Annotated in this window: 38 protein-coding genes (1 of these 38 only partly in view); 13 read left to right on the top strand and 25 right to left on the bottom strand. The window is 62.7% G+C overall.

Going from position 1 to position 42,192, the window contains the following annotated elements; all coding sequences use genetic code 11:
• Nucleotides 1–108: 108 nt before the first annotated feature.
• The 5 genes from NKI22_RS05575 to NKI22_RS05555 form a co-directional block, all read right to left on the bottom strand.
• Nucleotides 109–636 carry a c-type cytochrome gene (locus NKI22_RS05575; RefSeq protein ID WP_502895844.1) on the bottom strand — a complete coding sequence of 176 codons (528 nt, stop codon included), beginning with the start codon at nucleotides 634–636 and terminating at the stop codon, nucleotides 109–111.
• 334 nt (nucleotides 637–970) lie between these two features.
• Nucleotides 971–1,591, bottom strand: coding sequence for an ABC-type transport auxiliary lipoprotein family protein (locus NKI22_RS05570; protein WP_502896293.1), 621 nt, complete (start codon nucleotides 1,589–1,591; stop codon nucleotides 971–973).
• A gap of 73 nt (nucleotides 1,592–1,664) precedes the next feature.
• Nucleotides 1,665–3,038 (bottom strand): MlaD family protein, encoded by a 1,374-nt coding sequence (locus tag NKI22_RS05565; RefSeq protein WP_023720067.1) that lies wholly within the window; start codon nucleotides 3,036–3,038, stop codon nucleotides 1,665–1,667.
• A 13-nt stretch (nucleotides 3,039–3,051) separates the two neighbouring features.
• Nucleotides 3,052–3,870: an ABC transporter ATP-binding protein gene (locus NKI22_RS05560; protein WP_352958273.1), complete on the bottom strand. Its 819-nt coding sequence runs from the start codon at nucleotides 3,868–3,870 to the stop codon at nucleotides 3,052–3,054.
• Between the two features lies 1 nt (nucleotide 3,871).
• Entirely contained in the window at nucleotides 3,872–5,056 is a 1,185-nt protein-coding gene (locus NKI22_RS05555) for an ABC transporter permease (protein ID WP_352814518.1), read from the bottom strand.
• Between the two features lie 78 nt (nucleotides 5,057–5,134).
• Between NKI22_RS05555 and dgcA the strand changes: the two genes are divergently transcribed.
• Nucleotides 5,135–6,118: an N-acetyl-D-Glu racemase DgcA gene (gene dgcA, locus NKI22_RS05550; protein WP_352814520.1), complete on the top strand. Its 984-nt coding sequence runs from the start codon at nucleotides 5,135–5,137 to the stop codon at nucleotides 6,116–6,118.
• On the opposite strand, the gene NKI22_RS05545 is transcribed toward dgcA, so the two are convergent.
• Both NKI22_RS05545 and NKI22_RS05540 read right to left on the bottom strand, forming a co-directional pair.
• Complete coding sequence (locus NKI22_RS05545) at nucleotides 6,089–7,306, bottom strand: MFS transporter (RefSeq protein ID WP_352494568.1); 1,218 nt, start codon at nucleotides 7,304–7,306, stop codon at nucleotides 6,089–6,091. The genes dgcA and NKI22_RS05545 overlap by 30 nt on opposite strands.
• Nucleotides 7,307–7,433: 127 nt before the next feature.
• Nucleotides 7,434–8,222 carry a UDP-2,3-diacylglucosamine diphosphatase gene (locus NKI22_RS05540; RefSeq protein WP_502896861.1) on the bottom strand — a complete coding sequence of 263 codons (789 nt, stop codon included), beginning with the start codon at nucleotides 8,220–8,222 and terminating at the stop codon, nucleotides 7,434–7,436.
• Between the two features lie 153 nt (nucleotides 8,223–8,375).
• Here NKI22_RS05540 and NKI22_RS05535 point away from each other — a divergent pair, with 153 nt between their 5' ends.
• Together NKI22_RS05535 and NKI22_RS05530 are read left to right on the top strand one after the other, a co-directional pair.
• Nucleotides 8,376–9,155, top strand: coding sequence for an SDR family oxidoreductase (locus tag NKI22_RS05535; protein ID WP_023720073.1), 780 nt, complete (start codon nucleotides 8,376–8,378; stop codon nucleotides 9,153–9,155).
• A gap of 174 nt (nucleotides 9,156–9,329) precedes the next feature.
• Nucleotides 9,330–11,654, top strand: coding sequence for an NADP-dependent malic enzyme (locus tag NKI22_RS05530; RefSeq protein ID WP_352958270.1), 2,325 nt, complete (start codon nucleotides 9,330–9,332; stop codon nucleotides 11,652–11,654).
• 12 nt (nucleotides 11,655–11,666) lie between these two features.
• Here the strand turns inward: NKI22_RS05530 and NKI22_RS05525 are convergent, their stop codons facing one another.
• Nucleotides 11,667–12,287, bottom strand: a complete 621-nt coding sequence (locus NKI22_RS05525; RefSeq protein WP_051409694.1) for a DUF1287 domain-containing protein — start codon at nucleotides 12,285–12,287, stop codon at nucleotides 11,667–11,669.
• Here NKI22_RS05525 and NKI22_RS05520 point away from each other — a divergent pair.
• Nucleotides 12,286–12,468, top strand: coding sequence for a hypothetical protein (locus NKI22_RS05520; RefSeq protein ID WP_023720079.1), 183 nt, complete (start codon nucleotides 12,286–12,288; stop codon nucleotides 12,466–12,468). The two genes, NKI22_RS05525 and NKI22_RS05520, sit on opposite strands and share 2 nt — an antisense overlap.
• A gap of 85 nt (nucleotides 12,469–12,553) precedes the next feature.
• Nucleotides 12,554–13,756 carry a DUF2865 domain-containing protein gene (locus NKI22_RS05515; protein ID WP_352851705.1) on the top strand — a complete coding sequence of 401 codons (1,203 nt, stop codon included), beginning with the start codon at nucleotides 12,554–12,556 and terminating at the stop codon, nucleotides 13,754–13,756.
• Here the strand turns inward: NKI22_RS05515 and gltX are convergent.
• The 5 genes from gltX to NKI22_RS05490 form a co-directional block, all read right to left on the bottom strand.
• Nucleotides 13,674–15,047 carry a glutamate--tRNA ligase gene (gltX, locus tag NKI22_RS05510; protein WP_352482218.1) on the bottom strand — a complete coding sequence of 458 codons (1,374 nt, stop codon included), beginning with the start codon at nucleotides 15,045–15,047 and terminating at the stop codon, nucleotides 13,674–13,676. The two genes, NKI22_RS05515 and gltX, sit on opposite strands and share 83 nt — an antisense overlap.
• A gap of 133 nt (nucleotides 15,048–15,180) precedes the next feature.
• Nucleotides 15,181–16,986 (bottom strand): ABC transporter ATP-binding protein, encoded by a 1,806-nt coding sequence (locus tag NKI22_RS05505; protein WP_352814525.1) that lies wholly within the window; start codon nucleotides 16,984–16,986, stop codon nucleotides 15,181–15,183.
• 389 nt (nucleotides 16,987–17,375) lie between these two features.
• Entirely contained in the window at nucleotides 17,376–17,789 is a 414-nt protein-coding gene (locus tag NKI22_RS05500; RefSeq protein WP_352482216.1) for a GNAT family N-acetyltransferase, read from the bottom strand.
• Nucleotides 17,790–17,815: 26 nt separating this feature from the next.
• Nucleotides 17,816–19,498, bottom strand: a complete 1,683-nt coding sequence (locus tag NKI22_RS05495; protein WP_352642699.1) for an NAD+ synthase — start codon at nucleotides 19,496–19,498, stop codon at nucleotides 17,816–17,818.
• A 65-nt stretch (nucleotides 19,499–19,563) separates the two neighbouring features.
• A complete protein-coding gene (locus tag NKI22_RS05490; protein WP_023720085.1) occupies nucleotides 19,564–20,277 on the bottom strand; it encodes a DNA-3-methyladenine glycosylase I in 714 nt (237 codons plus the stop codon).
• Nucleotides 20,278–20,361: 84 nt separating this feature from the next.
• On the opposite strand from NKI22_RS05490, the gene NKI22_RS05485 reads away from it, so the two are divergent.
• Both NKI22_RS05485 and NKI22_RS05480 read left to right on the top strand, forming a co-directional pair.
• Nucleotides 20,362–20,925, top strand: a complete 564-nt coding sequence (locus NKI22_RS05485) for a DUF1003 domain-containing protein (RefSeq protein ID WP_352814527.1) — start codon at nucleotides 20,362–20,364, stop codon at nucleotides 20,923–20,925.
• Nucleotides 20,922–21,509, top strand: coding sequence for a DedA family protein (locus NKI22_RS05480; RefSeq protein ID WP_352814529.1), 588 nt, complete (start codon nucleotides 20,922–20,924; stop codon nucleotides 21,507–21,509). Before NKI22_RS05485 ends, NKI22_RS05480 begins: the two co-directional genes overlap by 4 nt.
• 3 nt (nucleotides 21,510–21,512) lie before the next feature.
• Here the strand turns inward: NKI22_RS05480 and NKI22_RS05475 are convergent, their stop codons facing one another.
• From NKI22_RS05475 to NKI22_RS05450, 6 genes are all read right to left on the bottom strand, one after another.
• Complete coding sequence (locus tag NKI22_RS05475; protein ID WP_352814531.1) at nucleotides 21,513–22,100, bottom strand: hemerythrin domain-containing protein; 588 nt, start codon at nucleotides 22,098–22,100, stop codon at nucleotides 21,513–21,515.
• 40 nt (nucleotides 22,101–22,140) lie between these two features.
• Entirely contained in the window at nucleotides 22,141–22,500 is a 360-nt protein-coding gene (locus NKI22_RS05470) for a diacylglycerol kinase (protein WP_023720089.1), read from the bottom strand.
• 76 nt (nucleotides 22,501–22,576) lie between these two features.
• Entirely contained in the window at nucleotides 22,577–22,996 is a 420-nt protein-coding gene (locus NKI22_RS05465; protein WP_352958268.1) for a GFA family protein, read from the bottom strand.
• A gap of 147 nt (nucleotides 22,997–23,143) precedes the next feature.
• Nucleotides 23,144–24,517: a class II 3-deoxy-7-phosphoheptulonate synthase gene (locus NKI22_RS05460; RefSeq protein ID WP_352814533.1), complete on the bottom strand. Its 1,374-nt coding sequence runs from the start codon at nucleotides 24,515–24,517 to the stop codon at nucleotides 23,144–23,146.
• A gap of 179 nt (nucleotides 24,518–24,696) precedes the next feature.
• Complete coding sequence (gene mfd / locus NKI22_RS05455; RefSeq protein ID WP_352958266.1) at nucleotides 24,697–28,197, bottom strand: transcription-repair coupling factor; 3,501 nt, start codon at nucleotides 28,195–28,197, stop codon at nucleotides 24,697–24,699.
• A gap of 13 nt (nucleotides 28,198–28,210) precedes the next feature.
• Nucleotides 28,211–28,498: a succinate dehydrogenase assembly factor 2 gene (locus NKI22_RS05450; RefSeq protein ID WP_023720093.1), complete on the bottom strand. Its 288-nt coding sequence runs from the start codon at nucleotides 28,496–28,498 to the stop codon at nucleotides 28,211–28,213.
• Nucleotides 28,499–28,589: 91 nt separating this feature from the next.
• On the opposite strand from NKI22_RS05450, the gene recG reads away from it, so the two are divergent.
• Nucleotides 28,590–30,698: an ATP-dependent DNA helicase RecG gene (gene recG, locus NKI22_RS05445; protein WP_352814535.1), complete on the top strand. Its 2,109-nt coding sequence runs from the start codon at nucleotides 28,590–28,592 to the stop codon at nucleotides 30,696–30,698.
• On the opposite strand, the gene NKI22_RS05440 is transcribed toward recG, so the two are convergent.
• Both NKI22_RS05440 and glmS read right to left on the bottom strand, forming a co-directional pair.
• On the bottom strand, nucleotides 30,650–31,402 hold the full coding sequence (locus tag NKI22_RS05440; protein ID WP_031194320.1) for a DUF502 domain-containing protein: 753 nt from the start codon (nucleotides 31,400–31,402) through the stop codon (nucleotides 30,650–30,652). The two genes, recG and NKI22_RS05440, sit on opposite strands and share 49 nt — an antisense overlap.
• A gap of 80 nt (nucleotides 31,403–31,482) precedes the next feature.
• Nucleotides 31,483–33,306, bottom strand: a complete 1,824-nt coding sequence (gene glmS, locus NKI22_RS05435) for a glutamine--fructose-6-phosphate transaminase (isomerizing) (RefSeq protein ID WP_023720095.1) — start codon at nucleotides 33,304–33,306, stop codon at nucleotides 31,483–31,485.
• A gap of 226 nt (nucleotides 33,307–33,532) precedes the next feature.
• Here glmS and NKI22_RS05430 point away from each other — a divergent pair, with 226 nt between their 5' ends.
• Nucleotides 33,533–33,886, top strand: coding sequence for a hypothetical protein (locus NKI22_RS05430; RefSeq protein WP_031194321.1), 354 nt, complete (start codon nucleotides 33,533–33,535; stop codon nucleotides 33,884–33,886).
• A 1-nt stretch (nucleotide 33,887) separates the two neighbouring features.
• Here NKI22_RS05430 and glmU read toward each other — a convergent pair whose 3' ends face one another.
• A complete protein-coding gene (gene glmU, locus NKI22_RS05425; protein ID WP_352938363.1) occupies nucleotides 33,888–35,249 on the bottom strand; it encodes a bifunctional UDP-N-acetylglucosamine diphosphorylase/glucosamine-1-phosphate N-acetyltransferase GlmU in 1,362 nt (453 codons plus the stop codon).
• A gap of 130 nt (nucleotides 35,250–35,379) precedes the next feature.
• The gene (locus NKI22_RS05420; protein ID WP_352851699.1) at nucleotides 35,380–36,327 is read right to left on the bottom strand and encodes an AraC family transcriptional regulator; all 948 of its coding nucleotides are present in this window, start codon (nucleotides 36,325–36,327) and stop codon (nucleotides 35,380–35,382) included.
• 129 nt (nucleotides 36,328–36,456) lie between these two features.
• Between NKI22_RS05420 and NKI22_RS05415 the strand changes: the two genes are divergently transcribed.
• The gene (locus NKI22_RS05415; RefSeq protein WP_352958263.1) at nucleotides 36,457–37,350 is read left to right on the top strand and encodes an SDR family oxidoreductase; all 894 of its coding nucleotides are present in this window, start codon (nucleotides 36,457–36,459) and stop codon (nucleotides 37,348–37,350) included.
• A gap of 66 nt (nucleotides 37,351–37,416) precedes the next feature.
• Here the strand turns inward: NKI22_RS05415 and NKI22_RS05410 are convergent, their stop codons facing one another.
• On the bottom strand, nucleotides 37,417–38,163 hold the full coding sequence (locus NKI22_RS05410; protein ID WP_023720100.1) for a cytochrome c biogenesis CcdA family protein: 747 nt from the start codon (nucleotides 38,161–38,163) through the stop codon (nucleotides 37,417–37,419).
• A 197-nt stretch (nucleotides 38,164–38,360) separates the two neighbouring features.
• On the opposite strand from NKI22_RS05410, the gene NKI22_RS05405 reads away from it, so the two are divergent.
• Nucleotides 38,361–38,738, top strand: a complete 378-nt coding sequence (locus tag NKI22_RS05405) for a COG4315 family predicted lipoprotein (RefSeq protein WP_352482202.1) — start codon at nucleotides 38,361–38,363, stop codon at nucleotides 38,736–38,738.
• Nucleotides 38,739–38,880: 142 nt separating this feature from the next.
• Here NKI22_RS05405 and NKI22_RS05400 read toward each other — a convergent pair whose 3' ends face one another.
• Nucleotides 38,881–39,108, bottom strand: coding sequence for a hypothetical protein (locus tag NKI22_RS05400; protein WP_023720101.1), 228 nt, complete (start codon nucleotides 39,106–39,108; stop codon nucleotides 38,881–38,883).
• 76 nt (nucleotides 39,109–39,184) lie between these two features.
• Between NKI22_RS05400 and topA the strand changes: the two genes are divergently transcribed.
• A complete protein-coding gene (gene topA / locus NKI22_RS05395) occupies nucleotides 39,185–41,800 on the top strand; it encodes a type I DNA topoisomerase (protein ID WP_352642684.1) in 2,616 nt (871 codons plus the stop codon).
• A 6-nt stretch (nucleotides 41,801–41,806) separates the two neighbouring features.
• A protein-coding gene (gene rnr, locus NKI22_RS05390) for a ribonuclease R (protein ID WP_502897682.1) crosses the window boundary here: on the top strand, nucleotides 41,807–42,192 show its start. The gene runs 1,921 nt beyond the window's last position; only the first 386 of its 2,307 coding nucleotides appear in the window; it begins with the start codon at nucleotides 41,807–41,809; its stop codon lies off the right edge, out of view.

Below are 42,192 nucleotides of genomic sequence, written 5' to 3'. Positions count from 1 at the left end.
GAATCGGTGATTGCAACGTCACCACCGTGCCATGGCCGCTCGCCCTTCAGAGCAAGCGCCGTTCTCTCTCCAAAACTTTTTGCAGAACCTTCAGGACACTATCCCGCCCTACTTCGTTGCAGCGGCTGCGGCTTCCCCCGGCGGCATAATCCGCATCATGAAAGCCGACACCGTTTCCCCGGGTTTGAACGGGCCGGGAACCTGATGGCTGACCGGCTTCACACTTTGGAGGAATGCCGCGATAGCCATGGCGTCATCCGCGGTGAGATGCGCAAAATCGCGCCAAGGCATGATCGGCGCCAGCATACGGCCGTCCGGCCGTTCGCCGGTCTGGATCGCGGTGACGATCTGCTCCGGGGTCCAGCTTCCGATACCGGTCTCCTTGTCAGGCGTGATATTGCGGGCGACAAAGACACCAAGACCAGGAATCTCGAAGCCCACATCTGAACCGCCAAGAAAGCGCGACATGTCGGGCTTCCCGAAGAAGTAACCGGGTGTGTGGCAGTCGCTGCAGCCGGCAATCGTAGCCAGATATTCGCCGCGCGCAATCTGTGTGTCGTCGGCCATGGCCGCGTAAGATGGCAGGGCAACAATTGACGCTGTCAAGAATGCAAGATGAATTAGTGTCCGAAACATTGCTTCCTCCCTGTGGTCTGTTCGTGGTTTGTCCGTCGACCTCCCGCGTCGTCAACTGGTCGCAATTCCCCGATTTGGCGACGTCGGGGACGTTAAATTTTAGCATGGCCAGGACGGATTACCATCAGCGATCAATTGGACCGTCGGCACTTGTCGTGTCCGGTTGAGCAACTGTTACGAAGCTCGCTAGCCGACGCACAACGCCTTCGCCTTCTTTGGCGCAACGTGCTCGTCCTGGCAGATGAGCCGAACGGCAACCTACCACCCATCTCGGCCATTGGGGCAGTCAGATGATTGAGTTTGATCCTAGCTGCGCCCGGCAGTTCCGGCCGCGTCAGATCACAGTGTCCGTCCAGCGGACGATTTGCCCGGCCGCATCACCGAACGCCGCGTCGAGCGCGCCGACATAGGCCTGGTTGCCGCTGCCCGAAACGGGCGCGATGGCGCTAAACGTCTTCGAAGCGCGCACTTCGCCGTTGCGGTCGTTCAACAGGCGCACGAACAGCTCGACCTCGGCATGTTGGCCGCCATCGACACGCACCTCGAACGAGCGGATCTCGACGATCACCTGATAGTCGATTGCCAGCCCCTCGCCCGGCTTACCGACGCCGGTGAAGCTGCCCGAGCGCTGGAACGTCTCTGCCAGCCGCGCTTGTACGATCATCGGCAGCCGGTCGGCCCATTGCGCGCCCTTGAGATACTGGATCGATCGCGGCGATGGCTTGATGACGATGTTCTGGCTGTCCAGCGCCTTGAGCGCCGACGGCTGGGCGATGAGGATCTGGCGACGGCTGTGGGCACGCGCTTCCAGCGACGGCGCCGAAAGCTCGAACGTGTCCAGCGGTGCCGGTCCGCCGCCAGGCAAGGCCGCGCAGCTTGCAAGCGCAAGCGCCAGCAACACCGCCCCGCTCTTCAACCCACTCGATCTGATGCTGCCTGAACTGATCGACTTCAAACGCGATCCCCCCCGGATCGTGGAAACAACGCGTATCTGCAAGCTATGTTCTTGCTGTGGGCGGAGGCCGAAGTCAACGGCGCACCCTGCCGTCGAACTGCCGGACCTCGCCCTCGCCGCCGGACAGGATCCGCTGCGGGTTGCGGCTCAGATCGGTTACCGCCTCCTCGATGCGGGTGATCGAACGACGGCTGTCCTGGACCAGCGCTTCGACGTTTTGCAGCCCCTGTCCCGAGAATCGCGCCAGATTGTCGGTGATGGTACCGAGACGGGCGTTCAGCGTGTCGGCGACCTGCTTGAACGATTTCAGCGTCGCTCTCGCGTCGGCCATGACGCCGTCGGCCTGGCCGGAGCCGAGCAGTTTGTCGACCTTGGCAAGAATACCGTCGACTCGCACCGAGGCATCGTTGAGGCGTCCTGCGAGCTGGTGCGCGTCTTTGATGGTTTCATCGATGTCGTCGGCTCGGTTGGCGAACTTGTTGGTCACCTTGGCGATGTCGGCGGCAGCCTCGTTGGCGTTTTCGCTGGCCTTCTGGATGTTGGCCAGCGCGGTGCGAACCTCAGCCGGATCGATGCCGTCGAGAACGCCGTCGACCTTGGCCAGCGTGCCTTGCGTCTTCTGGGCGAAGTCGTTGATCGAGCCGACCGCAGTGTCGACGTTCTTGATGACCGTGTCGAACTGCTTGCTGGTTTCCTTGAGGTTGGAAGTGACCGTGTCGACATTGGCGACGATGCTCTTGATCTGGTCCTTGTCGACGGCGTTGAGTAGCCCTTCCGCCGCCTTCAGAGTGCCGTCGAGCTTGCCCGAAACACCCTTCAATTCGTCCGCCAGCGAGCTGACGCTGGCCAGGAACTTGTCGACCCCGTCCGAATTCCTGGCCAGTGCATCGGAGAAGGTCTGGACATTGTTGACCGTCTGCGTCAGCGGCCCGCGAACGTCCTTGGTGAAGCCTTCGAGCTCCGAAAGGACCTTGTCGGCGCGGGTGAAGATGTTCTGCGCCGTCTGCAGCAGATTGGTGACCGCCGACGGGTTGGCAACGATCTCAGCGACACGGCCTTCCTTTTCCGCCTCGTCGAGGAGTTTTGGCTCCTTGGGGTCGGCGCCCTTGAGCTCGATATTGGCCTGCCCGGTGAGGCCGGCAAGCCCGATATCGGCCTGCGTCGACTTGGTGATCGGCGTATTGCGGTCTATTTCGGTGTCGGCGATGGCAGCGGTCGGATTGTCGACGTCGATATAGACACGGCGCACGTCGCCGACCTTGACGCCGTTGAACAGTACGAAGCTGCCACGGCCGAGTCCCGAAGCCGACCCTGGAATGCGCACGCGCAATATGGTCGTCTCACCCTTGTCGCCGATCGCCGCCGTCCAATAGACGAAAGCGAAAGCCGCGAGGATGGCGGCCAGCGTGAAAATGCCGACAATGACGTAGTTGGCCCTGGTTTCCATTGCTCACTTATGGCTATGCGCGCGCCGCAAGATCAAGTTGCCGGGCGCGTTTTCCGCGGAAATAGGATTTTACCCAGGGTTCCTCGCTCCTGAGCATGTCGTCGATCGTGCCCTCGACCAGCACTTTCTTTTTGCCAAGCACCGCCACGCGGTCGCACGCGGTAAACAGCGTGTCGAGATCGTGCGTGACCATATACACGGTCAAATCCATCGTATCGCGCAGCTTGACGACCAATTCGTCGAACTCAGCCGCGCTGATCGGGTCAAGGCCGGAAGTCGGTTCGTCGAGGAAGACGATATCCGGGTCGAGCGCCAGAGCGCGCGCCAGCGCAGCACGCTTGATCATGCCGCCGGAAAGCTCGGAAGGGAATTTCTGCGCCGCGTCCGGCGGCAGTCCGACCAGCTCGACCTTGAGCATGGCCAGTTCGTCCATCAGCTTCTTCGGCAAATCGAGATATTCGCGCATCGGCACCTGGGCGTTTTCGAGGACGGTCAGCGCCGAAAAAAGCGCGCCGTGCTGGAACAGCACGCCAAGCCGCATGTCGATGCGAAGGCGCTCCCTTTCGCTTGCCTTCTCGACGTCGACGCCGAACAGTTTGATTGTTCCCGATTGCTTGCGCGTCAGGCCAAGGATGGTGCGCAAGAGAACAGATTTGCCGGCACCGGAGGCACCGACGAAGCCGAGAATCTCCCCGCGCCAGATGTCGAGCGACAATTTGTCGAGAACGACTTGGTCGGCGAACGACACCGTGACGTCGTGCGCCGACAGCACGATCTCGTCCTCTTTGGCTTTCTCCGCCACCTTGGTCGTGTTTGTGCCCGGCAGCGCCATGTCAGAACTCGATCGCTGCATAGAACATGGCGAAAAGCCCATCGAGGATAATGACCACGAAGATCGACTTCACCACTGAGGCGGTCACATGCTGGCCAAGCGATTCGGCGCTGCCGCCAACCTTCATGCCCTCGACCGAGGCAATTATGCCGATGATCATGGCCATGAAAGGCGCCTTGATCAGGCCGGCAAAGATGGTGCTGAGGTCGATTGCGACACGCAGCCGGTCAATGAACGCTGCCGGTGCAATATCGGAGTAGAGCCATGCAGCCAAAATGCCGCCGCCCAGCGCGGCAAAGTTGGCGATGATCGTCAGGCAAGGTAGCGCGACGACCAGCGCGACCAGCCGCGGAAACACCAGCACGCCGATTGGATTGAGGCCGATCACTTTCAGCGCATCGACCTCCTCGCGCATCTTCATCGAGCCGATCTCGGCGGTGATCGCGCTACCGGAGCGGCCGGCGATCATGATCGCCGTCATCAGCACGCCGAGCTCGCGCAGGATCAGCACGCCGACCAGGTCGACGACGAAGATATCGGCGCCGAAATAGCTGAGCTGATAGGCGCCTTGCTGGGCGACGATCGCACCGACAATGGCCGACATCAGCACAACCACCGGTATGGCGCCAACGCCCATGCGATCGATCTGGTTGAAGATCGCCGCCATGTTGACGGCATGGCCGCGGCCAAGCTTCATCTGCGAGCCGCGTATCGTGGCGCCGAGGATGTTCATTGCGGCCAGGAAATCGTCGCGCATCTCATAAACGCGCCGGCCAACCGCCTCGAGCCCGCGAATGATGAAGTTGGGCGGCTTTGCCGGACCTGATTCGGGCTCGCGTCGAACGGCGTCCCCGACGGCGCCAAGCAGGATCGAGGCGATCTCGCTCTGCCCCTGCATCGTGATCTCGACGCCCTTCTTTTCGAAGCTGCTGACCAGGCGGTCGATCAGCCATGCTCCGGCAGTGTCCATCTTCTCGATTTGTGAGAGGTCGAGCGCCAGCGTCTTGAAGCCGCTGCGCTGCTCGATCTTGCGCATCTCGGCATCGACCAGCCCCACGGTGCGTGTCGTCCAGCTTCCCGAGAAAGCGCAGCCGAGAACGCCGCCCTCCTCGCCGATCGCGATGCGCGGCTGGTGGTCGGGCTCCTTGGCAGGGCCGCTTGCGTCGCGTTTGCGGATGGTCAACATGGCGTCCTGTTTAGCCTGACGGGGCCGACCTGTCGATTTGCCGATATCCTCCTTGTTGCACAGCCGGAGCAGAAAAATATGGCGCGTGTCATTTCGGTCGAGGCCGAGCGCTTTCCTATTGCCGGGACCTTCACCATTTCGCGCGGCTCGAAGACCGAGGCTGAGGTGATTTCCTGCGCCATCAGCGAAGACGGCCATACCGGGCGCGGCGAATGTGTCCCTTACAAGCGCTATGGCGAGACCGTGGAGGATGTGCGCGACGCGATCGAGGCGATGCGCGGTGAGATCGCGGGCGGCATCAGCCGCACCGCCCTGCTCGGTGCCATGCCTGCGGGTGCGGCACGCAATGCCATCGATTGCGCGCTCTGGGACCTGGAATCGAAGATCAGCGGAACACCGGTGGCGCATATGATACGAACCGTTCCGTTACGGGCGCTTGAGACGGCGTACACACTGTCGCTCGCCGAGCCCGAGGCGATGGCGGCGCAAGCCCGCGCCAACGCCCAGCGCCCGCTGCTCAAGGTCAAGATCGGCGCCGACAACGACATCGCCCGCATCCGTGCAGTGACGGCGGCGGCACCCGACAGCCGAATCATTCTCGACGCCAATGAGGGCTGGAATGACGACAATATCGTCGCAAACCTCGCCTTTGCCGCCGAGCACGGTATCGCCTTGATCGAACAGCCGCTGCGGGCGGGACATGACGGTATTCTTCGCCACATCGCGCATCCGGTGCCGATCTGCGCCGACGAAAGCGTGCACGAGGCGAAGGACCTCGACGCGCTTGTCGGCCTCTACGACGCCATCAACATCAAGCTCGACAAATCGGGTGGCCTGACCGCAGCACTCGTGCTTCGCGACCGCGCCCGCGAACTGGGTCTTGGCGTCATGGTCGGCTGCATGGTCGGCACATCGCTTGCGATGGCGCCGGCCGTGCTGTTGGCGCAGGATGCCGATTTCGTCGATCTCGACGGTCCGTTGCTGCTAGCCTGCGACCGCGTTCCAGGTCTCGTCTACCAAGGTTCGCTGGTGTCACCGCCCGAGCCAGCGCTGTGGGGCTGAACGCGCGGCAAGCCCGATCAGCGCCAGGCCCGTCAGGGCGATGGGGATCATCGCAAAGAAGCCATTCGCGCCGAAGCGATCGTAAAGAGGACCTGAAATCAGCGTTGCCACCGCCATGAAGAAGCCGTTGGAGAAATAGGCGATGCCTTGCGCCGCCCCGGTGCGTTCTTCCGCGATTGTCTCACCGATCATCTTTTGCAGGCCGATCAGCACCAGCGCCACCGAGACGGCGTGCAGTGTCTGGATCGCGAAGAACCCGCCAACGCCAAGCCCGAGCGGCCAGATCAGGGGGAAGGCAATCCAGCGCACGATCGCGCCTATCCCGGCAATCAGCATGATCGAGACGACCGAGAAGGAGGCGAAAGCCCGGGTGAAGACGACGAACATGCATATCTCGGCGACGACGCCCCACCCCCACAGCAGCCCGACAACCGAATCGCTGATGCCGATCGACTTCCAGTATATCGACACGAAGCCGTAGAGAAATGCGTGGCTGGCGGTGATGATGCCGACGCCGGTCGAAAAGTAGAGGAAGTACCGGTTGAGGAGTTTCGGTGCCGATTGCTGGATGTCGGCGGCTGAAAGCGGCGAGGCGCGGCGCGGACGGCCGAGGCGCGGCGCAATCAGTCCGGCGGCTAGCGCGGCGCATAACGACACGAAGATGATCACTGGGACAGCCTGGGCACCGCTCGCCGACAGGATGAAACCGCCGGCGAGATTGGCGCAGAGATAGGAGATCGAGCCCCATTTGCGCATGCCGGCGTAGTTCGAGCCGAAGCGGCGAACACCTGAAAGGGCGAGCGAATCGGCAATCGGCGAATGCGGCGTCCAGACGACCGTCAGCGCCAATGACACGGCAAGTACCATTGCGTAGGTCGGCGGCAGGAAGTAACCGGCCGACAGGATCAGCGATGCGGCGACCAGCGCGACATAGACATTGGCGCGGTCGCTCGCTTTGTCTGCCAGAGCGGTAAGAAAAGGCGTCGTCGCCACGCGCAGGAACATCGGCGCAGCGAGGATCACGGCTATCTGCTCGGCATGGAACCCCTTCGCCTGCAGCCACAGCGGGAAATAGGGCACATGCGTTCCGAGCGGAACGAAGAGCGTGAAGAAGATCAAGCTCATGCGCAGTTCGAAATGGCGTGGCTTGACGAGCTGTTCGGGCGAAAGCGGCGGCAGCGAGGACATTAACAGGCGATCCGTCGGCACGGCATTCAGCCGGGTCGGCCCACCACACCAGCCGCTGCATAACACGGCGAAAAAGTGGATGAAACCGCTGGACTAACCGATTAAAGCGAGGTGAGGCCGGGTTTGGTCAAGCCGCCTGGACTGCCCTGCCCTTGATGTCGATCGGCACGAGCACCTCGCTGCCGACCGGAGTCTCCGGCAGGACATGCGCCCAATGCAGTATCTCCATCCGGCCGTCAAAATGCTCGACCACCGCCGTGCAGCTCTCCACCCAATCGCCGGTGTTGATGTACTGCACGTCCTCGTAGCTTTCGATCGCCGCATGGTGGATGTGCCCGCAGATCACGCCGTCGACATGCGAGCGGCGCGCCTCCTCGCTCAGCACGGTCTGGAACGAGCCGATGAAATTCACCGCCTTCTTGACCTTGACCTTGGCCCAGGACGAGAACGACCAGTAAGGCAGGCCGAGCACTTGGCGCAGGCGCGTGATGACGCGATTGACCAGCATCGCCGCGTCATAGGCATAGTCGCCTAGATAGGCCAGCCAGCGCGCATTGTGGACGACGGTGTCGAACTGGTCGCCATGGATGACAAGAAGGCGTTTGCCATCGGCGGTCTCGTGGACGGCGCGATCGGCGACGACAATGCCGCCGAAATGCACACCTTGAAACTGCCGCGCGAACTCGTCATGGTTGCCGGCGATGTAGGTGATGCTGGCGCCCTTGCGCGCCTTGCGCAGCAATTTCTGGACCACGTCATTGTGGCTCTGCGGCCAGTGCCAGCTCCGTCTCAAGCGCCAGCCGTCGACGATATCGCCGACGAGATAGATGATATCGGCATCGTGATGGCGCAGGAAATCGATCAGGAACTCGGCCTTCGCCGCCTTCGATCCGAGATGGACGTCGGAGATGAACATGCTGCGGAAAGTGCGGGGCTCTGCGCCAGACATCATTTGTCACCGTTGCTTTCGCGTGAGGCTATGCCCCGATTCATGCAACAACCGTATGACGGTTGCGATTGGTCCAGCCATACGGGTAGGTTGCCGCGGCAATCAGAGGAGAAAATCACCATGGATCTCGGCATTCGCGGCAAGAAGGCCATCGTCTGCGCCTCGAGCAAGGGGCTGGGACGCGGTTGCGCCATGGCGCTGGCAGAGGCAGGCTGCGATCTGGTCGTCAACGGCCGCAACGCCGACGTGCTGGCCAAAACCGCCGCCGAACTGCGCGAGAAATTCGGCGTCAGCGTGACCGAGATCGTCGGCGACGTATCCAAACCCGACGTCCAGAAGGCGCTGCTTGCCGCCTGCCCCGATCCCGACATCCTCGTCAACAACAATGGCGGTCCGCCGCTTCGCGATTTCCGTGCGCTCGATCGGGAAAAGATCCTCGAAGGCGTCACCCAGAACATGGTGACCCCTGTCGAGCTGGTTCAGGCCGTGATCGACGGCATGGCGGCGCGCGGCTTCGGCCGCATCGTCAACATCACCTCGCTGTCGGTCTATGTTCCTATCCCCGGCCTCGACCTGTCGTCCGGAGCCCGCGCTGGCCTCACGTCGTTCCTGGCAGGCGTCGCGCGGACGGTGATCGACCGCAATGTGACGATCAACAACATGCTGCCGGGAAAACTCGATACCGACCGGCTGCGCGGCCCGCATGAGGCCGGCACACCCGAAGACCCGGCCGCCGCCGCCGCGCGCAAAGCCAAGGCCGCGGCCAACGTTCCGGCCAAGCGACTCGGCACGCCGGAGGAATTCGGCCAGATCTGCGCCTTCCTGTGCTCGGTTCACGCCGGTTACCTGACCGGACAGAACATACCGGTCGACGGCGGCCTCTACGTCAGCGCGTTCTGAACAGCGGAGAGGAAAAGACCTGAATAGCGCGGCAGGATTTTAGCACAACTAACTGAAACAAATCGATTTTACTCGTTTCGCAAGGCAAAATGGCGGTTGCGTCATTTGGCATCGTGAAAAACCAATTCTGCATGTTAAAAGGCTTCAAGGCAGGATCGCAGGGAGGCGGCCGTCATGACAGGCGAAAGCAAGAAGGCGGCGCGATCCGACCTGGACGAAGCAGCGCTCTACTTCCACAAGCACCCCCGGCCCGGAAAGCTTGAAATCCAGGCGACGAAGCCGCTCGGCAATCAGCGCGACCTGGCGCTTGCCTATTCGCCCGGGGTCGCCGCCCCCTGCCTTGAAATCCGCGACGATCCGGCAACTGCCGCAGACTATACAGCCCGCGCCAATCTTGTTGGCGTCGTCACCAACGGTTCGGCGGTGCTGGGCCTCGGCAATATCGGACCGCTCGCCTCCAAGCCGGTGATGGAAGGCAAGGCGGTGCTGTTCAAGAAGTTCGCCGGCATCGATGTCTTCGACATCGAGATCGATGCACTGGGCATCGAGCGCATGGTCGAGACGATCTCGGCGCTGGAACCGACCTTCGGCGGCATCAACCTGGAAGACATCAAGGCGCCCGAATGCTTCGAGGTCGAGGAGCAGTTGAAAGCGCGCATGGGCATACCGGTCTTCCATGACGACCAGCACGGCACCGCCATCATCGTCGCCGCCGCCGTGCTCAATGGGCTGGAATTCGCCGGCAAGTCCATCTCCGACATCAAGATCGTCACGTCGGGCGCCGGCGCTGCCGCTCTTGCCTGCCTCAACCTTCTGGTCTCGCTCGGCGCGCGGGTCGAAAACATCTGGGTCACCGACCGGTTCGGGGTCGCCCATAAGGGCCGCGTCGAGGAGATGGACCGCTGGAAAGACCCCTATGTGAAGGACACCGAGGCGCGTACGCTGGCCGACGTTCTGCCCGGCGCCGACGTGTTTCTCGGCCTGTCTGCCGCCGGCGTGCTGAAGCCGGAATTGCTTCACCACCTGGCGCCCAAGCCGCTGATCCTGGCGCTGGCCAATCCCAATCCCGAGATCATGCCGGAAGCGGCACGGGCAGCACGGCCCGACGCGATGATCTGCACGGGCCGCTCCGATTTCCCCAATCAAGTCAATAACGTACTCTGTTTTCCTTACATCTTCCGTGGCGCGCTGGATTGCGGCGCAAGCGCCATCAACGAAGAGATGAAGATGGCCGCGGTGCGAGCGATTGCAGCGCTTGCCCGCGAAGAGCCGTCCGACGTTGCCGCGCGCGCCTATTCCGGCGAGACGCCGATCTTCGGCCCGGAGTTCCTGATCCCCTCACCTTTCGACCCGCGACTGATCCTGCGCATTGCCCCTGCCGTCGCCAAGGCAGCCTGCGAGAGCGGCGTCGCGACCCGGCCGATCACCGATTTCGTCGCCTATGTCGACAAGCTGAACCGCTTCGTCTTCCGCTCCGGCCTGGTCATGAAGCCGGTATTCTCGATGGCCAAGACGTCGAGCGCCAAGCGCGTCATCTATGCCGATGGCGAGGACGAGCGCGTACTTCGCGCCGCGCAAGTCGTGCTCGAGGAAGGCATTGCCGAACCGATCCTGATCGGCCGCCCGCATGTCATCGAGGTGCGGCTGAAGCGCTACGGGCTGCGCATCAAGCCGGGCGTCGATTTCGGCTTGATCAACCCGGAAGACGATCCGCGTTACCGCCACTATGTCGACCTTTTGATCGAGCTTGCCGGCCGGCGTGGGGTGACGACGGAAGCGGCGCGCACCATGGTGCGCACCGACAATACGGTGATCGCCGCCCTTGCCCTGAAGCGCGGCGACGCCGACGCCATGGTCTGCGGCCTTGAGGGCCGTTTCGAGCGTCATTTGCGCAACGTGACGCTGATCATCGGGCCGCGCGCCGGCATCAAGGATCGCGACCTGTCGACGCTTTCCATGCTGATTTCGCAGCGCGGCATCATTTTCCTCACCGACACCCATGTCTCCGTCGATCCGACCGCCGAGGAGATTGCTGAGATGACCGTTTTGGCGGCCGAGGAGATTCAGCGTTTCGGCATCGAGCCCAAGGCAGCGCTGCTGTCGCATTCGGATTTTGGCTCCCGCGATTCGCCAAGCGCCATGAAGATGCGGCAGGCGGCGGCGATCTTGGCGCGCATCGCGCCCGACCTGCAATGCGACGGCGAGATGCATGCCGACTCGGCGCTATCGGAGCAGCTGCGCCAGCGCGTCTATCCGCATTCGCGGCTGAAGGGCGAAGCCAATCTGCTGGTGTTCCCCAATCTCGATTCGGCGAACATCACGCTGACCGCGCTGCGCACGATGATGGACGCGCTGCATGTCGGCCCGATCCTGCTCGGCACCGACAGCCCGGCGCACATATTGACGCCGTCGGTCACCTCGCGCGGCGTCGTCAATATGACGGCACTGGCCGTGGTCGAAGCCGCGCATAAGGCGCAAGCCATCGTCGATCTGGGCTAGCCGTGGGCTTTCTCAGATTGGCCCGAACCGGAAATGCCCTGTCTGCCTGAAGGCAAACAAAGTGTCCTCTTCCCTGGCGCCGCCACCGATATTGTGAATGACCAGCCCTCTTGTCGGCACCACAGTGGAGCGATTGGACGACACGATGGCAATATGCGACAGATTGCCGGGCAGCATCTGGGCGACGAGATCCCCAGGCCGATAGTCGGCGGGGTCTTGGCTGACGGGCAAGGCAGCACCGCGCCGCTCAAAATAGACCGCAAGATTGGGCACACGGCGGTGGTCGATGTTGCGGTCGGGCGCTTTCAGGCCCCAAGCCTTCGGATAGGCGGCAAAATTGGCCCGCATATCCTCATGCACCAATTCTTGCAGATCGAGATCGAAGGCGCGGCGATAGGCACGGATCACGACATCCGTGCACACACCCCGCTCGGGCTCAACGTCCCCGCCCGGATAGGCCAGGCGTGTATAGGTCGGATCGTAGAGCGTGGTGACGCCGATCTGCTCACGGGCGGCTTCGACCAATTTGGTGCCCCAATCCGGCGTGATGGGCTTTTCCTGCGCCATGGCAACCGGCATCGCCAGGCACAAAAGACCAAATTGCACTGCGGCTCGACGGGTAATCGCGGTCATGCCAAGCCTCCGGGCATTGCTGGATCCAGGCATTCTTCTGGGCGAATACGCCTTTTTCGTGCAACGCCAGGGTGTCGCGGTCCTGACAATGTCCGAGTATGCCGTGCGGCGTGGTCGATATGACGCGCTGGTTGTGGTCGAAGCCGCGCACAAGGCGCAAGCCATCGCCGATTTGGGCTGAAGCCGGAATCAGCGATATGCTAAACAAACGCTTAACCGCAAGCGCGGTAGCTTTCAGAACGGCAGACAGGCGGAGTTCCGGAGCGATGACGGGCGCACGTTGGAAGCTGACGCGGGCCGCCGCGCTGCTCGGTGCCCTGCTACTGTGCGACATCGCCGTCACTCAGGCGCAGGCCGCCTCCCGCCTCTGCCGCCAGCTTGAAACCGATCTTGCTGCCGCTTCTCGTGGTGGCGGCGGCAAACCGGCCTTGCTCAGGAAATATGACGACGCGATCGCCCGGCAGCGCCAGCAGATTTCAAAGGCCGTCAGCCAATCCAGCAGCGCCGGCTGCGGCTTTTCGCTGTCTCGCCGCAACGCCAACGTATGCGCGGCACTCGACGCCACCATCGATCGCATGGCTGCCAATCTCGACGACTTGCAGGCCAAGCGCGCTGAGCTTGACAGCGGTGGTTCGCGACGCGATCGCGCGCGCGTATTGACCTCGCTTGACGCCAATGGCTGCCGCGACGAAGCGGCGCCATCAAAGCCCGCACCGGTTCGCGAAGCCAGCGATGAAAACGGCAACGGAAACCTGCTCGAGCAGCTTTTGGGCAGTGAATCCGATGCGCCCGACCAGCGTGAAGAGCCCAGCCAGGCTGAAGAGCTAAGTCAGCCGGGCAACATCCGCACCCTGCTCAACAACGCCGACATGGGCCAGCCGCGAGGAGAATTCCGCACCATGTGTGTGCGGACCTGCGACGGTTATTTCTTCCCGATGTCGAATGCTGCCTCGCTCGGCGATTTCGAGCGCGACCAGAAGAATTGCGAATCGAGCTGCCCCGGCACCGAGATGCAGGTTTTCTACACGCGCGGCATGAACAGCGATTCGGCGTCCATGACGTCTTCGGTGACCGGCAGGCCTTATATCGAACTGCCGACGGCCTACCTCTACAAGCAGTCCGACATGCCACGGCCGCCGGCATGCGGCTGCAATGCCGCGCAGAATTTCGAAATCATCGCCGGCAACCCGCCCAGCCCGGAACGATCCGAAGCGAACGTGGAGACCACTCCGTTCATTCCGGTGCCGGTTGCCAGGCCTGATCCGGGCGCCGACCCGGAGACCTTGGCCAACGCGGAAGGCGGCCTCGACCGTGAGGCGATCAGACGCCTTGCCGTCAAACCCGTGCCTTCGCTGACGTCCCTGCCGCCGCCCGAACAGCGCAAGGTCAGGGTCGTCGGGCCAACGTTCCTTCCCGACCCAGCAGCGGCAACAGATCTGCAAGCTCCGGACCCGAAGGCTGTCCCGTAAGCGCCAGCCTCAGCGGCATGAACAGCGCCTTGCCCTTACGGCCGCTCGCCGCTCGGATTTTGCCGGTCCAGTCTTTCCAGACGGTGCCGTTCCAAGGCTCCTCCGGCAGCAGTTCGAACGCCTGGCGAAGAAAGTCGCGGTCATCGTCGGAAAACTCCGCCGGCTCCTCTGGACCGTCGCGAAGTGTGCGCCACCAGATCGCCGCATCGGCCAGCCTGTCGAGATTGCCGCGCACCGCCAGCCAGAAAGGCTCGGCCTGTTCGCCAGAGATGCCGAGCACGATCAGCCGGTCGCGCGCCTCGGAAAAGGGCATGTGGTGCAGCAGCGTGCGGTTGAGCACGAAGAGCTCGTCCGGATCGAATTTGGCGGCGGATTTCGATGTTGCCGCCGGATCGAAGCGCTCGGCAAGTTCAGCCATCGTCGGCACCGCCACGACGTTTTCCGAGGTACCGACGAGTACCGCCAGCGAAGCGACCGCCATTGGCTCTATGCCGCTCTCACGCAGGCTCTGTATGGACAGCGCGCCGGTGCGCTTGGAAAGCCCCTCGCCTGATGCTGTTGTCAGAAGATTGTGGTGGCCGAACACCGGCGGCTCGGCGCTGAGCGCCCGGAACAGGGCTATCTGGACGCCGGTATTGGTGACGTGGTCGTCGCCACGAATGACATGGCTGACGCCCATGTCGATGTCGTCGATCACCGAAGGCAGTGTGTAGAGATAGGTGCCGTCCTCGCGCCGCAGAACGGGATCTGAAAGCGAGGCGAGGTCGACGGTCTCCTCGCCGCGCACCAGGTCGTTCCAGTGGATTTCGGTGCGCTCCGGCTGCAGCGGATCGCTGCTGAAGTTGGGCAGCAGAAAGCGCCAGTGCGGCCGCCGGCCATCGGCCTCATATTCCGCGACCTGCTCGGGTGCCAGCGTCAGCGCCTCGCGGCCATAGACTGGCGGCAGGCCACGCGTGCGGCGCACCTTGCGCCTCAGGTCGAGCTCTTCAGGCGTCTCATAGCAGGCATAGACGAGGCGGGCCTCCTTCAGCCTTTCCAGTGCGGCATCATAGATTTCGACCCGCCGCGACTGATACTCCGTGGCATCGGGGAAGATGCCCAGCCAATGCAGATCATAAAGGATGGCGTCGGAAAATTCCTGCGTCGAACGGGCAACGTCGGTATCGTCGAAGCGCTGGATGAAGCGGCCCTTGTTCTTGATGGCGAACAGCCAGTTGAACAAAGCGGTGCGCGCATTGCCGATATGGATGCGGCCGGTCGGTGACGGGGCGAAACGGACGGTAACTGTCATGAGCGGGGCGTACCGGATGGTTTTGCTGTTGACAAGACGCGCCCCCGCGCTCTGCGGCAGACATAGAACATGACGAAGACGAAGAAAAGACGGCAGCGCCGCGCGTCCATTAAGACGCGCCGCGCCGTAACCGTCAGATCACCAGGCCTTTGGTCAGCTCAAGCGCCTGACGTTCGAACAGCCGGCGGTAGATGCCGCCTTGCAGCCGGATCAGTTGGTCATGCGATCCCTCCTCGACAATGCGGCCGCGATCGAACACCAGAAGCCTGTCCAGCGCGCGCACGGTCGACAGCCGGTGGGCGATGACCAGCGTCGTGCGGCCGACCATCAAGCGCTCCATCGCCTGCTGGATCAGCACCTCCGATTCCGAATCGAGGCTCGACGTTGCCTCGTCCAGGATGAGGATGCGCGCATCGGCGAGGAAGGCGCGTGCGATTGCAACACGCTGACGCTCGCCGCCCGACAGCTTTACGCCACGCTCGCCGACCAACGTGCCATAGCCTTTCGGCAAATCGGCGATGAAGTCATGCGCGCTGGCCAAGCGCGCCGCGTGCTCGATCTCGGCCTGCGTGGCGCTCGGCCGGGCATAGGCGATGTTTTCAGCCAGCGACCGGTGGAACAGGATCGGCTCCTGCTGGACAATCGCGATCTGTGCGCGCAGCGACGCCTGCGCGACATTGGCAATATCCTGGCCGTCGATCAGGATATTGCCCGCAGTCACGTCATAGAGGCGCTGGATCAGCTTGACGAACGTGGTCTTGCCGGAGCCCGAATGGCCAACCAGCCCGACCCGCTCGCCCGGAGCGATATCCACCGAAAAGTCCCGATAAAGCGGCAAGCGGTGGCTACCGTAGTGGAACGTGACATTGTCGAAGGTGATACGGCCATCGGTGATCCGGATCGGCTTGGCTCCGGGCCGATCCTCGATGCCGAGTGGTTCGGACTGGAAGTCGACCAGTTCCTCCATGTCATTGATCGAGCGCTGCAGATTGCGGATATGCGTGCCGATGTCACGCAGATAGCCTTGCAGCACGAAGAATGAGGTCAGCACGAAGGCGACGTCGCCGGCGCTCGCCTGCCCCCACGACCACAAAAGCAGGGAAAAGCCGATGACCGCTGCCCTCAAAAGCAGCAGCATCGTGCCTTGCGTGGTGCCGTTGACGGTGCCGCGCACCCAGGTGCGCCGCGTGCGTGCGCGCCATTTGGCGACGACGTCGGCAAGCCGTGTCTCCTCGCGCTCCTCAGCGCCAAAACCCTTGACCACGGCGTTGCAGCTCACCGCATCGGCCAGCGAGCCGCCAAGCCGCGTATCCCACGCATTGGCAAGCCTTGCCGCGGGGGCGACATAGCCGAGCGACAGCATCGTCGTTACGCCGATGAACAGCACCGAGCCCGTCGCGACGACCGCGCCCATCAGCGGCCAGAACCAGCCGAGCAACAGCGTCGAGCCGACAAGCATGACGACCGACGGCAGCAGCGCGATCAGGATCGTGTCGTTGAGCAGGTCGAGCGCCCACATGCCGCGCGTTATCTTGCGCACCGTCGATCCGGCGAAGCTGTTTGCGTGCCAGTCGGTGGAGAAGCGCTGGACGCGGTGGAAGGCATCGGCGGCGATGTCGGCCATCATCTTCAGGGTCAGTTCGACGATGGCCATGAAGGCGAGATTGCGCAGCACGACACCGGTGAGCGCCAGGGCCACCAGCATCGAAAAGGCAGCCGTCGCGGCATTCCATGCGACATCGTCGGCAGTGGCACTGCTGGCAACGGCGTCGACCAGCCGGCCGGAATAGAGCGGCGTCAGCACGTCGGCCAGGGTCGACAGCAGGAATGTGGCCATGATCAGCGAAAGCCGCCACGGCTGGCGCCGCCAATGACTGAGCGTAAAACCAAGAACGCTGCGAAAGGCGCCCGCGCGCAAATCTATTCGAAAACGAGCCATGATGTCATTCGGGCGCAAACGAGCCCGATCCCGGAAAGGTCGAAATTGAAAAAACCGCGTCGGGCGAATTAGCACCCAAGGAAAGCGGAGGTTCGGCACATTTGGCGGCTCGCCCGAATACGGGCGGCGACCGGCATCGACGAACGCCTGTTCTCAGCTCGGCTTCGCCGCAAAGGTAAGAACCTTCGGGCTCACCGATTGGGACCTAGGCTTCGCGGCCTCGCATAACGATGTCAAATCCTGGCATTTCGGTCCTCCCCAAGGGGATCGCGGAAAGGCGTTTATAGAGACGCCTCAACGCCGCGCCAAGTCAGTAGATGGTCGAAAGCGCATCTGGTCCAACCAGTGAGACGATTTTGCAACAACGGTCGGTTGTGCGCTGCCTCTGTTCAGGCTGCCGGGACGCGGTCGAGGCGCATATAGCGGCCGTCGGTGGAAGGCCTGAAGCCGAGCTTCTCGTAGACCGCGTGGGCATCGTTGGTAGACAGGCTCCAGTGGGTGACAGTCTTGCAATCCGGGTGGTCGATAAGCGCCTGGACAAGCCGGGTCCCGATGCCTTGCCCGCGATACCCGGGCCAGACAATGATGTCGGCGAGATAGGCAAATACCGTACGGTCGGTGATCGCCCGGCCAAAGCCGACTTGATTGCCGCCGACATAGGCGCCGACGCACAGTGAGTTGGCAAAGGCGCGGCGGTGCAGTTCATCGCTGCGGCCGCTGCCCCAATAGCTCTCCTTCAAAATGTCGGACGTCGCCCGGAAGTCGATCTGCGACAGGTCGAAGCTGATTTCAAAGTTGGCCATGGCTAAACCGTTATGCAGCCAATCGCCTACCCGCCATCCCTGAACCGGTTGGTAATAGGATAGCGGCGGTCGCGGCCAAAATTCTTCCTGGTGATCTTCACACCGGGTGCCGCCTGCCGGCGCTTGTATTCGGCGACGTAAAGCAGGTGCTCGACGCGCGTCACCGTCGCCCGGTCATGGCCGCGCGCAACGATCTCATCGACACCCATCTCGTTCTCGACCAGACACTCCAATATGTCGTCGAGCACTGGATAGGGCGGCAGCGAATCCTGGTCGGTCTGGTTCTCGCGCAGTTCCGCCGAGGGCGCCTTGTCGATGATATTATTCGGGATCACCTCGCCGGACGGACCGAGCGCACCCGGCGGCACATGCGCGTTGCGCCAGCGCGACAGCGCATAGACCTGCATCTTGTAGAGGTCCTTTATCGGGTTGAAGCCGCCATTCATGTCGCCATAGAGCGTGGCGTAGCCTACCGACATCTCGCTCTTGTTGCCGGTAGTGACCACCATCGAGCCGAACTTGTTGGAAATCGCCATCAGGATGGTGCCACGGGCCCGGCTCTGCAGGTTTTCCTCGGTGATGCCTTCCTTGGTGCCCTCGAAAAGCTGCGTCAGTGTGTGCAGGAAGCCCTCGACCGGCTCGAAGATCGGCACGATATCGTAGCGGCAGCCGAGCGCGCGCGCGCAGTCTTCGGCATCCTTCAGCGAGTCCTTCGAGGTGTAGCGGTAAGGCATCATCACCGCCCGCAGCCGTTCCTCGCCGAGCGCATCGACGGCAAGTGCTGCGCAGATCGCCGAATCGATGCCGCCGGAGAGGCCGAGCACGACATTCTTGAAGCCGTTCTTGTTGACGTAATCGCGCAGGCCCAACATGCAGGCGCGATAGTCGGCCTCCTCCTTCTCCGGGATTTTCGACATCGGTCCATCAGAGCAGACCCAGACGTCATTCTTTCGCTTCCAGGTGGTGACGTTGACCGTCTCCTCGAACTGGCTCATCTGGAAGGCCAGCGTCTTGTCAGAGCCTATGGCAAACGACGCGCCGTCGAAGATCAGCTCGTCCTGGCCGCCAAGCTGGTTGGCATAGATAATCGGCAGTCCGCATTCGATGACCTGGCGGATGACGATCTGGTGGCGGACGTCGACCTTGCCGCGGTAATAGGGCGAGCCGTTCGGGACCAGCAGGATTTCCGCGCCGCTTTCGGCCAGCGTCTCGCAGACAGCAACCGCGCCCCAGATATCTTCGCAGATCGGTATCCCCACGCGCACGCCGCGGAAATTGACCGGCCCCTGGATCTCGGGTCCGGCCTGGAAGACGCGCTTCTCGTCGAACTCACCGTAATTCGGCAGGTCGAGCTTGTAGCGTTCGGCAAGGATCTTGCCGCCATCGGCAAAGATGATCGAATTGTGCGTGCCGGTCTTGCGCTTCAGCGGCGTGCCGATGATGACGCCCGGGCCGCCATCGGCGGTATCGCCGGCGAAGTCCTCGGCAGCCCGCTCGCAGGCCTTCAGGAAGGCGGGCTTCAGCACCAGATCCTCAGGCGGATAGCCGGCCAGGAAAAGCTCGGTGAACAGCACGAGATCGGCGCCTTGGCGGGCGGCATCCGCCCTCGCCTCGCGCGCCTTGGCAAGATTGCCGGCGACGTCGCCGACCGTCGGATTGAGCTGGGCGACGGCGATGCGCAATATGTCTGGAGCGGTCTTGTCGATCATGCCTGTGGGTTTAGCGCGGCAAAATTCGTCCGGCAATGGCGTTCGTTTGGACCAAACAATCGGTCCTATTCGCCCATATATTCGCGTAGCGCCTCCGGCGGATGGTTCTCGCCGATCGACATTGCCAGAATGCGCGAAATGTGTCGGCGCGGCAGCTCGGTCTCCGCCGCCCAGGCGTTGATCTGCACCTGGATCTTGTCTAGGTCCTTCTTCGATGTCGGGCTCTGCGCGATGTCGAGCCCGGCGTCGCGCAGCGCTGCCGCCATGTCGGCCGAGACGATGAAGGCGTCCCACTCCAGCCAGCGCAGAAAATACTGGCCGGTATTGCCGCCGAGCCGGCTCCCGTGCTTGCCGAGATAAGCCATCAGCCCGACCTGATCGCCGGCCGGCCAGTCGGCGAGGAACTTGCCGAAGCTGCCATGCTCCTTCGACACGCGCTCGACGAAGGCTGCGTTGTCGCGTACCGACTTGATCTTCTGCGGATTGCGCACGATGCGCTTGTCGGCGGTGAGATCGTGCCAGAAATCGTCAGGCTGGAACAGCAGCCGCTTCGGCTCGAAGCCAAGAAATGCTTCCTCGAAACCTGGCCATTTCTGCTCGATGACGCGCCAGACGAAGCCGGCGGCAAAGACCCGTTCGGCCATGGTCGACAGGATCCGGTCATCCGCAATCTTTGCCAGCGCGGCATTGTCGGGCGTAGGGCCCAGCAGCGACGTCAGCGCTGCCTCACCGCCTTTGCGTTTCGCCGCACGGGCGCGAATCTTCTGAAAATCCACCATTGTTTCCTGACCCCATCGCGTCAATCTACCACTTCCCGTATGAACCGGCAGCTTCTACCTCTATCGCTGACGACGGAGGCGACGATGAACAAAACGATCGAGGACCTGGCAAACCGCTGGCTGAAGCGAAAGCCGGACGGCCTCAGCGCGCTCGAAAGCCGGGTGCTGCAATCAACGCTCGAGCGCACCACGATCTCCAAGGACACCAACAAAGCCGTCGCCTTTCACCAGACGTTTGGCGACCGCCTGGCTGACACCATCGCCCGGATCGGCGGTTCGTGGTCCTTCATCCTGACATTCATTGGCTTCCTGATCCTGTGGACGGCAGGCAATGTCTGGCTCTTGTCGCGCGCCGCCTTCGATCCCTATCCTTTCATCTTCCTCAATCTCGTGCTTTCCATGGTTGCTGCCCTGCAGGCGCCAGTGATCATGATGGCGCAGAACCGCCAGACCGAGCGCGATCGTATCGACGCCGCCCACGACTATGAGGTTAATCTCAAGGCCGAGATCGAGATCATGGCGTTGCATGAAAAGTTCGACGAACTGCGCCACAGCCAGATCATCGGCATGCGCGACGAGATCGCCCGGCTGGCCGAGCAGGTGAAGCGCATCGACGAGATTCTGTCGAAGCAGCGGACGTCTTCATGACGGAAGCCATTCATCGTCTCATTGAGCAATATGGGCTGGTCGCGGTTTTTCTGGGCTGCGTCGCCGAGGGCGAAAGCGCCGCCATCCTTGGCGGTTTCTTTGCGCATCAGCATGTCTTCGTCCCGTGGCAGGCCTTCCTCGCGGCGGCGCTCGGCGCCTTCGGTGGCGACACGTTCTTTTTCATCCTGGGACGGAGCTTCGCCGACCATAAATTCGTGATCGGACTCCGAGCCCGGCCGGGTTTCAGCCACGCCTACCGCCTTGTCACCTCTCATCCCAACATTTTCGTGCTGTCGAATCGCTACATCTATGGCCTGCGCCTGGTCGGTGGTATCGCGGCCGGGCTGTCGGGCATTGCGGCTGCGCGCTTCGTCATCCTCAACGCCATCTCGTCGGTAGTCTGGGCGGCACTGTTCTGCACTGTCGGTTATGTCTTCGGGCTGGGCGCGGAGCGCATCGTCGGTCAGGCGCTGGCCCGCCACGAGCGGTTGCTGATCGCCCTGGTCATCGGTCTCGTTGTGGCCATCTTCGGCTGGCTGGCGTCGCACGTCCTCGCCAAGAAGGAGCTTCGCAAGGAAAGCTGATCATCAATCAATGCCGAGCGCGCGGTCGCCCTTCTCGAGGATCAGCGGAATGATCAGGTCTTCCTCGTCGGCAAGATGCCGGGTCAACATGGCGATCAGCCGGCTGTTCTCGTCGGCATAGACATCGGCGGCGAAGCGCTGTTTGTCCTCGCTCTCCTGAAGCGTGCCGATGAAGGCATTTGCCGCCTCGGCATTGCGCTCCAGTCCCTCATGGATTGTGTGGTGATCGGCATCCAGGATTTCGAAGCCGCGCTTCAGACGAGTCTCGGCCCTGGCGAAGACCGGGAAATAGTGATGGTCCTCGACATTGTGGTGGCCGTCGAGATTGCCGAGGAAATGATTGAGGCGCGGCGCGAACCAGCGTGCGAATTCCGGCGCGTTCAGCCTGCCCTCACGATAATCGCCAATGCCGTTGGTGAGCATGCCGCCAACGTCGCGGAACATGTCGTGCCGCTGCAGCCACATATTGGCCATACCGTGGATGTTGGCATGCGCCTGCCAGTCCTCACGCGGATATTTTTCCACCAGCCAGCGCAGATCGTCCGGCAGGCCCTCACGTTCAAGCAGCAGAAATCCGGCGGTATCGGCCATATCGGTCTCCTCGATTAACCGGCATGTGGTGCCTGAAACCTCAGATCGGTACCCCAACGATGCGCTCGATGACTGCGACGCCCCAGACGCCGGCGACGATCACCACCGAAATCAGCACCGCCAGCGAACCGCAATCCTTGGCTAGCTGGATGTCGATGTTGAATTCGCGGCTGAACGCGTCGCATGCCGCCTCAATGCCGGTGTTCAGCACTTCGATCATGATCATGAGCAGCACCGCACCGATCAGCAGGGCATAGCCGCGCCACGATTCTGAAAGGAACCAGCCGAGCGGCAGCGCAAGCACAAGCAGGACCAGTTCCAGCTGGAAGGCCTCCTCGCCGGCGGCCAGTTTGCGAAACGCCCGCACCGAATTGTAAAAAGCGTCGATCAGCCGCTGCATGCCAAAACCCTTCGGAATCACCGGCAGGGGATAGCGCAATGGCTGGATCAAGGGAATAAGGCGGCCTCTTCAAAAATCAGCCGTCTGCTACCTTGATCGACGGCGTCGACTTCTCGAACTGCGGCAGCCCATCGTCGATCGCGTAGTAATCGCCCTTGTCGCCGACGAAGATATGACATTCCCCTTGAAGTCCGGTTGGCGCGTCGAACAGGCCGGCCATGACCGAAACGTAGCCACCCTCCATCGGTTTCCAGAACAGCAGCGATCCGCATGTCTTGCAGAAACCGCGCCTGGCAAACGAAGATGCCTCGTACCAGATGACGTTCTCTGCGCCGGCGATTGTGATGTCGCGATCGGCGACATTGGTTGCAGCATAAAAATGCCCGCTCTGCTTTCGGCACTGCGAGCAATGGCAGTAGATAACGCCGCGTAGCGGTCCTCGCGTCTGCAACCGCACTGCCCCGCACAAGCATGATCCGCTGTGACTGTCAGCCATCTCGGCCTCCCAATGCAATTGCCATCGCTTGGCAGGATTCCAGTTTTGCGCGCGTTAGGCACGAGCAAATGCGACACCCGCCGGATTGAATACAAAAAGCGCCGGATTTCTCCGGCGCTTTTTCAATACATCAAAGTTCAGATCGCATCAGCCGTTGACGGCCTGCTTGTGCTGGACCGGATGGCTCTTCTTGAGCAGATCGGACACCAGGAAGGCTAGCTCGATCGCCTGGTCGGCATTGAGGCGCGGGTCGCAATGGGTGTGGTAGCGATCCTGCAGCTCTTCGGCGGTGATGGCGCGGGCACCACCGGTGCACTCGGTGACGTTTTTGCCGGTCATCTCGATGTGGATGCCGCCGGGATGCGTGCCTTCGGCGCGATGCACCTCGAAGAAGGTCTGCACCTCCTTCAGGATGCGGTCGAACGGCCGTGTCTTGTAGCCGGCGGCCTCGATGGTATTGCCATGCATCGGATCCGACGACCACACCACGCTGCGGCCTTCCTTCTGCACCGCGCGCACCAGTTTGGGCAGATGTTCGGCGACCTTATCGGAACCGAAGCGGGCGATCAGCGTCAGCCGGCCAGGCTCGTTCTCCGGATTGAGCAGGTCGATGAGCTGCAACAGGCCGTCCGGCGTCAGCGACGGGCCACATTTCAGGCCGAGCGGGTTCTTGATGCCACGGCAGTATTCGACATGCGCGTGGTCGGGTTGGCGCGTGCGATCGCCGATCCAGATCATGTGGCCGGAGGTGGCGTACCAGTCGCCCGAAGTCGAATCGACGCGGGTCAGCGCCTCTTCATAACCGAGCAGCAGCGCTTCGTGGCTGGTGTAGAAATCGGTCTCGCGCAGTGCGTAATTGGTCTCCGAGGTGATGCCGACGGCCTTCATGAAGTCCATCGTCTCGGTGATGCGGTTGGCGAGCGACTCGTATTTCTCGCCCTGCGGGCTGTCGGACACGAAGCCGAGCATCCATTGATGCACGTTCTCCAGGCTGGCGTAGCCGCCCTGGGCGAAGGCGCGCAACAGGTTGAGCGTCGCCGCCGACTGGCGGTACGCCATCTCCTGCCGCGCAGGATCGGGAATGCGCGACTTGGCATCGAACTCGATGCCATTGATGATGTCGCCGCGATAGCTGGGCAGCGTCACACCGCCCTTGGTCTCATTGTCGGACGAGCGCGGCTTGGCGAACTGGCCGGCGACACGGCCGACCTTCACCACCGGCTGCGCGCCGGCGAAGGTCAGTACCACCGACATCTGCAAAAAGACGCGGAAGAAGTCGCGGATATTGTCGGCGCCATGCTCGGCGAAGCTCTCGGCGCAATCGCCACCCTGCAGAAGGAATGCGTCCCCGGCAGCGACGGCTGCAAGCTGCTTCTTCAGCTTGCGCGCCTCACCTGCAAAAACCAACGGCGGAAAGGTGGCGAGCTGGGCTTCCGTGTTCCTCAGCGCGACAAGGTCCAGATAGGCAGGAACCTGCTGGATCGGCTTAGCTCTCCACGAATTCGGCGACCATTTCGTCATCGAAGCACCCAACGCTCTTTCGCACGGACGCCATCGCCCGCCAATCCGCCCAATATGGGGTCGCGGCTCCATACACGAAGCCGATTTCCTATTCTAGACCGGAATTGGCCGCGTGGCGAATGGGCACGGCACGGTGAAAGTGCCGGTGCGGCTGTGCCCAGAGCACCAGCGACACCCTGCTACGCCGCCGCCTTCTCCACCAGCCGTGCCAACTGCGTCATGACAACCGCCGAGCCTGCCAGCCGCTTTTCGGGGGTCGGCCAGTCGCGGCTGAAGACGACGCTCTGGTCGGGCCGGATCTTGGCCAGCGAGCCCTGTTCGCCGATGAGCTTGACCAGCCCGACCGGATTGGGGAATTCCCGCTTGCGGAAATGGATGACGACGCCTTTCGGCCCGGCGTCGAGCTTCTCGACGTTGGCCTTGCGGCAAAGCGCCTTGATGAAGACGATCTTCAACAGATGTTTTACCTCTTCCGGCAGCGTCCCGAACCGGTCGATCAGCTCGGCGCCGAAAGCATCGATCTCTGCCGTATTTTCGAGATCGCCAAGACGGCGATAGAGCGCCAGCCTGAGCTGCAGGTCCGGGACATAGCTTTCCGGGATCATCACCGCTGTGCCGACGGCGATCTGCGGCGACCAGCCGCCGTCCTGCACCTCGCCGGAATCCTTCACTTCGGCCACCGCCTCCTCCAGCATCTGTTGGTAGAGCTCGAAACCAACCTCCTTGATGTGGCCCGACTGCTCTTCGCCGAGCAGATTGCCGGCGCCGCGGATATCGAGGTCGTGGCTAGCCAGTTGGAAACCGGCGCCGAGCGTATCGAGCGACTGCAGCACTTTCAGCCGACGCTCGGCTGTATCGGTGAGCTTGCGGTTGGCGGGCAGTGTGAACAGCGCGTAGGCGCGCACCTTCGAACGGCCGACACGGCCGCGCAGCTGATAGAGCTGCGACAGTCCGAACATATCGGCGCGGTGCACTATCAGCGTGTTGGCGGTCGGGATATCGAGGCCGGATTCGACGATGGTGGTCGACAAAAGCACATCGTACTGGCCGTCATAGAAGGCGTTCATGATGTCGTCGAGTTCGCCCGGCGGCATCTGGCCATGCGCCACCGCCACTTTCAGCTCAGGCACGGATTCGCGCAGAAAATCATGGATTTCCGCGAGATCGCTGATGCGCGGCACGACATAGAAGGAATGGCCGCCACGGTAGCGCTCGCGCAGCAACGTTTCGCGGATGACCAGCGGATCGAAGGGCGAGATGAAGGTGCGCACTGCCATGCGGTCGACCGGCGGCGTAGCGATCAGCGACAGCTCGCGCACGCCGGTCAAGGCAAGCTGCAACGTTCGCGGGATCGGCGTCGCCGACAAAGTCAGGACGTGGACGTCGGTCTTCAGGTCTTTCAGCCGTTCCTTGTGCTTGACGCCGAAATGCTGCTCCTCGTCGATGATCAGCAGGCCGAGATTCTTGAACGAGATCGAGGAGCCGAGCAGCGCGTGCGTGCCGACGACAATGTCAACCTGACCTTCGGCGATGCCCTTCTTGGCCTCGGCCAGTTCCTTGGCGCCGACCAGCCGCGAGGCCTGGGCGACACGGATCGGCAGGCCCGAGAAGCGCTGCGAGAAGGTCTTGAAATGCTGGCGCGACAACAATGTCGTCGGCACCACCACCGCCACCTGAACGCCTTCCATCGCCGCGATGAAGGCGGCGCGAAGTGCAACTTCGGTCTTGCCGAAGCCGACATCGCCGCAGATCAGCCGGTCCATCGGCTTTCCGGCGCCTAGATCATCCATGACCGAATCGATCGCCGTCTGCTGGTCATCGGTCTCCTCATAGGGAAAACGCGCTGCAATCTCGCCATAGAGGCCTTCCGCCGGCACCAGCGCCGGTGCGGCCCGCATCTGCCGCTCGGCGGCGATGCGGATCAGCTGCCCGGCCATGTCGAGCAGGCGCTTCTTCAGCCGCGCCTTGCGCGATTGCCAGGCGCCGCCGCCAAGCTTGTCGAGCGTCGCCTCGGCCGAATCCGAGCCATAGCGCGACAGCAGCTCGATGTTTTCCACAGGCAGGAACAGCCGATCATCGCCGGCATAGTGGATTTCGAGGCAATCGTGAGGCGCACCAACCGCCTCGATGGTACGCAACCCGATGAAACGGCCAATGCCATGATCGGAATGGACGACAATATCGCCCGAGGACAACGCCGAAGCCTCGGCGATGAAGTCGGACGCGCGCTTCTTGCGCTTCGAGCGTCGGATCAGCCGGTCGCCGAGAATGTCCTGCTCGGCGACAACGACCAGTTTCTCCGTCTCGAAGCCGGATTCGAGCGGCAGCACGGCCAGTCCCGCCTGCCCCGGCTCAAGCCTTTCGGCTTCGGCAAGCGTCGCCACCGGCTTCAGATTGCCAAGATGATGCTCGGCCAGGATCTGACCAAGCCGGTCGAGCGAACCCTCGGTCCAGCCGGCGACGATGACGCGGCGGCGTGCAGCGCGCTCGTCGGAAATGTGTTTTACGACGACGTCGAAAACGTTGGCGCTAGGGTCGGCGCGTTCCTCGACGAAGCTGCGGCCGTGGCGCGAGCCGGCATGGAACACCTTTTTCGCACCGGCATCGGGCGCATCGAACGACGTGAAGTCTATTGCTTCGCGCGGGCCAAGCGAGGCAATCAGGTTCTCTGGCGACAGATAGAGCAGATCCGGCGGCACCGGCTTGTAGGGCACCGCGTCCTTCAAGGCGCCGTCGGCCTGCTTCTTGCGCGCTTCGTAGTGGTCGAGGATCAGAGTGTGGCGCTCGGCCAGTGCCTCATGCGCCAGATGGTCAAAAACCACAGGCGCGTCGGGTAGATAGTCGAAGACGGTTTCCAGCCGCTCATAGAAGAACGGCAGCCAGTGCTCCATGCCGGCAAACCGCCTGCCCTCGCTGACCGCCGCATAGAGCCCATCGTCGCGCGAGGGTGCGCCAAAGGCTTCGATATAGGCACGGCGGAAGCGGCTGATGGTTTCCGGCGTCAGCGCCACCTCGCTCATCGCCTGCAACGCCATCGACTTGCGCTGGCCGGTGGTTCTCTGTGTTGCGGTGTCGAAGACGCGGATCGATTCCAGCGTATCGCCGAAGAAATCGAGGCGCAGCGCCTCCGCCCATCCGGGCGCGAAGAGATCGAGGATGCCGCCCCGCACTGCAAATTCGCCGATGCCGCGCACCGTCGGTACCCGCTCGAAGCCGGAAGTCTCCAGCCGCGACACCAGTACGTTCATGTCGATCTGGTTACCGGGCTTGGCGTGAAAGGTCTGCGCCTCGACGAGTTCCGCCGGCGGAATGCGCTGAAGCAACGCATTCGCGGTGGTGAGAATGACGGCGCGGTGCGGCCTCTTCGCCAGCGCAATCATTGCTGCCAGCGCATCGAGCCGCCTTGCGGCGGCATCGGCGCCGGGCGAGACGCGGTCGTAAGGCAGGCAATCCCAGGCCGGCAGTTCCAGCACCGGCAGGCCCGGCGCGGCAAAGGCAAGCGCCTCGACGATCGCCGGCAGACGCTGGCCGTCGCGTGCCACGAAAAGCACCGGCTTGTCAGGGGCGATCTCGTGCGCAGCCTGCACCAGCGCAAAGGCTTCGTAGCCGTCGGCGACGCCATCGACAATGAACTGGCCGGCGCGGCCTTTCGGCAGACCGATCGTAGGGATAAGGCTCATGGCTACACGTTGTTCAGAAGGTCATGTCCCGGCGCGAAGCCAGGATTTTTTGCAGGACGGCACAATCTATATCCGTCGGAACCGGGCGCTCGCCGGTGACGATAGGCAGGAATTCGGTGTCGGGAATGTCGAGAAGCCTCTCATATTGGTCGATTTCGTCGCCGGTCAAGGCGCCGATCTCGGCATCGGCGAAGCTGCCGAGTATCAGGTCCATCTCGCGCATGCCGCGGTGCCACGAACGAAACAGAAGCTTGCGGCGGCGGGTATCGAGCCCCTCGCTTGATCGAGTCGTTCCGGTCATCGTGCAACATCCTTGCCCAGGCGGCGCATATAGCGTGGATAGAAGGCGGTGTCAGCCTTGCGCTCCGGCCGGCGCAACATAAGCTGACATCATGCGTCCCTCCCTCCTCGATCCGCTGTTTGTCCCGATCACCTCGCTTGCCGGCGTCGGGTCGAAGGTTGGCGTATTGATCGAGAAAGTCGTGGCGGCGGATCTCGGCGACCGGGCAGCGCGCGCCGGCGACCTCTTGTTCGTGCTGCCGCATACTGTCATCGATCGCCGCAACCGGCCGGGCATCGCCGGTTCGGCCGAGGGCGCAATCGTCACGCTCGATGTGCGCATCGACCGCCACCAGCCGCCGCCGCGTGGCAACAGGTCGGTACCCTACCGGGTCTACGCCCATGACGACACTGGCGAGATCGCGCTGACCTTCTTCCATGCCCATGCCGCCTATCTCGAAAAAGGGATGCCCGTAGGCGAGCATGTCGTCGTCTCGGGCCGCATGGAATGGTTCAACGGCCGCCCGACCATGGTTCATCCCGACCATATCGCACTTGCCGGCGACGCAGAAAACCTCCCATTGGTCGAGCCGGTCTATCCGCTGACCGCCGGGCTCTCGGGCAAGGTGCTGCGCCGGGCGATTGGCCAAGCGCTGGCCCGCCTGCCGGTGCTGCCCGAATGGCAGGACGGCGAGTTCCGGCGCCGCCACGCCTTTCCTGCTTTCGGCGATGCGCTCACCCGGGTCCACAATCCTGCCGACCCGATCGACGTCTCCGTCGACGGCGCGGCGTGGCGGCGCCTTGCCTATGACGAGTTCTTGGCCGGCCAGGTATCGCTGGCGCTGGTCCGGGCCAAGGTCCGCCGATTATCGGGCCGGCCACTCGTTGGCGACGGCCGCATAGTCGAACAATTGCGCGCGGCACTCCCTTATTCGCTGACCATGTCGCAGGAAATGGCGCTTGCCGAAATCAACGCCGATCTCGGCGACCCCGAACGCATGCTGCGCCTTTTGCAGGGCGATGTCGGCTCCGGCAAGACGGTGGTCGCGCTGCTTGCCATGGCGCGTGCCGTCGAGGCCGGCGGCCAGGCGGCATTGATGGCGCCGACCGAAATCCTGGCGCGCCAGCATCTGGCAACGATTGCGCCGTTGGCGGAACGGTCCGGCTTGCGCGTCGCCATCCTCACCGGCCGCGAAAACGGCCGCGAGCGCGCCGACACGCTGACCGGGCTGGCCAATGGCGACATCGACATCGTCGTCGGCACCCATGCGCTGTTCCAGCAAACGGTGACGTTCCATGACCTCGTGTTCGCCGTCGTCGACGAGCAGCACCGTTTCGGCGTCCACCAGCGCCTTGCCATCACCGCCAAGGGCGATGCGCCCGACATGCTGGTGATGACGGCAACGCCGATACCGCGGACGCTGGTGCTGACTGCCTTCGGCGACATGGACGTGTCGAAGCTGACGGAAAAGCCGGCCGGCCGCCAGCCGATCCGCACCGTCACCTTGCCGCTTGAACGGCTCGACGAGCTGATCGGCCGCATGCTCGACGCTGTCGCCGATGGCCAGAAAATCTACTGGATCTGTCCGCTGGTTGAGGAATCCGAGGAGATCAAGCTGATGTCGGCCGAGGACCGTTTTGCCTCGCTGAAGCCGCTGTTCGGTGATCGGATTGGCCTGGTGCATGGCCGCATGAAGGGCGCCGACAAGGACGAGGCGATGCGCGCCTTCAAGCAGGGTGAAACGCGCATCCTGATCGCCACCACGGTGATCGAGGTCGGCGTCGATGTGCCTGACGCAACAATCATGGTCATCGAGCATGCCGAGCGTTTTGGCCTTGCCCAGTTGCACCAATTGCGCGGCCGGGTCGGGCGCGGCGACAAGCCGTCGTCCTGCGTGCTGCTCTACAAGGACCCGATTGGCGAGACGGCCAAACGCCGGCTGTCGGTGATGCGCGAGACCGAGGACGGCTTCCGCATCGCCGAAGAGGATCTGAAGCTGCGCGGCGAAGGCGAGTTGCTCGGCACCCGCCAATCCGGCACGCCGGGCTTCCAGGTGGCGCGCATCGAGGCGCATGCCGACCTGCTCGAGGCCGCCCGCGACGATGCGCGGCTGATCCTGTCGCGTGATCCGGAACTGCAGTCCGAACGCGGCACGGCGCTGCGCCTGCTGCTCTATCTATTCGGCCGCGACGAGGCCGTGCGGCTCCTGCGCGCCGGCTGAGGCATCGCGTCGAGCGGCGGATTGGCGAGCGCGCCGTGGATCTGCTCGCCGTTCACCGTCACCATTTTGACCGCCGGCGCCACCAGGCCGGCCGAAACGATCAGCTTGGCTCCGTCCTCGATCGTCATGTCGAGCAGCACGATGTCGGATTTCGGTACATACATCAGAAAGCCCGTAGTCGGGTTAGGCGTACACGGCATGAACACCGCAATCAGCGGATCGCCTTGCTGGTCGAGCTTCTGGTTGATCTCGGTTTCCTTCTCGCTGGCGACGAAGACCAGCGACCAGACCCCCTTGCGCGGATATTCGACCAACCCGACCTGGCGGAACATGTCGCCCTTGTTCGACAGCACGGTCTCGAAAATCTGCTTCAGCGAACCGTAGATGCCGCGCACCAGCGGCATGCGGCCAAGCAGGCGCTCGCCGAAGTTGACGATGGCGCGACCGACGATATTGGCTGTCAGGAAACCGATAAAGGTGATGAGGATCAGGGCAACGATCAGCCCAAAACCCGGCACTGGAAACGGCAGGTAGGTGTCCGGATTGTAGCGTACCGGGATGTAGGGTTTCACCCAGGAATCGACCCAGCCGATAAGCGACCAGGCAATGTAGGCGGTGATCGCCAATGGCGCGCAAACGACGAAGCCGGTCAGGAAATAGTTTCTCAGCCGGGTCATGCCTGAGGTCTTGAGAGCATCCGACATGGTTCACCGCAGCGTGTGTTTGCAACGCGACACTACTGAACCCGAAGGCGCTTTGGAATTGCGAAGTTTTTAAACGAGACCTATTCCACCGTTACCGATTTCGCCAGGTTGCGAGGCTGGTCAACGTCCGTGCCCATGAACACGGCGGTGAAATAGGCGAGCATCTGGATCGGCAGCGCGTAGATGATCGGCGAGATGATTTCCGGCACGTCCGGCAAAACGATCGTCTCCATCGTCTTCACCGTAGCGTGTGCAGCGCCCTTGCTGTCGGTGATCAGGATGATCTTGCCGCCGCGCGCCGCCACCTCTTGCATGTTCGACACCGTCTTTTCGAAGATGCGGTCGTGCGGGGCGATGACGATGACAGGCATGTTCTCATCGATCAGTGCGATCGGCCCGTGCTTCAGCTCGCCGGCGGCATAGCCTTCGGCGTGGATATAGGAAATTTCCTTGAGCTTCAGCGCGCCTTCCATGGCCAGCGGAAAATTGGTGTCGCGGCCGAGGTAAAGTACATTCTTGTAGTGCGAGAGGTCGCGAGCGATCTTTTCGATCTGCCCATCGAGCTTCAGCACCTGGTTGGCGTAACGCGGCGCTTCGGATAGCGCGCGCACCAGTGTCTTCTCCTGCTCGGGCGAAATGGTTCCACGCGCCATACCAGCTCGCACCGCCAGCGAAGCCAGCACGGAGAGCTGGCAGGTGAACGCCTTGGTCGAGGCGACGCCGATCTCCGGGCCGGCCAGTGTCGGCAGGATGACGTCGGATTCGCGCGCCATGGTCGATTCGCGCACATTGACCACAACACCGATCTTCATGCCGGCCTTGCGGCAGTAGCGCAGCGACGCCAGTGTGTCCGCCGTCTCGCCCGATTGCGAGATAAAGAAGGCGGCATCGGTCTTCGACAGCGGCATCTCGCGGTAGCGGAACTCCGAGGCGACATCGATGTCGACCGGCAGCCGCGCATAGCGCTCGAACCAGTATTTGCTGATCAACCCGGCGAGATAAGCGGTGCCACAGGCCGAAATCGCCAGCCGGTCGATCTTGGCGAAATCGAATGGCAGGTCGAGCGGCTTCGAGACGCCACCGACGAAATCCACATAATGTGCCAGCGTGTGCGAGATCACTTCCGGCTGTTCGTGGATTTCCTTTTCCATGAAATGGCGCCGGTTGCCCTTGTCGACCATGAAGCTCGTGCTGAGCGACTGCTGGCGTTTGCGGTCGACCTTGTTGCCGTCCATGTCGAAGATGGCAACGTCGTTGCGGCGCACTACCGCCCAGTCGCCGTCTTCCAGATAGGTGATCGAGTTGGTGAACGGGGCAAGCGCGATGGCGTCGGAGCCCAGGAACATCTCGCCATCGCCATGTCCGACGGCCAGCGGCGGGCCATTGCGGGCGCCGACGATCAGATCCTCGTCGCCCTTAAACATGATGGCCAGCGCAAAGGCGCCTTCCAGCCGCTTCAGCGCCTGATGCGCGGCCTCGACCGGCTTCAGGCCCCTGGCCAGTTCGCGCGCCACCAGATGGGCGACGACCTCGGTGTCGGTCTGCGAGGAAAACGTATAGCCGTCGCGGATCAACTCATCGCGCAATTCGGCGAAATTCTCGATAATGCCGTTATGGACGATGGCGAGCCCGTCGGAAAAATGCGGATGCGCATTGGTCTCGTTCGGCACGCCATGCGTTGCCCAGCGCGTGTGGCCGATGCCGATCGTGCCACCGAGCGGTTCGTCCTTCAGCCGGCGCTCGAGATTGATCAGCTTGCCTTCGGCACGGCGACGGGCGAGATGGCCATGATCGATGGTCGCGACGCCGGCCGAATCATAGCCGCGATATTCGAGCCTTTTCAGCGCATCGACGATAAGCGGCGCGACCGGCGAGTTACCGACTATTCCAACGATACCGCACATGGCGCTTCCCCCGACTCTGACTTCAAACCCGGCACTATTTAGAGACTGCCTGGCTACCGCGAAAAATCACATTCCATTTCGTCCGGTATCAGCCGGACTATCCTGCACAGATGCACCATCACAGAGCGCTCTTGCAATCCGGTTACTGCAATTGCTCAGTTTCTCCGCTCATATATCCTATCTCGCCTCAAAGGCTCCTGAAATCAGTCAAAGACATGATGCGGCCATGAACGAACGAATTGACACGGTGACACTTTGGCGTCCGGTTGGGCCACGCGAACTGGAGTTGATCCAGAGTTCAGGGATGCGCGCCTTTCCTCCTCGACTTGCCGATCAGCCGATCTTCTATCCGGTAACGAGCGAGGCCTATGCCACCCAGATCGCCCGAGACTGGAATGTGCCCGCGAGCGGATCAGGTTTCGTGACCCGTTTCGAGGTGCGCCGCAGCTTTCTGGACCGTTACAGCGTCCAGCATGCCGGCAGCCGGGCGCATCTGGAATACTGGATCCCGGCCGAAGACCTGTCCGCCTTCAACGATGCAATCGTTGGGGAAATCCAGCTTGTCGCTGAGTTCCGTTAGGCTATCCTTTTTTGTGGGCAGCCGCGGCCGAAGCGAACCGTTCGCGCAACTCCTTGCCCTTGCCGGGCAGAGTCCGCTGGCGGGCACGGCCGAAGGCCAGTGCATCGTCGGGCACGCTTTCGGTGATGACGCTGCCCGAGGCGATGTAGCCGCCCTTGCCGATCGACACCGGCGCCACCAGCGAGGAATTCGAGCCGATGAAGGCGCCCTCGCCGATATCGGTGAAGAATTTCGAATAACCGTCATAATTGCAGGTGATGGTGCCGGCGCCGATATTGGCGCCTGCGCCGATGCGGGCATCGCCGATATAGGTCAGGTGGTTGACCTTGGCGCCCTCCTCGACGATCGCTTGCTTTACCTCGCAGAAATTGCCGACCTTGGCTTTGTTTCTCAGATCGGCCCCGGGCCGCAGCCGCGCGAACGGCCCGACATCGCAATTCGACGCGATGGTTGCGCCTTCGATATGGCTGAAGGCATGGATCTTGGCGCCCGTGGCGATTTTCACGCCCGGCCCGAACCAGACATTGGGCTCGATGATCGTATCGGCCCCGATATCGGTGTCGTGCGAGAAGAACACGGTTTCTGGCGCAATCAGCGTCACGCCGGAAAGCATCGCTTCATGCCGCCGGCGCGCCTGCCAGATGCCTTCCGCCTGGGCAAGCTCGGCGCGGTTGTTGATGCCGAGCGCATTTTCGAAACTGGCTTCGATGGCGACGACATCAAGTCCTTGCGCAGCGGCGATCTCGACGATGTCGGTGAGATAATACTCGCCCTTGGCGTTCTTGCTGCCGACTTGATCGAGCAGCTTCAGCGCATGCCTGCCGGCGACCGCCATCAGCCCGCCATTGCAGAAGGTGATTTTCTTCTCCTCGTCCGAACAGTCCTTCTCCTCGCGGATGGCGACGAGCTTGCCGGCCTTTTCGATAAGCCGGCCGTAGCCCGAAGGATTTTCCGTACGGAAGCCGACCACGACGACAGCCGCACCTTCGGCCAGCTTCAGCCGCGCCGCCGCCAGTGCTTCCGGATCGATTAACGGCGTGTCGCCAAACATCACCAGGATGTCATCATAACCCCTTGATATCGCTGCCCGCGCGGCAAGCACGGCGTGCGCGGTGCCGAGGCGCTTTTCCTGAACAAAAGTCTCGACCTTCGGCGCGAACTTGAGTGCCGCCTTGCGCATCTCGTCGGCGCCATGGCCGATCACCAGCGCCAGATCACCGCTGCCGGCGGCTTCAGCCGCCTTGACGACGTGGGCAACCATCGGCAGGCCGGCGATTGTGTGCAGCACTTTCGGCACCGCACTCTTCATGCGCATGCCTTCACCGGCAGCGAGGATGATGGACAGGCAGGATCTCTGGCTCATGGGGACAGCAACCGTTGAAAGGAGTCTGGAATCGAAGCGTTAGTAGCACCGGCGCCATGCTGCACCAATGCGGTTAAATTCCGGTGAGACGGTGGAACCTCCAACCCGCGAGACGCTCAAGCCGATCGGCTCAGGCGGCTTCCGCCTCGTTGCGTGATGCGAAGCCGGGGGCTCGGCCACGACCGTGTTGCCGTGGCGAACAGTTCATGACCCGCTTGAAGGCTGTGCTGAAGGCGCTTTCGGATTCGTAACCGAGCGACAGCGCGATGACGGCGACGGGATCGCTGGAATTCGTCAGCCGGTCGCCGGCCAGCAGCATTCGCCAGCGCGTCAAATAGTCCATGGGCGATGCGCCGACCGTCTCCTTGAATCTAAGCGCAAAGGTCGATCGCGACATGCCGGCCCGTTCCGCCAGCTCCTGTAACGTCCAGCCATGCGCCGGATCGTCATGCATGGCGCTGATCGCCGCGCCCATCTGTTTGTCCGCCAGGGCAAAGAGCCAGCCGATGCCACCTTTCAATCCTTCCGAAAGATGCAGCCGCAGCGCCTGAACCAGCATCATGTGGGCGAGGTGCCGGATCACCAGAAAGCCGCCCGGTTGTGGCTCGCGCAGCTCCTGCATCATCCGCTCCACCGACCAGCGCAGCGCAGACTGGTCCGACTCTTTGCGGATATGCACAATGGCTGGCAGCATCCGCAACAGGATGCCGGCATGATTGCCGCCAAGCGCGAAGCGGCTGCTGACCAGAAAGAAATCACCGCCGCCATTGTGGGTCACGACACCGCCGGCTCGCGCTGGCGGAAAAATCTTGACGGCTTCAACAGGCGCCAGGCCCATGTCGCTTGCAAGGCGGAAAGGCCGTCCGCTCGGCAGCAGGAAACAGTCCCCCGTCTCAAGGTGCACTGCGTCGGCAACGCCCTCCAGCGAAAGCCAGCACCGGCCCGAGACCACCGCTCCCGTCTTGATGCTTTGCTGCTGGTCGGGGAACTGGATCGACCATTCACCACCTGCATCGAAGCCGGCCGACATATAGTTTCGCGGCTTCAGCAGCGAGAGCACATCTGAAAGGGGATCCATGGGTCATTCCGGACGATTGCGAAGATAATACGGACTTTACCGCATAGATCGTATTTTCTCAAGCGCCTATCACGACGCCACCGGGCCGCGAACATGGTCGTGGTCAGAAATGAACAAGGAGAAGTCGTGATGCGTGTTTTCCTTACCGGAGCGACCGGATTCGTCGGTTCTGCCGTCGTTCAAGAACTCATCGGTGCCGGCCATCAGGTGCTCGGCCTCGCCCGCTCGGAGGCGTCGGCCAAGTCGCTTGCCGCGACTGGAGCCGAGGTGCATCGAGGCGACCTCGAAGACCTGGAGAACCTGCGCAGGGGTGCGGCAGCCGCCGATGCGGTGATCCACACCGGGTTCAACCATGACTTTTCGAAGTTCGCGCAAAACTGCGAAATGGACCGGCGCGCCATCGAGGCGATGGGCGGTGCACTCGAAGGCTCCGAGCGCCCCCTGCTCGTCACCTCCGGAACCGCGCTCCAGGCGCGGGGCCGTATCGCGACGGAGGAAGATGCGCCTGTCCCCGCTTCCGCTTCGTCTCCCCGCGCCTCCGAAGCGACAGCCGCCGCGCTGGCGGCACGCGGGGTGTGCGCGTCGGTTGTCCGCCTTCCGCCGTCGGTCCATGGCCAGGGCGACCACGCCTTTGTTCCGATCCTCATCGACCTTGCTCGCAAGAAGGGCGTGTCGGCCTATGTCGGCGAAGGGCTCAATCGCTGGCCCGCCGTGCATCGGTTCGATGCCGCCCGCATCTACCGGCTTGCGCTCGAGCATGGCGCCGGTGGCGGGCGCTATCACGCGATCGCCGAAGAAGGCGTGCCGTTCAAGGACATCGCTGGCGTGATCGGCCGGCGCCTGAACGTGCCGGTCGTCGCCAAGTCCGCCGAAGAGGCCGGCGATCATTTTGGCTGGTTCACGATGTTCGCGGCGATGGATGTCCCGACTTCAAGCGAGCGAACCCGCGCGCTGCTGGGCTGGGCGCCGAGCGGACCCGGGCTCATCGTCGATATCGACCAGCCAAGCTATTTCGGAGGCTGAACGGACCACGTAGCTGTGGTACCTTGTGCCGCAGTTACGGCCTCGCGCCTCGGCCGGGCGGCAAACCTATCCCAATTGCCCCAGCACCGGAAAATTCTCGAGCAACCAATAGGACGCCGCCTGCACGCCGCCGGTCAGGAAAAACACGCCGGCCACGACCAGCAGCGCGCCAATGGCTTTTTCGACGCGGCCGAGATGGACGCGGAATTTCCCGAGAAAGCGCATGAAGGCGCCGGAAAACAGCGCCGCGACCAGGAACGGTATGCCGAGGCCGAGCGAGTAGGCGGCAAGCAGCAGCGCGCCCTCGCCCACCGTCTCGCGGCCGCCGGCAAGCGTCAGGATCGGCCCCAGCACCGGGCCGATGCAGGGCGTCCAGCCAAAGGCAAAGGCCAAGCCCATGACGTAAGCGGCGATCAGGCTGGCCGGCTTGCCTTGTGACTGGAAGCGCGCCTCGCGTGAAAGCAAAGGGATGCGCAATACGCCGAGGAAATTCAGCCCCATCAGGATGATCAGCACTCCGGCCGCCATTGCCAGCGGCTCCTGCCAGACCCGTAGCAGATGGCCGATAGTGGAGGCGCCGGCGCCCAGCGCGACGAAGACGGTCGAGAAGCCGAGCACGAAGGCGATGGAGGAATTAACCAGCGCGCCTCGCGCGCCAGCCTTTGCCGCAATGCCGGCTTCGCCGCGGAAATCGTCGACCGACACGCCGGCCATGTAGCACAGATAGGGCGGTACCAACGGCAGCACGCAAGGTGACAGGAACGAAATCGCTCCCGCCCCGATCGCGCTGACATAGCCGACGTCCAATGCCATTTCCGTCTCCCGATGACTGCGCAGCCATATAGCCGCGACAACGGCCATCCGCCAATCACCATCGCGTGGCCCCAGCAAGTCGTCGCCCTCGCCTGGATCTATGGAAAACAGCCCGGGAAGAAAGGGCCGCCAGGCAGCGTTGATCAAACGAAGCGCGTTGTTCCGCGCGCTTTTTCGAATCATCCAAGGAGAAGTCCATGAAAACGATCGCAATCGGCATGGCCGCGCTTTTGCTCGGCACCGTCGTGTCCTACGCCGCCGAGGCGTGGAAGGAAGCAGAAGTCGGCGGCACCAAGATCTACACCGACGCCGGCGGCATGACGCTCTACACCTATGACAAGGACGAGGCCGGCAAGTCGAATTGCTACGACAAATGCGCCGCCAATTGGCCGCCACTGAAAGCTGACGCCAACGCCAAGGCCGAGGGCGAATGGACGATCGTCGACCGCACCGACGGCACCAGGATGTGGGCCTATGAAGGCAAGCCGCTCTACACGTTCATCAAGGACAAGAAGGCCGGCGATGTCACCGGCGAGGGCGTCGGCGGCGTCTGGCATATCGCCAAAGCCGACTGAGCCTTGAGCCTCTGATCCGCTGTAACAGGCGGTAATACGGCTGGTCGCCGGGACGTTGACCCAACCACCCCGGCGGCCAGCTTTTCAGCACAGCAATTCCGTGCGACTGTCTGAGCAAATGCCGGGCTGCATATTGCGCAGTTCACAGCGTCTGTTCAAGCAGGGCTGGCGCGTGCTCGATGTTTCTCTTATATCCGCGGGAGAGTTTGTCCCGTTCTCCAGGATCAATTGCCGGGTTTGTCCAGCGATAGGCTGCCCATTTCCCTTGTCCAGGATTGCGGAAATCGCAAGGCGCGCCGTTGGGTTGCGCATTCGGTGCAGGGCCGCATTTTGACTGCTTGGCCTTGACCGGATGCAAAAGCGCGGCCATGTGAGCGACACATTGAATGAGATTTCGTCGCGCGCAGCGGAATTCTTCTGCCGCATCACAACTGATATGAGACCGTATGGACGTCGTCGTCGTCGAATCGCCGGCCAAGGCGAAGACAATTAACAAGTACCTGGGCAAGAACTACAAGGTTCTGGCCTCGTTCGGCCATGTCCGCGATCTACCGGCCAAGGATGGCTCGGTGCGCCCGGATGAGGACTTTGCCATGTCCTGGGCCGTCGACACCGCGTCTGGAAAGCGTCTCGCCGATATCGCCAAGGCAGTCAAGGACGCCGACGGGCTGATCCTCGCCACCGATCCGGACCGTGAGGGCGAAGCGATCTCCTGGCATGTCCTGGAAGTGCTGAAACAGAAGCGCGCGTTGAAGGACAAGCCGGTCAGCCGCGTCGTCTTCAATGCCATCACCAAGGCGTCGGTGCTGGAGGCGATGGCCAATCCGCGCCAGATCGATGCGCCGCTGGTCGATGCCTATCTCGCCCGCCGCGCGCTCGACTATCTGGTCGGCTTCACGCTGTCGCCGGTGCTGTGGCGCAAGCTGCCCGGCGCCCGCTCGGCCGGCCGCGTCCAGTCGGTGGCACTGCGTCTGGTCTGCGACCGCGAATCCGAGATCGAGCGCTTCATTCGCGAGGAATACTGGCAGGTCGCCGCCATCCTCGGCACGCCGCGCAAGGAAAATTTCGAGGCGCGGCTGACCGCCTTCGAGCGCAAGAAGCTGCAAAAGCTCGACATTTCCAACAAGGCGCAGGCCGACGACATCAAAGCGATGCTCGAAGGCGCCAGCTTCAAGGCAGTGTCGGTCGAAGCCAAGCCGACCAGGCGCAATCCCGGCCCGCCCTTCACCACCTCGACGCTGCAGCAGGCAGCCTCATCGGGTCTCGGCTTTTCGGCCAACCGCACCATGCAGGTGGCGCAGCGGCTTTATGAGGGCATGGAGATCGGCGGCGAGACCACCGGCCTGATCACCTATATGCGAACCGACGGCGTGCAGATGGCGCCGGAGGCGATCTCTGCCGCACGCGATGCGATTGCCAAGGAATTCGGCCCTAAATACCTGCCTGAAAAGCCGCGCGTCTATTCCGCCAAGGCCAAGAATGCCCAGGAGGCGCACGAAGCGATCCGTCCGACCGATTTCATGCGCACGCCGGCTTCCGTCAGGCAGTATCTCGACGCCGACCAGGCGCGGCTTTACGAGATGATCTGGAAACGCGCCATCGCCAGCCAGATGCAGCCGGCCGAGATCGAGCGCACCACGGTCGAGATTGAGGCGATCAACGGTTCGCGTACCGCCGAGCTTCGTGCTGTCGGCTCGGTCATTCGCTTCGACGGCTTCCTAGCCGCTTACATCGAGCAGAAGGAAGAAGATTCGGAAGACGAGGAAAGCCGCCGCCTGCCCGAGATCCGTGCCGGCGAGCAGCTCACCCGCGAGGCGATCAACGCCACCCAGCACACCACTGAGCCTCCGCCGCGCTATTCCGAGGCGTCGCTGATCAAGAAGCTGGAAGAACTCGGCATTGGCCGGCCGTCGACCTATACGGCGATCCTGAAGACGCTCGAGGATCGCGATTACGTCACCATCGACAAGCGCAAGCTGGTGCCGCAGGCCAAGGGCCGGCTATTGTCGGCTTTCCTCGAAAGCTTCTTCGAGCGTTATGTCGAGTACGACTTCACCGCTTCGCTCGAGGAGAAACTCGACGAAATCTCCGACGGCAAGCTAGCCTGGAAGGATGTGCTGCGCGATTTCTGGAAGGATTTTTCCGGCGCCGTCGCCGACATCAAGGAGTTGCGCGTCACCGACGTCCTCGATGCGTTGAACGAGGAACTGGCGCCGCTGGTGTTTCCCACGCGCGAGGATGGCTCCAACCCCCGCATATGTCCGAAATGCGGCACCGGCAACCTGTCGCTCAAGCTCGGCAAATTCGGCGCCTTCGTCGGCTGCTCGAACTATCCCGAATGCTCCTTCACCCGCCAGCTCGGCGACGCAGCCAATCCCAATGGCGAGAACGGCAGCGGCGAAGACGGCACCAAGGTGCTCGGCAAGGATCCCTATACCGCCGAGGAGATCACGCTGCGCAATGGCCGGTTCGGCCCCTATATCCAGCGCGGCGACGGCAAGGATGCCAAGCGCTCCAGCCTGCCCAAGGGCTGGACTGTCGATTCGATCGATCACGAAAAGGCGCTCGCCCTGCTGTCGCTGCCGCGCGACGTCGGCAAGCATCCGGAATCCGGCAAGATGATTTCGGCCGGGCTGGGGCGCTACGGGCCGTTCGTGCTGCATGACGGCACCTACGCCAATCTCGACAGCATCGAGGACGTGTTCTCGATCGGCCTCAATCGCGCCGTCTCGGTGATCGCCGAGAAGCAATTGAAAGGCAAGGGCGGCCGCAATGGGGGCACGCCCGCTGCTCTGAAGGAGCTTGGCGAGCATCCTGCCGGCGGCGGCAAGATCGTCGTGCGTGACGGCAAATACGGGCCTTATGTGAATTTCGGCAAGGTCAACGCGACGCTGCCGAAGGGCAAGGATCCGCAATCGGTGACGGTCGAGGATGCGGTGGCGCTGATTGCGGAAAAGGAAGCCAAGGGCGGCAATGGCGGCAGAAAGCCGTTCCGCAAAGCGGCCGCGCCTGTGAAGAAAGCGGCAGCGGCCAAAAAACCGGCGGCCAGGAAAAAGGGATAGGACGGGTTGGCGCGCAAAGTCTCCGGAAGAAGCCACGGCGATCTGCGCACCGCCGATACCCGTGCCAAGGTCAGGGACAATTACCGGCCTTCGCGTGACGAGATACTGCGTTACATCGCAGAAAATCCGGACCGCGCCGGAAAACGCGACATCGCCAAGGCGTTCGCGCTGCGCGGCGAAGACCGTATCTGGCTGAAGGACATGTTGCGCGATTTGCAGGACGAAGGCCTGCTGACCAAGGAGCGCAAGCGGCTTGCCCGCGTCGGGGCCCTGCCCCACGTCGCGGTGCTCGACATCTTTAGCCGCGACGCCGACGGCGTGCTGCTGGCGCACCCGACCGAAGCGATCGGCAATGGCGAACCTCCGGTCATAGCGATCCGCGTGTCGCGCGG

Origin of the sequence: Mesorhizobium sp. M0778, from assembly GCF_040320105.1 — a bacterium.
GTDB lineage: Bacteria > Pseudomonadota > Alphaproteobacteria > Rhizobiales > Rhizobiaceae > Mesorhizobium.
This window is presented reverse-complemented; position numbering and strand designations above follow the sequence as displayed.

Excerpts from the sequence above, each read along its gene's own strand:
- NKI22_RS05565 (WP_023720067.1), bottom strand. The coding sequence starts at position 3,038 with ATGGAAACCAGGGCCAACTACGTCATTGTCGGCATTTTCACGCTGGCC.
- NKI22_RS05405 (WP_352482202.1), top strand. The coding sequence starts at position 38,361 with ATGAAAACGATCGCAATCGGCATGGCCGCGCTTTTGCTCGGCACCGTC.
- glmU (WP_352938363.1), bottom strand. The coding sequence starts at position 35,249 with ATGAGCCAGAGATCCTGCCTGTCCATCATCCTCGCTGCCGGTGAAGGC.
- NKI22_RS05475 (WP_352814531.1), bottom strand. The coding sequence starts at position 22,100 with ATGGCCGATACCGCCGGATTTCTGCTGCTTGAACGTGAGGGCCTGCCG.
- NKI22_RS05470 (WP_023720089.1), bottom strand. The coding sequence starts at position 22,500 with ATGCAGCGGCTGATCGACGCTTTTTACAATTCGGTGCGGGCGTTTCGC.
- NKI22_RS05490 (WP_023720085.1), bottom strand. The coding sequence starts at position 20,277 with ATGGTGGATTTTCAGAAGATTCGCGCCCGTGCGGCGAAACGCAAAGGC.
- NKI22_RS05450 (WP_023720093.1), bottom strand. The coding sequence starts at position 28,498 with ATGACCGGAACGACTCGATCAAGCGAGGGGCTCGATACCCGCCGCCGC.
- NKI22_RS05555 (WP_352814518.1), bottom strand. The coding sequence starts at position 5,056 with ATGTTGACCATCCGCAAACGCGACGCAAGCGGCCCTGCCAAGGAGCCC.
- NKI22_RS05560 (WP_352958273.1), bottom strand. The coding sequence starts at position 3,870 with ATGGCGCTGCCGGGCACAAACACGACCAAGGTGGCGGAGAAAGCCAAA.
- topA (WP_352642684.1), top strand. The coding sequence starts at position 39,185 with ATGGACGTCGTCGTCGTCGAATCGCCGGCCAAGGCGAAGACAATTAAC.
- glmS (WP_023720095.1), bottom strand. The coding sequence starts at position 33,306 with ATGTGCGGTATCGTTGGAATAGTCGGTAACTCGCCGGTCGCGCCGCTT.
- NKI22_RS05545 (WP_352494568.1), bottom strand. The coding sequence starts at position 7,306 with ATGTCCTCGCTGCCGCCGCTTTCGCCCGAACAGCTCGTCAAGCCACGC.
- NKI22_RS05575 (WP_502895844.1), bottom strand. The coding sequence starts at position 636 with ATGTTTCGGACACTAATTCATCTTGCATTCTTGACAGCGTCAATTGTT.
- NKI22_RS05415 (WP_352958263.1), top strand. The coding sequence starts at position 36,457 with ATGCGTGTTTTCCTTACCGGAGCGACCGGATTCGTCGGTTCTGCCGTC.
- NKI22_RS05525 (WP_051409694.1), bottom strand. The coding sequence starts at position 12,287 with ATGACCGCGATTACCCGTCGAGCCGCAGTGCAATTTGGTCTTTTGTGC.
- mfd (WP_352958266.1), bottom strand. The coding sequence starts at position 28,197 with ATGAGCCTTATCCCTACGATCGGTCTGCCGAAAGGCCGCGCCGGCCAG.
- NKI22_RS05505 (WP_352814525.1), bottom strand. The coding sequence starts at position 16,986 with ATGGCTCGTTTTCGAATAGATTTGCGCGCGGGCGCCTTTCGCAGCGTT.
- NKI22_RS05520 (WP_023720079.1), top strand. The coding sequence starts at position 12,286 with ATGCCAAGCCTCCGGGCATTGCTGGATCCAGGCATTCTTCTGGGCGAA.
- NKI22_RS05430 (WP_031194321.1), top strand. The coding sequence starts at position 33,533 with ATGAACGAACGAATTGACACGGTGACACTTTGGCGTCCGGTTGGGCCA.
- NKI22_RS05460 (WP_352814533.1), bottom strand. The coding sequence starts at position 24,517 with ATGACGAAATGGTCGCCGAATTCGTGGAGAGCTAAGCCGATCCAGCAG.
- NKI22_RS05495 (WP_352642699.1), bottom strand. The coding sequence starts at position 19,498 with ATGATCGACAAGACCGCTCCAGACATATTGCGCATCGCCGTCGCCCAG.
- NKI22_RS05485 (WP_352814527.1), top strand. The coding sequence starts at position 20,362 with ATGAACAAAACGATCGAGGACCTGGCAAACCGCTGGCTGAAGCGAAAG.
- NKI22_RS05465 (WP_352958268.1), bottom strand. The coding sequence starts at position 22,996 with ATGGCTGACAGTCACAGCGGATCATGCTTGTGCGGGGCAGTGCGGTTG.
- dgcA (WP_352814520.1), top strand. The coding sequence starts at position 5,135 with ATGGCGCGTGTCATTTCGGTCGAGGCCGAGCGCTTTCCTATTGCCGGG.
- gltX (WP_352482218.1), bottom strand. The coding sequence starts at position 15,047 with ATGACAGTTACCGTCCGTTTCGCCCCGTCACCGACCGGCCGCATCCAT.
- NKI22_RS05400 (WP_023720101.1), bottom strand. The coding sequence starts at position 39,108 with ATGGCCGCGCTTTTGCATCCGGTCAAGGCCAAGCAGTCAAAATGCGGC.
- NKI22_RS05500 (WP_352482216.1), bottom strand. The coding sequence starts at position 17,789 with ATGGCCAACTTTGAAATCAGCTTCGACCTGTCGCAGATCGACTTCCGG.
- NKI22_RS05440 (WP_031194320.1), bottom strand. The coding sequence starts at position 31,402 with ATGTCGGATGCTCTCAAGACCTCAGGCATGACCCGGCTGAGAAACTAT.
- recG (WP_352814535.1), top strand. The coding sequence starts at position 28,590 with ATGCGTCCCTCCCTCCTCGATCCGCTGTTTGTCCCGATCACCTCGCTT.
- NKI22_RS05420 (WP_352851699.1), bottom strand. The coding sequence starts at position 36,327 with ATGGATCCCCTTTCAGATGTGCTCTCGCTGCTGAAGCCGCGAAACTAT.
- NKI22_RS05540 (WP_502896861.1), bottom strand. The coding sequence starts at position 8,222 with ATGTTCATCTCCGACGTCCATCTCGGATCGAAGGCGGCGAAGGCCGAG.
- NKI22_RS05530 (WP_352958270.1), top strand. The coding sequence starts at position 9,330 with ATGACAGGCGAAAGCAAGAAGGCGGCGCGATCCGACCTGGACGAAGCA.
- NKI22_RS05515 (WP_352851705.1), top strand. The coding sequence starts at position 12,554 with ATGACGGGCGCACGTTGGAAGCTGACGCGGGCCGCCGCGCTGCTCGGT.
- NKI22_RS05480 (WP_352814529.1), top strand. The coding sequence starts at position 20,922 with ATGACGGAAGCCATTCATCGTCTCATTGAGCAATATGGGCTGGTCGCG.
- NKI22_RS05410 (WP_023720100.1), bottom strand. The coding sequence starts at position 38,163 with ATGGCATTGGACGTCGGCTATGTCAGCGCGATCGGGGCGGGAGCGATT.
- NKI22_RS05535 (WP_023720073.1), top strand. The coding sequence starts at position 8,376 with ATGGATCTCGGCATTCGCGGCAAGAAGGCCATCGTCTGCGCCTCGAGC.